The 49,531-nt window shown below is 62.4% G+C and carries 42 protein-coding genes; 30 read left to right on the top strand and 12 right to left on the bottom strand.

The window, feature by feature from the left end; translation table 11 throughout:
- The 20 genes from rsmH to recN all read left to right on the top strand — a co-directional run.
- Positions 1–716, top strand: a 716-nt coding sequence (gene rsmH, locus ACM62R_RS14660; protein ID WP_415184784.1) for a 16S rRNA (cytosine(1402)-N(4))-methyltransferase RsmH, incomplete at its 5' end; no start/stop codon positions are given.
- Positions 716–1,066 (top strand): cell division protein FtsL, encoded by a 351-nt coding sequence (locus ACM62R_RS14655; RefSeq protein ID WP_415184783.1) that lies wholly within the window; start codon positions 716–718, stop codon positions 1,064–1,066. The genes rsmH and ACM62R_RS14655, both read left to right, overlap by 1 nt.
- Positions 1,063–2,844: a peptidoglycan D,D-transpeptidase FtsI family protein gene (locus ACM62R_RS14650; RefSeq protein WP_415184782.1), complete on the top strand. Its 1,782-nt coding sequence runs from the start codon at positions 1,063–1,065 to the stop codon at positions 2,842–2,844. Before ACM62R_RS14655 ends, ACM62R_RS14650 begins: the two co-directional genes overlap by 4 nt.
- Positions 2,845–2,897: 53 nt before the next feature.
- Entirely contained in the window at positions 2,898–4,394 is a 1,497-nt protein-coding gene (locus tag ACM62R_RS14645) for a UDP-N-acetylmuramoyl-L-alanyl-D-glutamate--2,6-diaminopimelate ligase (protein WP_415184781.1), read from the top strand.
- Positions 4,394–5,854 carry a UDP-N-acetylmuramoyl-tripeptide--D-alanyl-D-alanine ligase gene (locus tag ACM62R_RS14640; protein ID WP_415184780.1) on the top strand — a complete coding sequence of 487 codons (1,461 nt, stop codon included), beginning with the start codon at positions 4,394–4,396 and terminating at the stop codon, positions 5,852–5,854. The genes ACM62R_RS14645 and ACM62R_RS14640 overlap by 1 nt, the downstream gene beginning before the upstream one ends.
- Positions 5,854–6,936, top strand: coding sequence for a phospho-N-acetylmuramoyl-pentapeptide-transferase (mraY, locus tag ACM62R_RS14635; RefSeq protein ID WP_415184779.1), 1,083 nt, complete (start codon positions 5,854–5,856; stop codon positions 6,934–6,936). Before ACM62R_RS14640 ends, mraY begins: the two co-directional genes overlap by 1 nt.
- Positions 6,936–7,625 carry a DUF2161 domain-containing phosphodiesterase gene (locus ACM62R_RS14630; RefSeq protein WP_415184778.1) on the top strand — a complete coding sequence of 230 codons (690 nt, stop codon included), beginning with the start codon at positions 6,936–6,938 and terminating at the stop codon, positions 7,623–7,625. The genes mraY and ACM62R_RS14630 overlap by 1 nt, the downstream gene beginning before the upstream one ends.
- Before the next feature lie 186 nt (positions 7,626–7,811).
- A complete protein-coding gene (gene murD / locus ACM62R_RS14625) occupies positions 7,812–9,212 on the top strand; it encodes a UDP-N-acetylmuramoyl-L-alanine--D-glutamate ligase (protein WP_415184777.1) in 1,401 nt (466 codons plus the stop codon).
- A gap of 165 nt (positions 9,213–9,377) precedes the next feature.
- Positions 9,378–10,544: a peptidoglycan glycosyltransferase FtsW gene (locus tag ACM62R_RS14620; RefSeq protein WP_415184776.1), complete on the top strand. Its 1,167-nt coding sequence runs from the start codon at positions 9,378–9,380 to the stop codon at positions 10,542–10,544.
- On the top strand, positions 10,544–11,647 hold the full coding sequence (locus ACM62R_RS14615) for a UDP-N-acetylglucosamine--N-acetylmuramyl-(pentapeptide) pyrophosphoryl-undecaprenol N-acetylglucosamine transferase (protein ID WP_415184775.1): 1,104 nt from the start codon (positions 10,544–10,546) through the stop codon (positions 11,645–11,647). Before ACM62R_RS14620 ends, ACM62R_RS14615 begins: the two co-directional genes overlap by 1 nt.
- Complete coding sequence (murC, locus tag ACM62R_RS14610) at positions 11,644–13,092, top strand: UDP-N-acetylmuramate--L-alanine ligase (protein ID WP_415184774.1); 1,449 nt, start codon at positions 11,644–11,646, stop codon at positions 13,090–13,092. The genes ACM62R_RS14615 and murC overlap by 4 nt, the downstream gene beginning before the upstream one ends.
- Positions 13,089–13,343: a DUF2484 family protein gene (locus ACM62R_RS14605; RefSeq protein ID WP_415184773.1), complete on the top strand. Its 255-nt coding sequence runs from the start codon at positions 13,089–13,091 to the stop codon at positions 13,341–13,343. Before murC ends, ACM62R_RS14605 begins: the two co-directional genes overlap by 4 nt.
- Before the next feature lie 124 nt (positions 13,344–13,467).
- The gene (gene murB, locus ACM62R_RS14600; protein ID WP_415184772.1) at positions 13,468–14,415 is read left to right on the top strand and encodes a UDP-N-acetylmuramate dehydrogenase; all 948 of its coding nucleotides are present in this window, start codon (positions 13,468–13,470) and stop codon (positions 14,413–14,415) included.
- Positions 14,416–14,451: 36 nt separating this feature from the next.
- Positions 14,452–15,375 (top strand): D-alanine--D-alanine ligase, encoded by a 924-nt coding sequence (locus tag ACM62R_RS14595; RefSeq protein ID WP_415184788.1) that lies wholly within the window; start codon positions 14,452–14,454, stop codon positions 15,373–15,375.
- Entirely contained in the window at positions 15,363–16,286 is a 924-nt protein-coding gene (locus tag ACM62R_RS14590) for a cell division protein FtsQ/DivIB (protein WP_415184771.1), read from the top strand. Before ACM62R_RS14595 ends, ACM62R_RS14590 begins: the two co-directional genes overlap by 13 nt.
- 10 nt (positions 16,287–16,296) lie before the next feature.
- On the top strand, positions 16,297–17,631 hold the full coding sequence (gene ftsA, locus ACM62R_RS14585; RefSeq protein WP_415184770.1) for a cell division protein FtsA: 1,335 nt from the start codon (positions 16,297–16,299) through the stop codon (positions 17,629–17,631).
- A gap of 204 nt (positions 17,632–17,835) precedes the next feature.
- Positions 17,836–19,455, top strand: coding sequence for a cell division protein FtsZ (gene ftsZ, locus ACM62R_RS14580; RefSeq protein ID WP_415184769.1), 1,620 nt, complete (start codon positions 17,836–17,838; stop codon positions 19,453–19,455).
- 214 nt (positions 19,456–19,669) lie between these two features.
- Positions 19,670–20,602 carry a UDP-3-O-acyl-N-acetylglucosamine deacetylase gene (gene lpxC / locus ACM62R_RS14575; protein WP_415184787.1) on the top strand — a complete coding sequence of 311 codons (933 nt, stop codon included), beginning with the start codon at positions 19,670–19,672 and terminating at the stop codon, positions 20,600–20,602.
- Between the two features lie 141 nt (positions 20,603–20,743).
- Positions 20,744–21,589 carry an outer membrane protein assembly factor BamD gene (locus ACM62R_RS14570; RefSeq protein ID WP_415184768.1) on the top strand — a complete coding sequence of 282 codons (846 nt, stop codon included), beginning with the start codon at positions 20,744–20,746 and terminating at the stop codon, positions 21,587–21,589.
- A gap of 18 nt (positions 21,590–21,607) precedes the next feature.
- Positions 21,608–23,257 (top strand): DNA repair protein RecN, encoded by a 1,650-nt coding sequence (gene recN / locus ACM62R_RS14565; RefSeq protein ID WP_415184767.1) that lies wholly within the window; start codon positions 21,608–21,610, stop codon positions 23,255–23,257.
- A 39-nt stretch (positions 23,258–23,296) separates the two neighbouring features.
- On the opposite strand, the gene ACM62R_RS14560 is transcribed toward recN, so the two are convergent.
- From ACM62R_RS14560 to cobS, 6 genes are all read right to left on the bottom strand, one after another.
- Positions 23,297–23,509 (bottom strand): hypothetical protein, encoded by a 213-nt coding sequence (locus ACM62R_RS14560; RefSeq protein ID WP_415184766.1) that lies wholly within the window; start codon positions 23,507–23,509, stop codon positions 23,297–23,299.
- A 150-nt stretch (positions 23,510–23,659) separates the two neighbouring features.
- Positions 23,660–24,682 (bottom strand): AraC family transcriptional regulator, encoded by a 1,023-nt coding sequence (locus tag ACM62R_RS14555; protein ID WP_415184786.1) that lies wholly within the window; start codon positions 24,680–24,682, stop codon positions 23,660–23,662.
- A 114-nt stretch (positions 24,683–24,796) separates the two neighbouring features.
- Positions 24,797–25,186 carry an SgcJ/EcaC family oxidoreductase gene (locus ACM62R_RS14550; protein WP_415184765.1) on the bottom strand — a complete coding sequence of 130 codons (390 nt, stop codon included), beginning with the start codon at positions 25,184–25,186 and terminating at the stop codon, positions 24,797–24,799.
- A gap of 131 nt (positions 25,187–25,317) precedes the next feature.
- Positions 25,318–27,141, bottom strand: coding sequence for an aminopeptidase P family protein (locus ACM62R_RS14545; RefSeq protein WP_415184764.1), 1,824 nt, complete (start codon positions 27,139–27,141; stop codon positions 25,318–25,320).
- Positions 27,141–29,012 carry a cobaltochelatase subunit CobT gene (gene cobT / locus ACM62R_RS14540; RefSeq protein WP_415184763.1) on the bottom strand — a complete coding sequence of 624 codons (1,872 nt, stop codon included), beginning with the start codon at positions 29,010–29,012 and terminating at the stop codon, positions 27,141–27,143. The genes ACM62R_RS14545 and cobT overlap by 1 nt, the downstream gene beginning before the upstream one ends.
- Positions 29,013–29,072: 60 nt before the next feature.
- Positions 29,073–30,047 (bottom strand): cobaltochelatase subunit CobS, encoded by a 975-nt coding sequence (gene cobS / locus ACM62R_RS14535; protein ID WP_415184762.1) that lies wholly within the window; start codon positions 30,045–30,047, stop codon positions 29,073–29,075.
- 156 nt (positions 30,048–30,203) lie between these two features.
- Here cobS and ACM62R_RS14530 point away from each other — a divergent pair, with 156 nt between their 5' ends.
- The gene (locus ACM62R_RS14530) at positions 30,204–31,175 is read left to right on the top strand and encodes a DUF808 domain-containing protein (RefSeq protein WP_415184761.1); all 972 of its coding nucleotides are present in this window, start codon (positions 30,204–30,206) and stop codon (positions 31,173–31,175) included.
- Between the two features lie 89 nt (positions 31,176–31,264).
- Here the strand turns inward: ACM62R_RS14530 and ACM62R_RS14525 are convergent, their stop codons facing one another.
- The gene (locus tag ACM62R_RS14525; RefSeq protein WP_415184760.1) at positions 31,265–31,894 is read right to left on the bottom strand and encodes a J domain-containing protein; all 630 of its coding nucleotides are present in this window, start codon (positions 31,892–31,894) and stop codon (positions 31,265–31,267) included.
- 87 nt (positions 31,895–31,981) lie between these two features.
- Here ACM62R_RS14525 and ACM62R_RS14520 point away from each other — a divergent pair, with 87 nt between their 5' ends.
- Positions 31,982–32,242: a BolA family protein gene (locus ACM62R_RS14520; RefSeq protein ID WP_415184759.1), complete on the top strand. Its 261-nt coding sequence runs from the start codon at positions 31,982–31,984 to the stop codon at positions 32,240–32,242.
- A 72-nt stretch (positions 32,243–32,314) separates the two neighbouring features.
- Here the strand turns inward: ACM62R_RS14520 and ACM62R_RS14515 are convergent, their stop codons facing one another.
- The 4 genes from ACM62R_RS14515 to pepN all read right to left on the bottom strand — a co-directional run bounded on the left by ACM62R_RS14515 (position 32,315) and on the right by pepN (position 37,654).
- A complete protein-coding gene (locus tag ACM62R_RS14515) occupies positions 32,315–32,701 on the bottom strand; it encodes a DUF4177 domain-containing protein (RefSeq protein ID WP_415184758.1) in 387 nt (128 codons plus the stop codon).
- Between the two features lie 105 nt (positions 32,702–32,806).
- A complete protein-coding gene (gene gatB / locus ACM62R_RS14510) occupies positions 32,807–34,321 on the bottom strand; it encodes an Asp-tRNA(Asn)/Glu-tRNA(Gln) amidotransferase subunit GatB (RefSeq protein WP_415184757.1) in 1,515 nt (504 codons plus the stop codon).
- A 68-nt stretch (positions 34,322–34,389) separates the two neighbouring features.
- On the bottom strand, positions 34,390–34,800 hold the full coding sequence (locus ACM62R_RS14505) for a hypothetical protein (RefSeq protein WP_415184756.1): 411 nt from the start codon (positions 34,798–34,800) through the stop codon (positions 34,390–34,392).
- Positions 34,801–34,933: 133 nt separating this feature from the next.
- The gene (gene pepN, locus ACM62R_RS14500; protein WP_415184755.1) at positions 34,934–37,654 is read right to left on the bottom strand and encodes an aminopeptidase N; all 2,721 of its coding nucleotides are present in this window, start codon (positions 37,652–37,654) and stop codon (positions 34,934–34,936) included.
- 39 nt (positions 37,655–37,693) lie between these two features.
- Here pepN and ACM62R_RS14495 point away from each other — a divergent pair, with 39 nt between their 5' ends.
- The 4 genes from ACM62R_RS14495 (at position 37,694) to ACM62R_RS14480 (ending at position 41,994) form a co-directional block, all read left to right on the top strand.
- The gene (locus ACM62R_RS14495; protein WP_415184754.1) at positions 37,694–39,856 is read left to right on the top strand and encodes a malate synthase G; all 2,163 of its coding nucleotides are present in this window, start codon (positions 37,694–37,696) and stop codon (positions 39,854–39,856) included.
- Entirely contained in the window at positions 39,856–40,281 is a 426-nt protein-coding gene (locus ACM62R_RS14490; protein ID WP_415184753.1) for a GlcG/HbpS family heme-binding protein, read from the top strand. Before ACM62R_RS14495 ends, ACM62R_RS14490 begins: the two co-directional genes overlap by 1 nt.
- A gap of 158 nt (positions 40,282–40,439) precedes the next feature.
- Positions 40,440–41,228: a gamma-glutamyl-gamma-aminobutyrate hydrolase family protein gene (locus ACM62R_RS14485; RefSeq protein WP_415184752.1), complete on the top strand. Its 789-nt coding sequence runs from the start codon at positions 40,440–40,442 to the stop codon at positions 41,226–41,228.
- Positions 41,229–41,307: 79 nt separating this feature from the next.
- Positions 41,308–41,994 carry a D-lyxose/D-mannose family sugar isomerase gene (locus ACM62R_RS14480; RefSeq protein WP_415184751.1) on the top strand — a complete coding sequence of 229 codons (687 nt, stop codon included), beginning with the start codon at positions 41,308–41,310 and terminating at the stop codon, positions 41,992–41,994.
- A gap of 47 nt (positions 41,995–42,041) precedes the next feature.
- On the opposite strand, the gene kynU is transcribed toward ACM62R_RS14480, so the two are convergent.
- Complete coding sequence (kynU, locus tag ACM62R_RS14475; RefSeq protein WP_415184750.1) at positions 42,042–43,238, bottom strand: kynureninase; 1,197 nt, start codon at positions 43,236–43,238, stop codon at positions 42,042–42,044.
- Between the two features lie 178 nt (positions 43,239–43,416).
- Between kynU and ACM62R_RS14470 the strand changes: the two genes are divergently transcribed.
- The 4 genes from ACM62R_RS14470 to ACM62R_RS14455 all read left to right on the top strand — a co-directional run bounded on the left by ACM62R_RS14470 (position 43,417) and on the right by ACM62R_RS14455 (position 48,662).
- Positions 43,417–43,857, top strand: coding sequence for a methyltransferase family protein (locus ACM62R_RS14470; RefSeq protein WP_415184749.1), 441 nt, complete (start codon positions 43,417–43,419; stop codon positions 43,855–43,857).
- A gap of 201 nt (positions 43,858–44,058) precedes the next feature.
- A complete protein-coding gene (locus tag ACM62R_RS14465) occupies positions 44,059–45,630 on the top strand; it encodes a Re/Si-specific NAD(P)(+) transhydrogenase subunit alpha (RefSeq protein WP_415184785.1) in 1,572 nt (523 codons plus the stop codon).
- 15 nt (positions 45,631–45,645) lie between these two features.
- Positions 45,646–47,100 (top strand): NAD(P)(+) transhydrogenase (Re/Si-specific) subunit beta, encoded by a 1,455-nt coding sequence (locus ACM62R_RS14460; protein WP_415184748.1) that lies wholly within the window; start codon positions 45,646–45,648, stop codon positions 47,098–47,100.
- Between the two features lie 278 nt (positions 47,101–47,378).
- Positions 47,379–48,662, top strand: a complete 1,284-nt coding sequence (locus ACM62R_RS14455; protein WP_415184747.1) for a DUF3422 family protein — start codon at positions 47,379–47,381, stop codon at positions 48,660–48,662.
- Positions 48,663–49,531: the final 869 nt, after the last annotated feature.

Below are 49,531 nucleotides of genomic sequence, written 5' to 3'. Positions count from 1 at the left end.
CCTTGGATGGTGTGGTGCTGGACCTTGGGGTCAGCTCGATGCAGCTTGATCAGGCTGAACGCGGCTTTTCGTTTTTGCGCGATGGGCCTTTGGATATGCGGATGGGGGGCAGTGGCCCCACCGCCGCTGATCTGCTGAACACTGCCGATGAAACCACCATTGCCGACATCCTCTATCACTATGGCGAGGAACGCGCCTCGCGCCGTATTGCCCGCACGATTGTCGCAGCGCGCGGCGTGGCCCCGTTTGAAACCACGCTGCAACTGGTGCGTGTGGTTGAACGCTGCCTGCCGCGCCCCAAACCGGGCCAAAGCCATCCCGCCACGCGCAGCTTTCAGGCCGTCCGGATCTGGGTCAATGATGAATTCGGCCAGCTTATCGCCGGGCTTGAGGCGGCCGAACGCGCGCTTGCCCCCGGTGGGCGGCTGGCTGTCGTGACCTTTCATTCGTTGGAAGACCGTGTTGTGAAACGGTTTTTTCAGGCCCGTTCGGGGACCGAGGCGCAAGGCAGCCGCTATGCGCCCGCCCGCGCCACCGTGACCCCCGCCTTTACGCTGCTGACCAAGGCCATTGCGCCGGATGCGGATGAGCTGGCCGAAAACCCCCGCGCCCGTTCGGCCAAGTTGCGCGTGGGGCAACGCACCGATGCCCCCGCAGCCCGCGCTGACCGCGCCACCCTGGGCCTGCCCGCCCCCGTGCTGAAAGGAGACCGCTGATGCGCAGCCTGATCTATCTTGCGACCGCGCTCGCCGTCATGGGGCTGGCGTTCTGGGCCTACCGCGAAAACTACCGCACGCAATCGGCCCTGGGCGAAATGAAGACGCTGCAACGTGACATCGCCTCGTTGCGCGAAGGGCTGAGCGTGCTCAAGGCCGAATGGGCCTACCTGAACCGCCCCGACCGTCTGCGTGAACTGGCCAACCTCAATTTTGAACGCCTGGCGCTATTGCCGCTGCAACCATCGCAGTTCGGCGCGGTGGCGCAGGTGGCCTACCCGCCCGCGCCGATGCCGCTTTTGCTGGAGCCGGTCGATACAATTGGCGCCATCCCGGAGACGCAGCCATGACCCGCACCCCGCTTCGCCCGCTTGCCCGTATCCTGTCGGCCCGCGAAAAGGGCGAAAACCCCGACGCGATCGAACGGGAAAATATCCGCCTGCGCGGCGAGGCCACGCGTGACCGCACCCGCCTGCGCGCCGAAGGGCGGCTGTTGATGCTGGGGGTAATCTTCCTGGCCTGTTTCGCCACCGTCGGCGTGCGGATGGGCGTTCTGGCCGCAGCCGAGCCGCAAGAGCCGCAGCTGGCGGGCGTTGGCCCCGCAATCCTGGCGCAGCGCGCCGATATTCTGGACCGCGAAGGCCGGGTGCTGGCTACCAACCTTGTTACCCATTCGCTTTACGCGCAGCCGCAGATGATGGTCGACCCCGTCCGCGTCGCGGATGAACTGCAAGAGATTTTTCCTGATCTTGACGGCAAACGCCTGCGGGCAGATCTGATCGGCAGCCGCAAATTCCTGTGGATCAAAAAGAAAATCAGCCCCGAACAGATGCAGCTTGTGCATGATATCGGGGACCCCGGGCTTTTGTTCGGGCCACGCGAAATGCGGCTTTACCCCAACGGCCATCTGGCGGCACATATCCTTGGCGGCGCGCGGTTTGACAATGAGGGTGTGTCCTCGGCGGAACTGGTCGGGGTGGCGGGCGTGGAAAAGGCGTTTGACACATGGCTGCGCGACCCTGCCAATGGCGGCGTGCCGCTGACGTTGTCGCTGGATCTGACCGTGCAGGCCGCCGTCGAAGAGGTGCTTGCGGGCGGCATGAGGCTGATGAACGCCAAAGGCGCCACCGCGATTTTGATGGAGGTTGGCACCGGCGAAATTGTCGCTATGGCCAGCCTGCCGGATTTTGACCCCAACGACCGGCCCGCCCCCCTGACAAAAGGCGACGCCTCTGACAGCCCGCTGTTCAACCGCGCGGTGCAGGGCGTTTATGAACTGGGCTCCACCTTCAAGATTTTTGCCGTTGCGCAGGCGTTGGAGCTGGGGCTGGTCAGCCCCTCCACGATGATCGCCACCAAAAGCCCGATGACCTATGGCCGCTTTCGCATCCGCGATTTTCACAACTACGGCGACCAACTTTCCGTTACCGATATCATCGCGAAATCGTCGAACATCGGCACCGCCCGGATCGCGCAGCAGATCGGCGCGGACCGTCAGCGTGCCTTTTTGAAAACCCTGGGGCTTTTGGAACCGACCCCGGTTGAACTGGTCGAGGCCCCCACCGCACGCCCGCTTTTGCCCGCAAAATGGAGCGAAATTTCGACCATGACTATCGGCTATGGGCACGGGCTGTCGGTCAGCCCGCTGCATCTGGCCTCGGCCTATGCCACAATTGCAAATGGGGGGCGCAAGGTGTCACCGACGCTGGTGCACGGGCAGGTGCACGAACCGGGGCCGCAGGTGATTGACCCCGCTGCTGCTGCCGAGGTGATGAAGATGATGCGCCTTGTGGTGACAAAGGGCACGGCCTCTTTTGGGGAGGTGCCGGGGTATCGTGTGGCCGGCAAGACCGGCACCGCAGACAAGTCCAAACCCACCGGCGGCTATTACAAAGACAAGGTCATCGCCACTTTCGCCGCCGTGTTTCCCGTTGATGCGCCAAAATATGTGATGGTGCTGACGCTTGATGAGCCGGTCGAAACCTCGGGCGCCATTCCGCGCCGCACTGCGGGCTGGACCGCTGTGCCCGTCGGTGCCGAGGTGATCCGCCGCACCGCGCCCCTGCTGGGTCTGCGCCCCGAGATGGAACCCGCCGAGGTCAGCAATCTGACGCTCGTGCGCAATTGACGCCCGACACCGCTGCGCGATAAACGGCGGGGGAAATCGAAAAGGGCCAAGATATGGGCGATATGGTAAAATCCCTGTCCGAATTGGGCCTGACGGCGCAAGCAGGGCGCGATGCGCGGATAACCGGCCTGTCGGTTGACAGCCGCACCGTCAAACCGGGTCACCTTTTTGCGGCACTGCCCGGCGTCAAGATGCACGGGGCCGAGTTTGTCGGCTACGCGCTGCGCATGGGGGCCACCGCCGTGCTGACCGACCGCGCCGGTGCCGAGATCGCCCGCGATGCCCTTTCCAGCACCGATACCGCCCTTGTGCTGGCCGAAGATCCGCGTCAGGCGCTGGCCTTTGCCGCCGCCCTCTGGTTTGGCCGCCAGCCCGCGGTTGTCGTGGCGGTGACCGGCACCAACGGCAAAACCTCTGTCGCGACCTTCGCCCGGCAGATCTGGGCGCTTTTGGGGCTTGAGGCCGCCAATATCGGCACCACCGGCGTCGAGGGGGCCTTTGCCGCGCCATCCGCCCATACCACGCCCGAACCGATCACCCTGCACCGGCTTTTGGCCGATATGGCCCTGGCCGGCGTGACCCATGCCGCGATGGAGGCGTCTTCGCACGGGCTGGCGCAGCGGCGGCTTGACGGGGTGCATCTTGGCGCCGCTGCTTTCACCAATTTCACTCAGGACCATCTGGATTACCACGCCACATTCGATGAGTATTTCGCCGCCAAGGCCGGGCTTTTCGCCCGCGTGCTGCCCGAAGACGGGGTAGCGGTGATCAACCTTGACGATCCGCGCGGCCCCGAGGTGGCCACCATCGCCCGCGCCCGTGGTCAGCGCGTCATTGGCGTGGGCCAGACCCCGAATGCCGAAATGCGGATTCTGGGCCAGCGCTTTGATGCCACCGGGCAAGACCTTCGGTTTTCGTGGCAGGGGCAGGCGCATATGGCGCGGCTGCATCTGATCGGCGGGTTTCAGGCCGCCAATGTGCTGACCGCCGCAGCCCTTGCCATCGCCACCGGCGCTGACCCGGCGGCGGTGTTTGCCACGCTGCCGAAACTGACCACCGTGCGCGGCCGGATGCAGCTTGCCGCCACCCGCGACAATGGGGCCGCCGTCTTCGTTGACTACGCCCATACCCCCGATGCGGTGATCACCGCGCTGACCGCGCTGCGCCCGCATGTGATGGGACGGCTGGTTGTGGTGCTGGGCGCGGGCGGCGACCGCGACACTACCAAGCGCCCGCTGATGGGCCGCGCCGCCGCCACCCATGCCGATATCGTCTTTGTCACCGACGACAACCCCCGCACCGAAGACCCAGCCGCCATTCGCGCCGCCGTCATGGCCGGCGCGATTGCCGCAGGCGGGGTAGAGATCACAGAGGTAGGGGACCGCGCCGAGGCAATCTTGCGCGGTGTCGATGCGCTAGGGCCGGGCGATGCGCTGCTGGTCGCGGGCAAGGGCCACGAATCCGGGCAGATCATCGGCACCGATGTCTACCCCTTTGACGATGTTGAACAGGCCTCGGTCGCTGTTGCCGCGCTGGACGGGAAAATTTGATGACTATCCTTTGGACCGCCTCTGATGCCGCCGCCGCCACCCATGGCCGCGCCACCCGTGATTTCGGTGTCACCGGCATCAGCATCGACACCCGCGCACTGCGCCCCGGCGATCTGTTCGTGGCCCTGAAAGACGTGCGCGATGGCCATGATTTTGTGGCCGAGGCGCTGGCGAAAGGGGCCGGGGCCGCCCTTGTCAGCCGCATCCCCGACGGTTGCTCTGAGGCCGATCCGCTGCTGATCGTCCCCGATGTTCTGGCCGCCCTCGAAGATCTGGGCCGTGCCGGGCGCGCACGCGCGCGTGCAAAAGTGATTGCCGTGACCGGCTCTGTCGGCAAAACCTCGACCAAGGAAATGCTGCGCGCGGTGCTGGCCGCCCAAGGCACCGTCCACGCTGCCGAGGCCAGCTTCAACAACCACTGGGGCGTGCCCATCACCCTTGCCCGCCTGCCACGCGACGCTGATTTTGCGGTGGTTGAAATCGGCATGAACCACCCCGGCGAAATCGCCCCGTTGGCGCGGATGACCCGCCCCCACGCCGCCCTGATCACCACCGTCGCCGCCGCCCATCTGGAGGCATTTCCCAGCGTTGATGCCATCGCCGATGAAAAAGCCGCGATCTTTGTGGGGCTGGAACCGGGCGGCGTGGCGGTCATCCCGACGGGCCTGCCGACCACCGCAATACTGGAACGCGCGGCCCGGGCCCGCGCCGCCCGCGTGCTGCGCTTTGGCCCCACCCCGGATGCAGATTACCGTCTGATCTCGGTTCAGATCGCTGAAGATACCACCATCGTGCAGGCCAGTCGTGCCGGAAACCCGTTGCTTTTCAAGGTGCTGACACCGGGGCGCCACTTTGCTGCCAACGCCCTTGGCGTGCTGGCCCTGGCCGAGGCGGTGGGCGCCGACCCCGCCATTGCCGCCTGTGACATGGGCCAATGGCACCCCCCCGCAGGCCGCGGCGCGCGCGAGCGGATCTTCATGGATATCGTCGACGAGGCGCAAAGCTTTGATCTTTACGACGACGCGTTCAACGCCAACCCCGCCTCAATGGCTGCGGCACTGGATGTGCTGGCCTCTGCCCACCCCCGCGACGGTATCGGCCGGGTCAAACGCGGCCGCCGCATCGCAATCTTGGGTGACATGCTGGAGCTTGGCCCGGACGAGACCGCCCTTCACCGCGCCCTTGCCGATCACCCGGCGATAGCCAGCATCGACCTTGTGCATTGCGCCGGCCCACGGATACGCGCGCTATGGGACAGCCTGCCCCCGCGCCAACGCGGCGAATGGGTCGAAACCGCGCCCGAACTTGCCGCGCGGGTCCATCATCTGGCCGATGCGGGTGATGTGCTGCTGGTGAAAGGCTCGAAAAGCTCGAAAGTCAGTCTTGTGGTTGACGCGCTGAAAAAACTCGGCCAATCCGGCGCCGCCGAGGCCCACGCCGCCCCCAAGGGAAAAGAGTAATGCTGTATTGGTTGACCGAACTGACGGACGCAAGCGGGCTGTTCAACCTGTTTCGCTACATTACCTTCCGCGCAGGGGCCGCGTTTTTTACGGCGCTGATCTTTGGCTTTGTCTTTGGCCGCCCGTTGATCAACATGCTGCGCCGCCGTCAGGGCAAGGGTCAACCGATCCGCGATGATGGCCCGGCCACCCATTTCGCGAAGGCCGGCACCCCCACCATGGGCGGGCTGCTGATCCTGTCTGCGCTGCTGACCTCGACGCTGCTATGGGCGCGGCTTGACAATGCCTATGTCTGGATCGTGCTGTTCGTGACTTTTGGTTTTGGCCTGATCGGTTTTGCCGATGACTACGCCAAGGTTGCCAAACAAAATACCAAGGGCGTCTCCTCGCGGGTGCGCTTTGGTCTTGGCTTGGTAATCGCCGCGCTGGCCGCAGCGGCGGCCGCCTGGGTTCACCCGGCGGCGCTGACCAATCAACTGGCATTGCCGGTGTTCAAGGATGTGCTGATCAACCTGGGTGTCTTGTTCGTGCCCTTCGCGATGATCGTGATCGTCGGCGCGGCAAACGCGGTCAACCTGACTGATGGGCTGGATGGGCTTGCAGTCATGCCGGTGATGATCGCCGCCGCCACGCTGGGCGCGATCGCCTACATCGTTGGCCGCGTCGACTATACCGAATATCTGGGCGTTCATTTCGTGCCGGGCACTGGCGAGATATTCGTGTTCACCGCCGCGCTGATCGGCGGTGGGCTTGGGTTTTTGTGGTATAACGCGCCACCGGCGGCCGTATTCATGGGCGATACCGGCAGCCTTGCCCTTGGCGGCGCCTTGGGCGCGATTGCGGTCTGCACCAAACACGAGATCGTACTGGCCATCGTCGGCGGGCTGTTCGTGGTCGAGGCGCTGTCGGTCATCATTCAGGTGCTTTACTTCAAACGCACCGGGAAACGGGTGTTCCTGATGGCCCCGATTCATCATCATTTTGAGAAAAAGGGCTGGTCCGAGCCGCAGATCGTGATCCGCTTCTGGATCATCTCGCTGATCCTCGCGCTGATCGGTCTGGCGACACTGAAGCTGCGCTGATGCGCGAAACCGACCTTTACCCACCCGTCAAAGCCTATCTTGAAGGCCAGGGCTATACGGTCAAGGCCGAAATCGGCGATTGCGACGTGCTGGCCCGGCGCGGCGATGAACCCCCAGTGGTGGTCGAGCTGAAACTCTCGTTCTCGCTGGCGCTGGTGATGCAGGGGGTGGCCCGCCAGACGCTGTTCGATACGGTCTATCTGGCGGTTCCGGTGTCCTCTGCGAAGGGCTGGAAACTGCGCTACGCCGATATCATCCGCCTGTGTCGCAGGCTTGGGCTGGGGCTTTTGGCGGTGCGCACCGGCGCTGAACCACACGTTGAGGCGCATCTTGACCCCGCCCCCTATGCGCCGCGCCAAAACACAAAACGGGCGGGCCGACTCTTGCGCGAATTCGACCGCCGAGTCGGTGACCCCAATCAGGGCGGCATGACGCGCCAGTTCAGAATGACCGCCTACCGCCAGGATGCACTGCGCTGCGCCCACCACCTTTGCGTGCACGGCCCGACCCAGGCCGCAATCCTTGCCCGCGCAACAGGCGTTGCGCGCGCGGCCCCCTTGATGCGCGCCGATCATTATGGCTGGTTCGACCGCCCGGCCCGCGGGATCTATGCGCTGACCCCGAAGGGTCACGCGGCCCTGACCGAGGCGGCGGCGATGCTGGCGGAACTGCGCGGCGACGGGGCCTAGGATCAACCGGGCAGGGGGCGCTGCCCCCTCGGGGCGTCGCCCCTCACCCCCGGAGTATTTTTGCCAAACAAAAGTTGCGATCACGGCAGATGCGTCTGGTATTGCCTCTTTCGCTTTTTCGTTGGGTCAAATACTCCACGGGGGTGCGGGGGTGTGAAACCCCCGCCTGCAACGTGGGGGCATGTGATGATCGCAGTGCAGGGCTATGACGGGCAGAAGGTCGCGGTTCTGGGCCTTGGCCGTTCTGGTCTGGCCACGGCGGCGGCGCTGGCGGCGGGCGGGGCCAAACCGCTTTGCTGGGATGACAGTCCCGAGGCCCGCGCCCATGCTGAAACCGCCGGGCTGGTGCTGTACGACCTGACCCGTGCTGGTGCTTTTGAGGGGGTGGCCGCGCTGATCGTCAGCCCCGGCATCCCGCATCTTTACCCCGCCCCGAACCGGATCATCGCCCGCGCGATGGCCGAGGGGATTTCGGTCGACAATGATATCGGCCTGTTCTTTCGCAGTTGGGCCACCCCAGACTGGGACCATTTCGATCTGATCCCGAAGGTTGTGGCGGTCACCGGCTCGAACGGCAAATCCACCACCACGGCGCTGATCCATCACATCCTTCAGGCCGTGGGCCGTCCGGTTCAGATGGCTGGCAATATCGGACGCGGCGTGTTGGACCTGCCTCCGGCTGAGGCAGGTGAGGTTGTCGTGCTGGAACTGTCGTCTTACCAGACCGACCTTGCCCGCGCGCTAACCCCGGATGTCGCGGTTTTCACCAATCTTTCGCCTGACCATCTGGATCGGCACGGCGGCATCGGCGGGTATTTCGCCGCCAAGCGCCGCTTGTTTGCCGAGGGTGGGCCGGACCGCGCGGTGATTGGCGTGGACGAGCCCGAGGGCGTTTATCTGGCCAACCAGCTTTCCACCGGGCGCGAGGATGACCGCGTGATCCGCATATCCTCGGGTCAGAAGCTGGGCGATTACGGCTGGTCGGTGTTTGCGCGCAAGGGGTTCTTGGCGGAATGGCGGCGGGGCCGTCAGGTGGCGTCGATTGATCTGCGCGCAGTGCCGGGCCTGCCGGGGGCGCATAATCACCAGAACGCCTGCGCCGCCTATGCCGCCTGCCGCACCTTGGGCCTTTCGCCGCGCGACATCGAGGCGGCGTTTCACAGCTTTGGTGGTTTGCCGCACCGCAGCCAGACCGTCGCCGAAGCGGGTGGCGTGCGCTATGTCAACGACAGCAAGGCCACCAATGTCGACAGTGCCGCCAAGGCTTTGCAAGCCTTCCCCAAAATCCGCTGGATTGCAGGGGGATTGGGCAAGGACGGCGGAATCGCGGGGTTGAAACCGTTTCTTGGGTCGGTGGTCAAGGCCTATCTGATCGGCCATTCCGCTCGCGATTTCGCGTTGGAACTGGGCGACACCCCGCATGAGATCTGCGAAACCATGGAGGTTGCCGTCGCCCGCGCCGCTGATGAGGCCAAAGCGGGCGACACCGTTCTACTGGCCCCCGCCGCCGCCTCGTTCGACCAATATCCCAATTTCGAAAAACGCGGCGACGATTTCACCCGGTTGGTTCAGGCCCGGCTGGGCTGAACGGGCGGCGCGCGGCCTGCGGCGCTGCCCCCTGCAAAGCGCCGCTAACCCCCCGCCAAAGCGGGTGAATGCGTTATCTTCTGCTGGCGTGATGCGATTAATTTCGCTACACTTCCCCTCAGACCCGGCAAACGGGCGTGATTGAGGCAGCGACGGCGGTATCCAATGACTGAAATGGTGTTTGGCACCGTGCCCATCAGGGCGGGTGAACCTGTGCTTCCCCGCTGGTGGCGGACGATCGACAAATGGGCGCTATCCAGCGTTCTGATGCTGTTTGGCATCGGCATATTGCTGGGGCTGGCGGCTTCGGTTCCCTTGGCAGAAAAGAACGGCTTGCCGCCGTTTTACTATGTGCAGCGGCAGTTGTTTTTTGGCGGCGTTGCACTGACGGTAATGGTGCTGGTGTCGATGATGACCCCGGTGCAGGTGCGCCGCCTAGGCGTGTTGGGGTTTGCGGGTGCCTTCATCGCGCTGGGTTTGCTGCCGGTTTTCGGCACAGACTTTGGCAAGGGTGCGATTCGCTGGTTCAGTTTCGGGTTTGCCTCGGTGCAACCGTCCGAGTTTCTCAAACCTGGTTTCGTGGTGTTGGTCGCATGGTTCATGGCAGCCAGCCAAGAGGTGGCGGGGCCTCCGGGGCGGCTTTATTCCTTTGTAGTGGCGCTGATCGTGGTGCTGTTGCTGGCGCTGCAACCCGATTTCGGGCAGGCCAGTCTGGTGCTGTTTTCCTGGGCGGTGATCTATTTCGTGGCCGGGGCGCCGATTGTCTTGTTGACGGTTCTGGCCGGGCTGACGGCGGCGGGCGGTTTTCTGGCCTACGGTGCGTCTGAACATTTCGCCCGCCGGATCGACGGGTTTCTTAGCGCCGACATCGACCCGCGCACCCAGATCGGCTATGCCACCAACGCCATTCAAGAGGGCGGCTTCTTTGGCGTCGGCGTGGGCGAAGGCACGGTGAAATGGTCGCTGCCGGACGCGCATACCGACTTCATCATCGCCGTCGCCGCCGAAGAATACGGCCTCATTCTGGTACTGGCGATCATCGCGCTTTACGCCGTGGTGGTGGTCCGTTCGCTGGTGCGGCTGATGCGCGAACGCGATCCGTTCACCCGGTTGGCGGGCACCGGGCTTGCCTGTGCCTTTGGCGTTCAGGCGCTGATCAACATGGGGGTTGCGGTGCGTTTGCTGCCCGCCAAGGGCATGACGCTGCCCTTCGTCAGCTATGGCGGCTCGTCGGTGATTGCGTCAGGGGTTGCGCTGGGGATGCTGTTGGCGCTGACCCGGACCCGGCCCCAGGGGCAAATATCTGACATTCTGGCGCGACGGGGGCGGTGATGGCGACGCGCGCACCCCTTTTGCTGATCGCGGCGGGTGGCACCGGGGGGCATATGTTCCCCGCGCAGGCCCTGGCCGAGGCGATGGTGCGCCGCGGCTGGCGGGTGAAACTGTCAACTGACGCGCGCGGCGCACGTTATGCGGGCGGCTTTCCGCATGTGGTGCAGGTGGTGCAGGTGGCCTCGGCCACCTTTGCGCGCGGCGGGGTGCTGGCCCGGCTGGCAGTGCCGTTCAAGATTGCGGGCGGGGTGATGGGGGCGGTCTGGTCCGGGCTGAGGGACCGGCCTGCGGTTGTTGTCGGCTTTGGCGGTTATCCGACGATCCCGGCGCTGGCCTCGGCGCTGGTGCTGCGCGTGCCGCGGATGATCCACGAACAAAACGGCGTGATGGGCAAGGTCAACCGCGCCTTTGCCCGCCGCGTCACCACCTTTGCCTGCGGCACCTGGCCCACGGATCTGCCTCAGGACGTGGTGGGCCAGCATACCGGCAACCCGGTGCGCGCCGCTGTGCGCGACCGCGCCGCCGCCCCCTATATTCCCCCCGGTGACTACCCGATGAGCCTGCTGGTCATCGGCGGCAGTCAGGGCGCGCGCGTCCTGTCGGACATCGTTCCCGCGGCTATCGCCAACCTGCCCGCCCCCCTGCGCGCCAGCCTGCGCATCGCCCATCAGGCCCGTGACGAAGACGCCGCCCGCGTTACCGCCGCCTATGCCGAGGCCGGGATTGACGCCGAAGTGATGCCCTTTTTCAACGATGTGCCGCGCCGCCTTTCAGAGGCGCAACTGGTCATTTCCCGCGCCGGCGCCAGTTCGGTCGCTGACATTTCCGTGATTGGTCGCCCCTCGGTGCTGATCCCCTACGCCGCCGCCACCGGCGATCATCAAACCGCCAACGCGCGCGGGCTGGTCGATGCCGGGGGGGCGATCATGATCCCCGAAAAGCTGCTTACGGTTGAAACCTTGCGTGATCAGGTCGCGCTGGTTCTGGACAATCCGGCCGCCGCAAGGCAGATGGCGACCTCGGCGCTGGGGTACGGGATCCCGGATGCGACGGAACGGCTGGTCGGGCTGGTCGAAAATCTGCTGAAGGACAAAACGCAATGAGCGCTGCTGCCGCCACGAAACTTCCGGGCGAACTGGGCCCGATCCACTTTGTCGGCATCGGCGGTATTGGCATGTCTGGCATTGCCGAAGTGCTGATGACCCAGGGCTTCACCGTGCAGGGGTCTGACGCGAAAGCCTCTAAAATCACCGACCGGCTGGTGGATCTGGGCGCCACCGTGTTTGAGGGCCAGCGCGCCGAAAACCTGGGCGATGCGGCCGTGGTCGTGGTCTCAACCGCGATCCGCAAGGGCAACCCCGAGCTGGAAGAGGCCCGCCGGCGCGGCCTTCCGGTCGTGCGCCGCGCTGAGATGCTGGCCGAACTGATGCGCCTGCGCTCGAACATCGCGATCGGCGGAACGCATGGCAAAACCACCACCACCACCATGGTCGCCACGCTGCTGGACAGGGGCGGGCTGGACCCGACCGTCATCAACGGCGGCGTGATCCATGCCTACGGCTCGAACGCGCGCGCGGGCGCTGGCGAATGGATGGTGGTCGAGGCTGACGAATCCGACGGATCGTTCAACCGTCTGCCCGCCACCATTGCCATTGTCACCAACATTGACCCCGAACATATGGAACATTGGGGCAGCTTTGACGCCCTGCGCAAAGGCTTTTACGACTTTGTATCGAACATTCCGTTCTACGGTCTGGCCGTCTGCTGCACCGACCATGCCGAGGTGCAGGCGCTGGTCGGCCGCCTGACCGACCGCCGGGTTGTCACCTTTGGCTTTAACGCCCAGGCCGATGTGCGGGCAATGAACCTGACCTATGACGCCGGGTCCGCGCATTTCGACATCGCCCTGCAAGGCGAAGGCCCGGATGAAAACGGCAACCCCTCAATGATCGAGGGCTGCACCTTGCCGATGCCCGGCGATCACAACGTCTCGAACGCGTTGGCCGCCGTGGCCGTTGCCCGCCACCTGGGTATGAAGAAAGACGAAATTCGCGCCGCCCTTGCCAGCTTTGCGGGCGTCAACCGCCGCTTTACCAAGGTGGGCGAGGTGAACGGCGTCACCCTCATTGACGATTACGGCCACCACCCGGTTGAGATTGCCGCCGTGCTGCGCGCTGCCCGTCAGGCTATCGCCGGCAGCCCGCAGGGTCGCGTGATTGCCGTGCATCAACCGCACCGTTACAGCCGCCTTCATTCCCTGTTCGATGATTTCTGCACCTGTTTCAATGAGGCCGACGTCGTCGCCATTGCCGAGGTTTATGCCGCTGGCGAAGACCCGATCAAGGGCGCCTCGCGCGATGATCTGGTCGCCGGGCTTATCGCCCACGGCCACCGCCACGCCCGCGCCATTCTGGATGAGGGCGACCTCGCGCGCCTTGTGCGCGAACAGGCGCGCCCCGGTGATATCGTGGTCTGCCTTGGGGCGGGCACCATTTCAACCTGGGCCAACGGCCTGCCAGCGGCGCTGCAAGATTGGGGGCGCGCATGAGCCTGTCGCTAACCCTTGCCTGTATCTGGGCGGTGGTTGCCACGGGCATTGCGGTGGCGCCCGGCCGGTTCCATTGGCCGGGGGCTTGGGTGCTGATTGGCTGCGGGGTGCCGCTGCTGGGTTGGGTCACGCTGGAAAACGGCCCATGGGTCGGGTTGATCGTGCTGCTGGCAGGGGTAAGCGTGCTGCGCTGGCCGGTATTTTTTCTGGTCCGCAAACTGCGCAGCGGCCGGGGTGAACCCGCCGAATAAGCGTCTGTAGCCGGGGCCTGCCCGAAGCCTTGCCAAAGTCAGACGACGCAAAAGTGACCTTGCCTTCCCATATCCCGTCGGTGCTGCCCCTTGCCGAAAACTTCCGCCGGGGCTAGGAAACGGCATGGAAACCGCCTCTCCCTCTGAGTATCGCCCGCGCGGCACGCTGACCCAAAACCGGCCGCTGGCGGACCTGACCTGGTTGCGCGTCGGCGGTCCGGCGGATTGGCTGTTTCAACCTGCGGATGCTGAGGATCTGTCGTTGTTCCTTAGTAGTTTGCCGTCGGGTGTGCCGGTCTTTCCGATGGGGGTCGGTTCCAACCTGATCGTGCGCGATGGCGGTATCCGGGCGGTGGTTATCCGGCTGGGGCGTGGATTTAATTCCATTGATGTTCAAGGGGATAGCGTGGTCGTTGGCGCTGCGGCCCTGGACGCGCATGTCGCCCGCCGCGCCGCCGAGGCGGGGTTGGACCTGACCTTCCTGCGCACCATCCCCGGCGCCATCGGCGGCGCCGTGCGCATGAACGCAGGCTGCTACGGCACCTATGTCGCGGATCACCTGATCGAGGCCTATGCCCTGACCCGTACCGGGAAGCCCGTGACACTGACCCCGGATGATCTGAAATTCGCCTATCGTTCCAGTGCGTTGGCGGATGGCTGGGTGCTGACCGGCGCCCGCCTGCGCGCCGCGTCCGGCGACCCTTTGGCCCTTGCCGCGAAGATGGACGACCAGCTTGCCCGCCGCGATGCCAGCCAACCCACCAAGGCCCGCAGCGCTGGCTCTACCTTTCGCAACCCGGCGGGATATTCCTCGACCGGGCGCGATGATGATACGCATGATCTGAAGGCCTGGGCGGTGATCGACCGCGCCGGATTGCGCGGCGCAAAGCACGGCGGTGCGCAAATGTCTGAAATGCATCCGAATTTTCTGATCAATGCCGATGGTGCAACCGCCGCCGATCTGGAAGGTCTGGGCGAGGAGGTGCGCAAAAAGGTTTTGCAGAGTCAGGGAATTACGTTAGAGTGGGAAATCATGCGCATCGGTGAATTTGGCCCGGTGACGCAAGAATAAAAATAATCCATGGGGATAACCCCAGGAGAGGCAAAAGTGGCGGGTGTGTCGAGCAGGACAACCCACCTTGTGGCGGTATTGATGGGCGGCCCCTCGGCAGAGCGCGAGGTGTCTTTGTCATCGGGGCGCGAATGCGCCGCGGCGCTCAGGGTGGCAGGATTTGAGGTGGTCGAGGTCGATGCGGGCCCCGACCTTTCCGAACGTCTGCGCGATCTTGAACCCGACTGCGTTTTCAATGCATTACATGGTCGCTTTGGCGAAGATGGCTGCGTGCAGGGTCTGCTGGAATGGCTGCGCATCCCCTATACCCATTCGGGCGTTCTGGCCTCGGCGCTTGCGATGGACAAGGCGCGGGCGAAAGCGGCCTACACGGCCGCCGATCTGCCGGTTGTGACCAGTATCCTTGCCCCGAAATCCGAGGTGATGGCGCGCCATGTTTTGCCCGCGCCCTATGTCGTCAAACCCAATAACGAAGGCTCGTCGGTCGGGGTTTACATCGTCCAGGACGGCGCAATGGCGCCGCCGCAACTGTCGGCGGATATGCCCGATGTGGTTATGGTCGAAACCTATGCGCCGGGCCGCGAGCTGACCGTGACGGTCATGCACGACCGCGCCCTTTGCGTGACCGAGATACTCACCGAAGGCTGGTATGATTATGCGGCCAAATACACGGTTGGCGGGTCGCGCCATGTGCTGCCTGCGGTTATTCCGGACGACATTACAGCGGCTTGCCTTGATTATGCCCGCCGCGCGCATGACGCCTTGGGGTGTCAGGGCCTGTCGCGCACGGATTTTCGCTGGGACGAAAGCCGCGGCCTTGCCGGGCTGATCCTGCTGGAGACGAACACCCAGCCGGGGATGACGCCCACCTCGTTGTCGCCCGAACAGGCGGCACATGTGGGGATCACTTTTCCGGAACTTTGCCGCTGGATCGTGGAGGATGCGTCATGCGCCCGCTAGGCCCGACCCCCCGCCCCGGCCCGCGCGCCATGCCGCGCCCCGCCGCCCCGCGGCGCGACCCGGCGCCATCGCGTATGGCCTACCGGATGCAGCGGTTGTGGTTGACGCCGCTGTTTCGCGCGTTGACCCGGATCGGGGTGCCGGTGTTCATTGTGGTTCTGGCCGTCGGTCTTTGGCTTGGGGATGAGGGGCGGCGTGCCGATATCATCGCCAAATACGATGACGTCAAACGCCAGATTCAGGAACGCCCTGAATTCATGGTCAACTTGCTCAAGATCGAGGGCGCCTCGCCCGAGGTGGACAGTGCTATCCGCACGATGATGCCTGTTCGGCTGCCCGCGTCATCCTTTGCGCTGGATCTGGAAGAACTGAGGGACATGATTGCGCGGCTGGATGCTGTTGCAGATGTTGCGCTGGTTATCCGCCCGGGCGGCGTGCTGGAAGCGAAGGTCACCGAACGCGAGCCGGTCATTTTGTGGCGCCGCGCCGCAGCCGTTGAGATGCTGGATGCCGACGGCCACCGCGTCGCGACGCTGATCAACCGGGAAACCCGGCCTGACCTGCCGTTGATCGCAGGCAAGGGGGCGCAGTTGCAGGTGCCCGAGGCGCTGGATCTGCTGGCCGCCGCCGGCCCGATCCTGACCCGCGCGCGCGGCCTTGTCCGCGTGGGCGAACGGCGCTGGGATCTGGTGCTGGACCGCGACCAGCGGATCATGTTGCCCGAGAAAAATCCGGTGCGGGCGTTAGAGCGGGTGATCGCCATTGATCAGGCCGAAGATATCCTGTCGCGCGATTTCACCCATCTGGACATGCGCAACGAACACCGCCCGACGATCCGGCTCAGCGCGCCCGCGCTAGAGGAGTTTCGTCGGATGACCGGGCACGAAACAAAAGTGAGGGCGATTCAATGAGGGTAGACCGATGACCGATTTCCATCAGTCCCAACGCGCCATGCGCGCGATGCGCCAGGCCGCAATGCAGCGCGGTGTGATTGCCATTCTGGATGTGGGCAGCAGCAAGATTGCATGCCTCGTGCTGCGATTTGACGGCCCCGAGAGTTTTCGTGACAGCGACGGGATTGGCCCCTTGGCCGGACAGTCGGCCTTTCGGGTGATCGGGGCGGCCACCACCCGGTCGCGCGGCGTGCGCTTTGGCGAAATTGATACGATGGCCGAAACCGAGCGGGCCATTCGTACCGCCGTTCAGGCGGCACAAAAGATGGCAAATCAGCGGGTTGACCATGTGATAGCCTGCTTTGCGGGGGCGACCCCGCGCAGCTATGGGCTGGCCGGTGAAATTGCCCTGACCGGCGAAAAGGTAACCGAACAGGACGTGGCCCGTGTGCTGGCCGCCTGTGATGTGCCGAACTATGGGCCGGGCCGCGAGGTGATACATGCCCAGCCGGTCAATTTCGCGCTGGATCATCGCTCTGGTCTGGGGGATCCGCGCGGCCATGTCGGCAACCGGCTGGCGGTTGACATGCATCTTTTGACGGTGGACGCGGCGGCGATCCAGAACCTTGTCTACTGTATCCGGCGCTGCGATCTGGAACTGGCGGGGGTCGCGTCCTCGGCCTATGTTTCGGGGATCGCCTCTTTGGTCGAGGATGAACAGGAACTGGGCGCGGCCTGCATTGATATGGGCGGCGGCGCGACGGGGGTTTCGGTTTTCATCAAAAAGCACATGATCTTTGCCGATGCGGTGCGGATTGGTGGCGACCACGTCACCTCGGACATTGCGACCGGGTTGCGGGTTCCGCTGGCCACCGCCGAGCGGATCAAGACCTTTTATGGCGGTATCCACGCCACCGGCATGGACGACCGCGAGATGATCGAGCTTGCCGGAAATTCGGGCGATTGGGAAAAGGACCGGCGACAGGTCAGCCGCACCGAACTGATCGGCATCATGCGCCCCCGCGTCGAGGAAATCCTGGAAGAGGTGCGCGCGCTGTTGGATGCGGCGGGGTTTGAACATCTGCCCAGCCAGCAAATCGTGTTGACCGGCGGCGCAAGCCAGATCCCGGGGCTTGACGGGTTGGCTGCGCGGATACTGGGGCAGAATGTGCGCCTTGGGCGACCGCTCCGGGTGCAGGGGCTGCCACAGGCGGCAACGGGCGCGGGCTTTGCCTCGGCGGTGGGGCTGTCACTGTTTGCGGCCCATCCACAAGATGAATGGTGGGATTTTGAGGTCCCTGCGGAACGCACACCGGCCCGGTCGTTGAAGCGGGCGGTGCGCTGGTTCAAGGACAATTGGTGATTCCCACGCGCTGCGGTGCAAGGGGTTTGATCCACCAGATGATGATGCATGCGCGAAATACCGCCTGTTAAGGCATTTCTATGCCCATATTTTGTAGAATCGCTGTGTTTTTTAGGTGACGTTTCGCTGATTCACGCGTAAAATCGTCCTAATTTCGGGGAATTTCGACCGGGACAGGTCGTCACAAAATACAGGCGGAAACCAATGACCTTGAATCTGATGATGTCGGAACACGAAGAGCTAAAACCACGGATCACCGTGTTCGGTGTCGGCGGGGCCGGGGGCAACGCCGTCAACAACATGATTGAAAAGGCGTTGGAAGGGGTCGAGTTCGTCGTGGCGAACACTGACGCGCAAGCCTTGCAGCAATCCAAATCGGAAGCCCGCATCCAGATGGGTGTGCGTGTCACCGAAGGGCTTGGGGCTGGCGCGCGTCCCAGCGTGGGCGCCGCCGCGGCGGAAGAGACGATCGAAGAAATCGTCGACCACCTGGCCGGGGCCCATATGTGCTTTATCACCGCTGGTATGGGCGGCGGCACCGGCACCGGTGCGGCGCCGATCATCGCACAGGCCGCGCGCGAACTGGGCGTGTTGACCGTTGGTGTCGTGACCAAGCCTTTCCAGTTTGAGGGCAACAAGCGGATGAAGCAGGCCGAAGACGGCATCGAGGCGCTTCAGAAGGTTGTCGACACCCTGATCATCATTCCGAACCAGAACCTGTTCCGTCTGGCCAATGAAAAAACCACCTTCACCGAAGCCTTCGCGCTGGCCGATGACGTGCTTTACCAGGGCGTCAAGGGTGTGACTGATCTGATGGTCCGCCCCGGCCTGATCAACCTCGACTTTGCCGACGTGCGCGCCGTGATGGACGAAATGGGCAAGGCGATGATGGGCACCGGCGAGGCTGCGGGCGATGACCGCGCCGTACAGGCCGCTGAAAAGGCCATTGCCAACCCGCTGCTGGATGAAATCAGCCTGCGCGGTGCCAAGGGCGTGCTGATCAACATCACCGGCGGCTATGATCTGACCCTGTTCGAGTTGGACGAAGCCGCCAACCGGATCCGCGAAGAGGTCGACCCCGAAGCCAATATCATCGTCGGTTCGACGCTGGATCCCAACATGGAAGGCATGATGCGCGTATCCGTCGTGGCCACCGGCATCGACGCGGCCCCCGCTACCGCCGAAGTTCCGGTCCCGCGCCGCCGTCTGGCCGAGCCGTTGCAGCCAACGCATCAGCCCTCGGCTGAAATGCCGATGGCTGCCGTGGCTGCACCCGCCGCCGCCATGCAACCCGCGCCCGCCGCGCAGCCCGCCGCGCCTGAACCGGTGGCGCATACCGATGGCCGTACGCTGTTTGACGCGCCCGCTGCCGTGGATGAGGCCGAAGGCGATCTGCCGCCGCCCGCGTATCGCCCGCAGCCCGCCGCACAACATAACCCCCGCGATCTGCATGTCGAAGACGACGCCGGCGCGTTCACGGCGCCGCGCCCGCGCGCGCCCGGCACACCCTCGCCCGAGGCGCTGGCCCGGTTGCAAGCCGCCGTCAACAAGGCCCCGGCCGCTGGTCAGCGCCCGATGGCGCAACCGATGAGCGCCAGCCGCCCGACACATCCGCAGGCCGCCGCGCCCGCCGATAAACCGCGCTTCGGGATCAATTCGTTGATCAACCGCATGACGGGCCACGGCACGGAAGCAGGTGAACGGATGACATCCGCAGCGCGCCCCGCCGTGCAGCCACGCGCCGTTTATGAGGAAGAGCCAGAGACCGATCCGGAACAGGACCGTATCGAAATCCCGGCATTTCTGCGCCGCCAAGCGAACTAAAGAGTTCACATTGCCTTGGAAGGGGTCGGGATTATCCCGACCCTTTTTGGTTGGAAAACAATGGTTTACAGAGTCTTAGGCAGGCTTTTGCCAAACCCGCCCCCGAATGTTTCAGCCCGTTACAAAGAGTGAATTGTTAACCGTGCCAGGGTTGCTTAGCTGATGCTGCAGGAGATTGACCCGATGGTCAGAACCGGTTCTGAAAGGCTACCCCGTGCAGACGACGATCAGATCAGCAGCTACATTCGACGGCATCGGCCTGCATTCCGGCCGCGCTGTGCGTATGGTTGTAAAGCCTGCTCCGGCAGATCACGGCATCATCTTTCGCCGCACTGACGTGCGGGGGGCCGATCCGCTGGTCCCGGCAATCTGGCATGCGGTGACGCCGTCCCGTCTATGCACGCTGATCGAAAACGCCGACGGGGTCAGCATCTCGACGATCGAACATGTGATGGCAGCGTTGATCGGGTCGGGCGTTCACAACGCCCTGATCGAGATTGATGGCCCCGAAGTGCCGATCCTTGATGGCTCGTCGGCGCCCTTTGTCGATGGAATCCGCGCGCGGGGCCTGACCGCGCTGGAAGAACCCCTGCGTGCGATCCGGGTGCTGAAAACCGTTGAGGTGCGCGAAGGGGCGGCGGTGGCGCGGTTGGAACCGGCGACCGCGCTGGAGATCGACTTTTCCATCGACTTTGACGATGCCGCGATTGGCCAGCAGGCCAAACGGCTGAACATGGCCAACGGTGCTTTTGTGCGCGAATTGATGGATAGCCGGACCTTTTGTCGTCAGGCCGATGTCGATGCCATGCGCGCCAATGGACTGGCCCTGGGCGGCACCTATGAAAACGCCGTCGTGATCGAAGGCGACCGGGTTCTGTCGCCAGGCGGTCTGCGCCATGCCGATGAGGCTGTGCGCCACAAGATGTTGGACGCGATGGGCGATCTGGCGCTGGCGGGCGCGCCGATTCTGGGCCGTTATACCGGCAGCCGCGCGGGCCATGCGATGACGAACCGTTTGCTGCGCGCGCTTTTTGCTGACGACTCGCTATGGGAATGGGCTGATTGTTCGCCCGCGCAGGCCCATAACCTGCCCGGCGCCGGGGTTTGTAACACCCAAAGCCGCCCCCGGATCGCCGCTTTTGCCTGAAATATCGCGCGCCCCCGCTCAAAGCCTTTGATCTGGGGTGCGAAAGGCATTTTGCGCCCCGGATTTTTCTGTGATAGGACGTTCGGAACAGCCGCTTTGGACGGCACTTTGGTTATGGTAGACAACGGGATAGGGCAGCATATGGCGCGCGGCAGATCGGCGGCACAACTGGTCGGAAGTCTCGTTCTGGTTTCCGTTTTGGCGGCGTGTGGTGGCGGCGACAAAGAGCCGTCGTTAGAGAATTTCACCGCGCAGGAAATCTATAAGCGTGGCGAATATGAGCTGGAAACCGGCAACCCACGCAGGCCGCAAACCGCGATCCGCTACTTTTCCGAGGTGGAGCGCCTTTACCCCTATTCCGAATGGGCCAAGCGCGCGCTGATCATGGAGGCCTTTGCACAGCACAAGGCCAAGGACTACGAGGCGGCCCGCTCTAGTGCGCAGCGTTTCATTGATACCTATCCGGGGGACGAAGACGCAGCCTACGCCAAATATCTGTTGGCGCTTTCCTATTACGACCAGATTGATGAGGTTGGCCGCGATCAGGGGCTGACCTTCCAGGCGCTTCAGGCGTTGCGGGCCGTGATCGAGGAATATCCTGACAGCGAATACGCGCGTTCTGGCATTCTCAAATTCGACCTCGCCTTCGATCATCTGGCGGCGAAAGAAATGGAGATTGGCCGCTATTACCTGAAGAAGGGTCATTATACAGCCGCGATCAACCGTTTCCGCGTGGTGGTCGAGCAGTTCCAGACCACCACCCACACACCCGAAGCGCTGCACCGTCTGGTCGAGGCGTATCTGGCGCTGGGTCTGACGGACGAGGCGCAGACCGCCGGCGCGATCCTGGGGCACAACTTCCAATCGTCGCCGTTCTATCAAGACAGCTACAAGTTGTTAACGGGCAAGGGGCTGACACCGGAAGCCAAGGGCGACAACTGGCTGAGCAAGGTTTACCGTCAGGTCATTCGCGGCGAATGGCTATAAGTCGGGGGGCCGGGGCTTATGCTTCGTTCGCTTGAAATTCGTGACATGCTGCTGATTGATCGGCTGGAACTGGGGTTTCAGCCGGGCTTGAACGTGCTGACCGGCGAAACCGGGGCGGGTAAATCCATTCTTCTGGATTGTCTTGGGTTTGTGCTGGGCTGGCGCGGGCGCGCTGAATTGGTCCGTGCCGGCGCCGATCAGGGTGAGGTGACGGCAGTCTTTGACCTGCCCCAAGGGCATGCGGCGCATATGATTTTGGCTGATGCGGGTTTGCCCGATGGGCCAGAGCTGATCTTGCGCAGGGTAAACGCCGTTGACGGCCGCAAGACCGCTTTTATCAACGACCGCCGTGCCTCTGGCGAGGTGCTGCGCAACCTTGCGGCAACGCTGGTGGAACTGCATGGCCAGCAAGATGACGGCGGTTTACTGAACCCGCGCGGGCATCGGATGCTCTTGGATGCGTTCGCGGGCCACGAGGCGCAATTGGCGAACCTACGCGAGGCGTGGTCTGCGCGCGCCAAGGCCCGCCGCCGCCTGGCCGAGGCCGAATCAGCCCTTGCCGCCATCAAACAAGAAGAAGATTTCTTGCGCCATGCGGTCAAAGAGTTGGACCAACTGAACCCTGAACCGGGGGAAGAGGCCAGCCTTGATACGCGCCGCCGCCTGATGCAGGGCGCAGAAAAAATTCGTAGCGATGTGGCCAGTGCGCTGGCGGCCCTTAGCCCAGACGGGGCAGAAGGGTTGATGCGGGATGCGACGCGCTGGCTGGATGGCGCGGCGGAAAAGGCCGAGGGCCGGCTGGAGGCCCCTTTGGCGGCGCTTGACCGGGCCCTGATCGAGTTGGGCGAGGCGCATCAAGGGGTTGAGCAGGCATTGGAGGCGCTGTCATTTGACCCACGCGACCTTGAGGCGGCCGAAGAACGGCTGTTTGCCATTCGGGCGCTGGCGCGCAAGCACGATGTTCTGGCCGATGACCTGGGCAGTTTTGCCGCCGCGCTACGCGCCCGTCTGGCCGCGCTGGATGGTGGCGCCGATCAGATTGGCGTGCTTTCCGCCGAACTGGCCGCGGCCGAGACCACCTACGACACCCGCGCAGCGGCGCTAGGGGCGCTGCGTCGGAAGGCCGCCACGCGCCTGGACGCCGCAATGGCCGAAGAACTGGCGCCGTTAAAGATGGAGCGCGCGGTTTTTGCCACCCATGTCACGGCCGCCGAGCCCGGCCCCGAAGGCCGCGATGCCGTGGCCTTTACCGTGGCCACCAACCCCGGTGCCCCGGCCGGCCCGTTGAACAAGATTGCCTCAGGCGGCGAGTTGTCGCGCTTTTTATTGGCGCTGAAAGTGTGCCTGTCGCATGGCGCTGACGCGTTGGTGATGATCTTTGACGAAATTGACCGGGGCGTTGGCGGTGCCACAGCCGATGCCGTGGGCCGGCGGCTTGCGCGGCTTGCCAGCGATGCGCAGGTGCTGGTCGTGACCCACAGCCCGCAGGTGGCGGCACGCGGCGGCCATCATTGGCGCGTGCAAAAACAGGTGACAAAAGGGATTACAACTTCAAGCGTGGTGCCTCTGGGGCCAGCCGAAAGGGTGGATGAGATCGCGCGAATGATTTCAGGCGACCGCGTGACCGAGGCTGCCCGCGCCGCTGCGACCGAACTTCTGGCCCCTTGAGGCCACCGAAGGCATATCGCCAAACGGCTTGACGGATCGCTATTCGCCGCGGTCGGCTATGATCCGTTCGGCCTCATTTGCGGTGATGGACAGTAAAAATGAAAGGTGAGGCTGGTCCAGCGTCGCGGCCATGATGCATAATTCCCGCGTCAGCTGAGCAATGTATTCAGCCGTCTGAAGCCGCCTGGCATTGCGCCCCGCAAGCTGGTTGCTGCGCGGAAAAAAGGTCAATGGTGGCGACTGGTCGTTCATTGTTTCTCCTCATTGGGTGTTTGGGGCCGTGGTGTTGTCAGCCGGAAACGGATCAGGATCATTCCAACTGCATTGGCAACTTTAGCGGTAGCCCTAACATTGAACAATTCTCTCAGCGCGACAAAATAGGCCGGCATTTGTCGTGAATTATCAATTAACGGTGGTCTCCGCCATAATCTTGCGGCGCACGGCCCCCGGAGGCATGCCGAACCATTGTGTGACGGCGCGCGAATAGGCCGCAGAAGATTTATAACCGCAACGCCGTGCAATCTTATCCAAGGCCATGGTGTCGCGCATCAAAAGTATTACGGACAGGTTTTGACGCGCCTCGCGGATCAGCGTGTCAAAACCGGTGTTTCGTTCGGCCAGACGCCGCTGAAGACTGCGCGCGCCAATTCCCATATCTTCTGCGATGCGGGCAAGGTCGACGTTTCCGGTTGGCAGCCGTGCGATGATCAGTTGTTGGGCTTGCAGGACAATGTCGGTACGGCGTTGCCGTTGCGCCAACGCCTCGGTGCAGGCGGCGCGCATGAGTTGATAGATGCGTGGGTCCGCATCTTTGGCGGTTTTATCCAGATCACTTGGCGCGAACACGCACCGATTGAAGGGCTGATCAAAGGTTACGGTTTCCCCAAAGACTGCCTTGTAGGGTGCCGGATCGTCGGGGTTGGGGCGCTGTAATGCCATTTCAATCGGGAACCAATCCGCCCCGGTATAGTTCCGAAAATGACGGATAACCAAGGTGACCATCAGATCCGCGAACGGCCCCAAGTGGGCAACCAGCGGTGAATAGCTCCATTCGGCCTTGGCCATGGTTGCTGTTTCTTGCAGGCGCAGGTGGCTGTGATCGGCTGCCAGACTTACAACGCTGCAGGAAAATTTCCACATATCCCGTAAGGTGGGGGCGTTCAGCATGGCAAAGCCCAAGGGGCCGGTATCACCCATGCGAAACGCTGCGCCAAAGCTTAGCCCAAACGCCCGATCCCCGCAGGCGTCGCCCAGATCCTGCAAGAGCCGCCCGAATCTGTCGATGCTGATACGGGCAGTGGGCTGATCGAATACGCCCTCGGGTAGACCTGCCGCGGCCATGAAGGGCGCAATCCGAAGCCCCCGCGCGGCGCAAAATTCCGCCAGTCCCTTGCCTAGAGATGCCGCGCATTGCGCGTGATCCATAAGGGGCAGCACCAAAGCCACGCTTAATTCCGCCTCGTAATCCCAAAGCCATCCTCAATATAACATGAAAGATGACGACTCACTGATCCGTATTGTCGCGGGTATGCGCCGCACCTAACTTTCGGCGACGAATTGCGCTGAGACAATCACCCAACCTTGCGTATCTTGCACCAGCGTTGCCGCCAGAATGGCGCCGACCCGGCCCGCATCGGTGCCATCGACATGCACGATGCCCGATAGCACAAAACGCTGTATCAGCACGGCCGCATGTGGCCCCAGGGGGCGCATCTTGCTACGCCCCGTGACCAGGCGGGCGCGGGAAAAAGCCCCGGCCAGTTCGCTGGCCAGAAGTTCGGCAATTTCGCCACGCCCCTCGGCGGCCCCTCCGGTAAGGCTTAGAAAATCGGCGTCTTCGGCAAACAGGTCCGCCAGCGCAACCGCATCGCGCGCGCCCCATGCCAGTGCAAAACAGCGGGGAAGGTCACTAGGATTTTGCAGGCTCATGTCCGGGCTTTCATTTTCGGGGTTGGGCGGGGCATCGGGGTCTTTGGCAGTTGTGCCCGCGACCCTAAGCCAAGGCGTTGTCGGGCAAAAGCCCCTGTAGCGGGCATACGCCAAACCCCGCCGGTGGTGGCCTAAGCGGCCGACTGGCTATGGATGGCAGCGCAGGCGCGGGTCAACCAGGCAAGGGCAGGGGGCGAGACGCGCGGCCCAATCAGGCGCAACACCTGTGCGTGATAGGCATTCAACCAGCGCACCTCGCCGGGTGATAGCATCTCAGGCAGGATCAGGCGGGTGTCGATCGGCACAAACGTCAGCGTGCGAAATGCCAGCATCGGGCGCGGGTCGGCATCGGGCAGGGGGCGGCCCGCCTCAACCAATATGAGGTTTTCGATGCGGATGCCAAAGGCGCCCTCACGGTAATAGCCCGGCTCATTCGACAGGATCATGCCGGGCTGCAACGGCACCTCGGATGTGCGTGAAATCCGCGCCGGCCCTTCGTGAACGCTAAGATAGGCGCCAACCCCATGGCCAGTGCCATGGTCGTAATCCTGGCCGGCAAGCCACAGGTGCTGGCGCGCAATCGGGTCCAGATCGCGGCCTGTCAGCCCCTTTGGCCAGCGCGCGCGTGACAGGGCGATCATGCCTTGCAGGGCGCGGGTATAGGGCGCCCGCGCGGATTGAAGCACGGGGCCAATTGGCACGGTTCGCGTGATATCGGTGGTGCCGTCAGCATATTGGCCACCACTGTCGATCAACAAAATGTCGCCGGGGGTGATCGGGCGATTGCTGGCCTCGGTCACGCGGTAATGAACGATCGCGCCATTAGGCCCCGCGCCGCAGATGGTTTCAAAGCTGATATCGCGTAGCTGATTACTGGCCTCGCGAAAGGTTTCCAGCGCGCGCACCACATCCACCTCGGTCAAGTGACCCTTGGGGGCGGTTTCATCCAGCCAGGAAAGAAACTCGACCATGGCCGCGCCATCGCGCAGATGGGCGGCTTGCATCCCGGTAATTTCGGCGGGGTTTTTCAGTGCCTTTGGCAGGATGCAGGGATCTTCGGCCCAAGCAATTTCGGTGCCGCGCTGCGCCAGTTCCAGCCCCAGTTGATGGGGGGCGGTGGCCGGATCCAGTTGAACGGGGCCGGAAAGATCGCGCAGGGCCACGATAAGGTCCGCGTCGGGACGCAAGGTGACATCCGGGCCAAGATGGGCGCGTAAATCCGCGTCAAACTTGGCGGGGTTGGCGAATAGCGTCAGCCGCCCGGTATCATGCAGCAGCGCAAAGCCCTGCACCACCGGATTGCGGGCGATATCGGAGCCGCGGATGTTAAGCAGCCAGCACAGGCTATCGGGCAGGGTCAGCACCGCCGATCTGACCCCGCTATTGCGCAACGCCTGCGCCAGCCGACCGCGTTTGGAGGCGCTGTCTTCGCCGGCAAATTCCAACGGCTGGATGCGCGCGGGGTTGGCAGGGGGGGCAGGCTGCTCACACCAGATCGCGTCAATCAAATTCGCAACCGGACAAAGGGTTATGCCGCTGCCCGCAAGCGCTGATGTCAGATCGGTAATTTCCTTATGGGTGTGTAGCCACGGGTCAAACCCGACCCGGCCACCGCCCGATTGCGCCGCGCGCAGCCATGGGCCCAGTCTGGTTTCGGGCCAGTGAACCGGGGTAAAAACCTCAAGGTTCACTTGTGCCCGGACCTGCAGGCGGTAGCGCCCGTCGATGAATACCCCGGCCTGATCTGCCAGAACCACGGCAAAGCCCGCTGATCCGGTGAAGCCTGTCAGCCACGCCAAACGGTCATCATGCGGTGCGACGTATTCGCCCTGATGGGCGTCCGCCCGCGGCACCAGATAACCGCAAAGCCCGTCTGCCTGCAGCAATTTGCGCAATTGCGCCAACCGCGGTGGCCCATCTTGCGGGCGGGTGCGGTTGGCAAAATCCTGATGCATCACATCGCCTTTTTGATACCTAAAAACCGGGCGCGGGCGCGCGGGTTGGTATCAAACAGGCTGGCCAGCTGTTCTGTCATCGCGCCAGCAAGCTGTTCGACATCGGTGATGGTCACGGCGCGCTGATAGTAGCGGGTCACGTCATGGCCGATACCAATAGCGATCAGTTCGACCTGACGGCGATTTTCAACCATCGCAATCACATCGCGCAAATGCTTTTCCAGATAGTTCGCGGGGTTGACCGACAGGGTGGAATCGTCCACCGGCGCGCCATCGGAAATAACCATCAAGATCTTGCGCGCCTCGACCCGACCGACCATGCGGCGGTGCGCCCATTCCAGCGCCTCGCCGTCGATGTTTTCCTTAAGCAGCCCCTCTTTCATCATCAGGCCAAGGTTCGCACGGGTGCGCCGCATCGGCGCATCGGCGGATTTGTAGATAATGTGGCGCAGATCATTCAGCCGCCCGGGTTGCTGTGTGCGCCCCTCGTTCAGCCATCTTTCACGCGATTGGCCACCCTTCCAGGCGCGGGTGGTAAAGCCCAAAATCTCGACCTTGACGGAACAGCGTTCCAATGTGCGGGCCAACACGTCGGCGCAGATCGCCGCAATGGAAATGGGGCGCCCCCGCATCGAGCCGGAATTGTCGATCAAAAGCGTTACCACCGTGTCTCGAAACTCGGTGTCCTTTTCAACCTTGAACGATAGCGGCGTAGTTGGGTTGGCAACCACACGCGCAAGACGCCCGGCATCAAGCGTGCCCTCTTCGCGGTCAAATTCCCAGCTACGGCTTTGCTGTGCCTGAAGGCGGCGTTGCAGTTTGTTGGCCAGCCGCGAAACTGCACCTTTCAGCGGCTCCAACTGCTGGTCCAGATAGGCGCGCAGGCGTTCCAGCTCGGCCGGTTCGGCAAGGTCTTCTGCGCGGATTTCTTCGTCAAATTCGGTCAGATAGACGGTATAATTGGGGTCTGCGTCCGAATGGGGCGCAGGTGGAGGGGGCTCTAGCGGGGCATCGGCATCGGGCATTTCAGCCGCGTCTGACAGTTCCTGATCGGCCAGATCGTCCATGCTGACCGTGGTCTGTGACTGGTCTTGCTGATCATCCTGAGATCGCTCGGGTGAGGCTTCGCCGTCATCCTCTTGCGAGTCGTCGCTTGATTTGTTGTCGAGCGTGTCGTCGTCGGATTCCGTGTCGTCATCGTCGCCGTCGTCCTGATCCTGTGTGTCAGGATCATCGCCTAGTTCATCGGCATAGCCCAGATCCGCAATCACCTGACGCGCCAGACGGGCAAAAGCGGCCTGATTGGCAAGGGTCTGATCGATCCGGGAAAAATCCTCGGCGGCCTGTTCCTCAAGGAAGGGGCGCCAAAGATCGAGGACATTCGCCGCCGCCCCCGGCAGCTTGCGGCCCGTGGCCATTTCGCGCACCAGATAGCCCGCAGCTACCGCCAGGGGCGCGTCTGATTGGCTACGGATCTGGCCATAGCCTTTGCGATCGGCCTCATGTGCGATCTTGGCGTCGATATTGGTCAGCGTGCCCGGCATGTGGCGTGCGCCCAGTGCCTCACAGCGGGCGGTTTCCATTGCCTCATAAAGATCTTTGGCCATCTGCCCGGTCGGATTGTAGCGCGCAAATGTTTCCGCGTCGTGGTGGCGGTGGCGCAGCGCCAGCGCATCGCCCGTGCCGCGTGCCAGCAAGACCTCATCGCGGGTCATCCGGCGGCTGACCTGTGGCAAGCGCAGGGTGTCACCGGCGATACCGGACGGATCCACACTGAAGGTTACCGTCAGATCAGTATCATTGGCCATCGTCTTGGTGGCCTCGGCCAGGGCCTTTTTGAACGGATCGGCGGGGTTGTCGGACGGTTTCATTTCAGCCCCCGGAACGGACGTGGATTAAGCCAGGCACCTATGCGTGCCCGGCCCATGAGGTTACCGAACGCTTTGAGCCACCGCGCTTTCGGGCAGTTCCTCATCAAACAGGCGTTGGTAGAATTCGGCTACGGTCTGACGCTCCATCTCATCGCATTTGTTCAGGAAGGTCAGCCGGAAGGCATAGCCCACGTTGCGGAAGATCTGCGCGTTTTGGGCCCATGTGATCACGGTACGCGGGCTCATCACGGTGGACAGATCACCGTTCATGAAGGCGGTGCGGGTCAGATCGGCAACGGCCACCATCTGCGCAATGGTCTTGCGGCCCTTTTCGGTGTTGTACTGCGGGTTTTTCGACAACACGATTGCGCTTTCGGCGTCATGGCTGAGGTAATTCAAGGTCGCGACCAGTGACCAGCGGTCCATCTGGCCCTGGTTGATTTGCTGCGTGCCGTGGTAAAGCCCGGTCGTGTCGCCCAAGCCCACGGTATTTGATGTGGCAAACAGCCGGAAATAAGGATTGGGGGTGATAACTTCGTTCTGGTCCAGCAAGGTCAGTTTACCGTCCGCCTCAAGCACACGCTGAATGACGAACATCACATCGGCGCGGCCGGCATCATATTCATCAAACACGATGGCCGTCGGGTTGCGTAGCGCCCAAGGCAGAATACCTTCGTGAAACACGGTGACCTGTTTGCCATCGACCAGCTTGATCGCATCCTTGCCGATCAGGTCGATCCGGCTGACGTGGCTATCAAGGTTGACGCGCACGCAAGGCCAGTTCAGCCGGGCCGCAACCTGTTCGATATGGGTGGATTTACCGGTGCCGTGATAGCCCTGGATCATCACCCGGCGGTTATAGGCAAAGCCCGCCAGAATCGCCAAAGTGGTATCAGGATCGAATTTATAGGTCGTATCAATGTCGGGGACACGTTCTGTCCGTTCGGCAAAACCCTTTAGTTTCATGTCGCTGTCAACGCCAAATACATTGCGGACATCAATTTCTTCAGTCGGTTTTGCGTTCATTTCCAGCATTTGATCCGCCATAGTTTCCGCGCAGCACCCATGCCACACCCCACATCGGATATGTGGAACATTCCTCGGCGGGGTGCAAGGGCAAGGGGGCGGATTGTGCCGCAGGGGCGGTGTGGATAAACTGACATGGTCAATATTTACAGGCGGAGTTTTTGAATGAGCGGTCTTTTGGCGTTGCTGGATGATGTAGCCGGAATCGCCAAGGTTGCCGCGGCCTCGGTAGATGATATCGCGGGGCAGGCCACACGGGCGGGGGTCAAGGCGGCAGGCGCGGTCATAGACGATGCGGCGGTGGCGCCAAAATATGTGCAAGGATTTGATGCCAAACGCGAATTGCCGATTGTCGGGCGAATCGCACTGGGCTCGATCCGCAACAAGCTTTTGGTGTTGTTGCCAGCGGCGTTGATCCTGTCGGCGTTTGCACCCTGGGCAATCATACCCCTGCTGATGTTGGGGGGCTGTTATCTGTGCTTTGAAGGGGCGGAAAAGGTCTGGCATCTTTTTCGACCGCATGCCCCCTATGCCGATGGCAAGGCCGCCCCCGCCGATGATTTAACCCCGGTGCGGCTTGAGGCTGAAAAGGTGGCGGGCGCGGTCAAGACCGATTTCATACTGTCCGCCGAAATAATGACCATCGCGCTGGCCACACTGCCCGCACAAGGCGTGTTAATGCAGGCCGCCGCGCTGGCGTTGGTCGGGATCGGAATTACCGCGCTGGTCTATGGCGGGGTCGCGCTGATCGTAAAGGCGGATGATGCGGGGCTGTGGCTGGCACGCCGGGCGCAATCGCGGATGATGCGCGCCCTGGGGCGCAGGTTGGTACAGGTGATGCCCGGGTTTCTTTTGGGGCTGACCATTGTCGGGACGGCGGCGATGATATGGGTTGGCGGCTCGATCGTGGTGCATGGGCTTGAAACCTTTGGGCTTTCAACCATTGGTCACTGGATAGAATGGCAGGCCAACACTGCGGCGGAATATTTGCAAAAGATGCCGGGCGTGGTTCACTGGACCGTCACCGCATTTTTCGATGGGGTGTTCGGGTTGCTGTTGGGGCTTTTGCTGATTCCCGTTGTTACCTGGGTGATTGACCCGATGATCGCGGCGGTCAGCGGTGGCAAAGCGCATTGATCGGGGTGCCAGACGGGTGGGGCATCGCACCGTGCAGAACCTGCCTGAAATCCGGCTGGCCTGAACAGATTACCTTGCCCTGCCCGCAATCAGTCGCGGAAGTTTCGGCTGTCCTTGATCTGATCCCAAGCCCAGACGACCTCTTGCAGGCGCTCTTCGTCCGAGCGGTCGCCGCCGTTCATATCGGGGTGCAGGATCTTGATCAGGGCTTTGTATTGCTTGCGCAATTGGGTCTTGGTCATGGTGTCCTTGGCTTCAAGGATGTCCACGGCCTTGCGTTCAGTAGGGGGCAGTTTGCGGCCCACAACCTGGCGGCCGGGGTTCTGGGTGGCGTTGGCGCCCAGAATCTCCATCGGGTCGGCCACGCCGTGGCGCGCCCAGGCGCGGCTTTCATCATTGGCGCGGTTGAACGGTTTGGTAGGCCGTTCCCAGACGGTGGCGTTGTCCAGAAAAGCCTGGAATTCCTCTTCCGACTGGCCCTGAAAGTAGTTCCAGTTCAGGTTGTATTCGCGCGCGTGGTCCTTGCAGAACCAATAGTATTCATCCAGCACCTTGGGGCTTTTGGGCGCCCGGTAAAGCCCGGCCTCGGTGCAACCGGGCTTGTCACAGCTGCGGGTTGATGTTTCAAAAGCACCGGACATGCCGCGCTTGCCTTTGGCCCGGCGCTTCTTGTCCGAAGCGGCTGATATATCAAAACCGAAAGGGTCGTTTCTGGTCATGGCGTTCTCCGGACGCATTCTGGCCGGCCTGTTCGGCTCGGGCCACAGAGTTTAGGTTATTTGGCGGACGAAGTAAGGGGGTTGACGATGAAAATACGTGTTGTGGATGAAATCAGGCAAAAGCTGGCGGTGTTTTGCCCCGCGCAGTTGCAGGTTGAGGATGAAAGCGCGCTTCATGAGGGGCACGCAGGGGCGCGACCCGAAGGTGAAACCCATTTTCGGGTGATGATCCGGGCGGCAGAGTTTGCACCCCTGTCGCGGCTAGAGCGGCAGCGGCGCGTTCACGCAGCGCTGGGGGCGCCTTTGCTGGGCCGGATACATGCGCTGGCGCTGGATGTGGACGGGTAGGGCTGCTTTCCCGAAATACGCCCCCCGGCCTTCCCTCGAAAAGATTGGGGTGACGGCCGGGGTGTTTCAAGGTCAGGCGGATTCTGCCTTTGATTTCGGTTCGGCAGGGCCAAGGCGCGGGGCGATGCCTTCGTCGGACCGCGCGCTAAGGCGGCGCGGTGCGGCAGGCGATTGGGGCGCGTTGGCGGCCTCTTCGTCTGCCTCGGCAAGGGCTGCGGCCTCGGGCGAGAGCGGGCGCCGAAATACCAGAAGGTTGTGATAGACCGTGTTCTTTGATGTCAGCCCCGAGCGTTCCTCGGTGGGCAGCGTGTCGGCGCGCAGATATTCCCAGCCGTCGCGGGCCTGCTGGTTCATCAACTGGGTGAGTGTGTGGGCAAAGCGGTCGGCCCCGGTTTTCAGCCCGCGTTCCTTTTCGCCGCGATTGGGGGCGGGGATGACGCGGTATTCGTAGGTTTGCATGATCGGGTCCCTGGTCGTTCTGCCTGCGGATCGGCGCGGATCATAGCCGCAACCGGGGGCGATGTCATCGGCCCCCTGATGACTTCGGCGTGACGACAGGGCGCGCTACAGCCCCAGTTTCCTTGTGACCAGTTCCGTGACCGCCGCCGGATTGGCCTTGCCCCCCGAGGCTTTCAACACCTGTCCGGTGAACCAGCCTGCAAGTTTCGGATTGGCTTTGGCCTTTTCGACCTGCGCGGGGTTCTGGGCGATGATGTCATCGACCATCGCCTCGATTGCGCCGGTGTCGGTGACCTGTTTCATGCCGCGCGCCTCGACGATCTGCGCGGGGTCGCCGCCCTCGGTATAGACGATCTCAAACAGATCCTTGGCGATCTTGCCAGAGATGTCACCGGCCTTGATCAGCCCGACGATCGCCGCCAGTTGTTCAGGCGAAACCGGGCTTTCACCGATCTCATGCCCCTCTTTTTTCAGACGGCCAAAAAGTTCGTTGATCACCCAGTTGGCGGCCAGCTTGCCGTCATTGCCGTCGGCCACCTTTTCAAAATAGGCGGCGTTTTCGGCTTCGGCGGTCAATACGCTGGCGTCATAGTCCGACAGGCCGAAATCCTTGACAAAGCGTGCTTTTTTCGCGTCTGGAAGTTCGGGCATCGTGGCCTTGATATCGTCAACCCAGGCCTGCTCAATCTCCAGCGGCAAAAGATCGGGGCAGGGGAAGTAGCGGTAATCATGCGCCTCTTCCTTGGATCGCATGCTGCGTGTTTCGCCCTTGTCCGCATCGTAAAGGCGGGTTTCCTGCACGATGCTGCCGCCGTCTTCGATGATGGCGATCTGGCGGCGGGCCTCATACTCAATTGCCTGCTGGATAAAGCGCATCGAGTTCATGTTCTTGATTTCGCAGCGGGTGCCAAGGTGCGAAAAATCCTGCGTTTCCTGATACCGCTCATAAGCGCCGGGTTTGCAGACCGAGACGTTGACATCGCAGCGCAGGTTGCCGTTTTGCATGTTGCCGTCGCAGGTGCCCAGATAGCGCAGGATCTGACGCAGCTTGCCAACATAGGCGGCGGCCTCTTCGGGGCCGCGTATATCAGGGCGGCTGACAATCTCCATCAGGGCGACACCGGTGCGGTTGAGGTCCACAAAGCTCATGTTCGGGTCCATGTCGTGGATGGATTTGCCGGCGTCCTGTTCAAGGTGGATGCGTTCCACCCGCACAAGGCGCGCAATGCCCGGGCCCATATCGACGATGATTTCCCCCTCACCGACGATCGGATGGTATAGCTGGCTGATCTGGTAGCCTTGCGGCAGGTCGGGGTAAAAATAGTTCTTGCGGTCAAACGCCGATATCAGGTTGATCTGCGCGTTCAGCCCCAGCCCGGTGCGCACGGCCTGCGCTACGCAAAATTCGTTGATTACCGGCAACATGCCCGGCATCGCCGCATCAACAAAGGCCACGTTCGCGTTGGGTTCAGACCCGAACAGCGTTGAGGCGCCCGAAAACAGTTTGGCGTTCGAGGCGACCTGTGCGTGCACCTCAAGCCCGATGACAAGTTCCCAATCGGATTTGGCACCGGCGATAACTTTGGGTTCGGGGGCGCGGAAGCTTAGATGATCCAGCATGGTTTGGTCCTGTCTTGGGGTTATCGCCTTCTAAGACAGGGGCGGGCGCGGGGCAAGACCGCACAGGTTCAGCGCAACACCGGAATATCGCGCTGGCTGAGTTCGTGTTCAAGACGGCGGGCCGACGGCAGCGCCGCCGGGGGAAGCGTATCGCGCATCCCGTCCGACAGTTCCAGCACGCAATCATAAGGGCTTAAAAGATGGCGTGTAATCTTTGCGCTTTTGATCTTTGCAAGCGGCAGGATTTTGGACTGGCGCCCATTATATATTTCCAGCCGGGTCGGCCCAAGGCGCATTCCGGCACTGTGGTTCATCAGTAACCGGTAAATCACGATGATCATGAACGCCCCCACCGGGACCACTGCCAACACTGCCCCAGTCAGATAGACGGCATAGGCGGTGACTATTCCCACCCCCAGCGCGAGGTAGGTAAGAGGCCGACGGGCCTGAAGGTGATAATGATAAACCTGCTGTGTCATGCCGGATTTTAGCCGCTGAATTAAGGCAAGATCACGGCGGATATAAAGGTTTGTTTGTGAATTGTTGTGTGATTTGAAACGGTTGTCTGTTGGGGTGCGGATCAGTGTCGATCCGCACCCCAAACGGATGGGGTCAGGCTTTCGCGGTGGCCAGCCGGGTGACCATTTCTGTCAGATCGCGGCTGAGACCGGGTTGTGCGGCCATCCGGCCCAGCTCTGCCCGGATCAGCGTTTGGCGGGCGGCATCATAGCGGGGCCAGGTTTCAAACGCGGTTGAAAGCCGCGCGGCGATTTGTGGGTTCAATGGGTCCACGCGCAAAAGCCAATCAGCATAAAAGCGGTAACCTGCCCCGGATGCCTGGTGAAAGCCCGCATGGTTGGCCGATAGCCCGCCCATCAACGCGCGGTAGCGGTTGGGGTTTTTCCATTCAAACTCGGGCAGCGCGGCAAGGGTCTTGGCCAAGGCGGGGGTCTGGTCGGGGGTGGCGTGGGCCAGTTGCACCGTGAACCATTTGTCCATCACCAGCCGGTCGGCCTGCCAGCGGGTCTTGAAGGTGGCGGTGGCGTCGTCCGCCTGACCCTCCTCGATCAGGCAGGCAAGCGCTGCGAGGGATTCGGTCATGTTGTCGGCCTGTGCAAACAGCGCCTTGGCGTGGGCGCCGCCATCCAGCCGGTTCAGCAGGCCAAGGCAGGCCAGTCGTAGCGCACGCTGCCCTGCGGGGCCCGCGTCGGGCGTGTAGGGGCCGGGCACGCGCATGGCGGTATAGGTGCCGGCAAGGTCTGTCTCATGGGTGCGGGCAAGGGCTGTGGCAAGGCGGCCGCGCGCATCGTGAATAGCGTCCGGGTCGGGCGTTTGACCGGCATCATACAGGGTTTGGGCGATCTCTTCCTCGCCCGGAAGACGCAGGCACAGCGCGCGAAAGGCCGGGTCAAGGCTGTTATCGCGTAAAATCCGCCCCAGCGCGTCGATATGATCAGGTGCCGCGTCAGCGCCGTTGACCATGGCGCAAAGCCCGTTTCGGGCCAGGGTGCGCCCCGCCTCCCACCGGGTGAACGGGTCGGTGTCATGCGCCATCACAAAGGCCTGTTCGGCGGGGCTGGCGGAATGGGTGAGCACCACCGGGGCGGAAAACCCGCGGTTGAGCGACAGGATCGGCCGCGCCGCAAGGCCGGGGAAGGTGAAAGTCTGGTGTGCCTCGGTCAGTTCCAGCAGGGTGGTCGGTAGCACCTCATCGCCATTGGGCGACAGCAGGCCCAGGGCCAGCGGAATCACCCTTGGCGCCTTTTCCGGCTGGCCGGGGGTGGGGGGGGTCGATTGGCTGACATTCAGCGTCAAGGTGCCGTTTTCGTAGCTATCTTTCACGGTGACGCGCGGGGTGCCCGCATCGGTATACCAGCGTTTGAACTGGGTCAGGTCGCGGCCGGTGGCGTCTTCAAACACCTTCAGCCAATCTTCGATCGTGGCGGCCTCGCCGTCATGGCGGCTGAAGTATAGATCAAGCGCGGCCCGGTAGCCCCCCTCACCGACCAGTGATTTCAGCATACCGATAACCTCGGCGCCTTTTTCATAGACTGTGGCGGTGTAGAAATTGTTGATCTCGACGTAGTGATCGGGGCGGACGGGGTGCGCCAGCGGGCCCTGATCTTCGCGAAACTGACGCGCACGCAGGGTCAGCACATCGTCGATGCGCTTGACCGGGGCGGAACGCATGTCTGCGGTGAACTGCTGATCGCGATAGACCGTCAGCCCTTCTTTCAGGCAAAGCTGGAACCAGTCGCGGCAGGTGATGCGGTTACCGGTCCAGTTGTGGAAATATTCATGCGCGATGATGCCTTCGATACGCTCAAAATCGTTGTCGGTCGCGGTTTCGGGGCTGGCCAACACCCATTTGGAGTTGAAAATGTTCAAGCCCTTGTTCTCCATCGCGCCCATATTGAAGTCGTCAACGGCAACGATGTTGAAAATGTCCAAGTCGTATTCGCGGCCATAGGTGCGTTCATCCCATGCCATGGCGCGTTTCAGCGCGCCCATCGCAAAGGCGCAGCGCCCCTCGTCACCCGGGCGCACATAGATGTTCAGCGCGACATTGCGCCCTGACATCGTGGTAAAACTACCGGGGTAGGCGGTCAGATCGCCCGCCACCAGCGCGAACAGATAAGCCGGTTTTGGCCAGGGATCATCCCACTCGGCCCAACCGGGGCCTTGGCCCAGCGGGTTGCCGTTGGATAGCAGCACCGGTAGCGGGTTTGCCGCATCGGGCGTTTCGACGCGCACCCGAAACGGTGCCATCACATCGGGACGGTCAGGGTAAAACGTGATGTGGCGAAAGCCCTCGGCCTCGCATTGGGTGCAATACATCCCGTTCGAGATGTAAAGCCCCTGCATCGTGGTATTGGCGGCGGGGTTGATCTCAACCTCGGTCGTCAGGGTAAATGGCCCCTCGGGCAGGGCGGCGGCGTGGATGGTCAGCCCCGTCTCGGTCAGCAGATAATCTGCACCGGTCAGTGCGTCGCCGTTAATTGCTGCGACAATCAGGCGCAGGCCCACGCCATCAAGCACCAAGGATGCGCCGGGAACGCGCGCCACAAGGTCTAGGCGGGCCAACACTCTTGTGGCCCCGGCGGCAAGGCGGAACGTCAGGTCAACCGCTTTCAGCGTGAAGGGATACGGGCTATAATCGACCAGACGGATCGGGCGTTGGGCTTGCACGGGGGGCTCTCCGAAGATTGAGGTTGCGGCAGGGTAGCCAGCAGCGGCGCGGGGTTCAACTGCGGATCGGCTGGCAACCCCCGATGGAATTGCGCCTTTGGCCGTAGCAATAACGCGCTGGATTTCTGCCGCGCAGTGTTGCATCTTCGCGCCGATTTGAAAATGAGGCGTAAGGAGAGCCAGATGACGGATCGCATTATGCGTAAAGGCCTGCGGGTCGACGGGCGTCTGGTCGCCTTTTTGGAGCAGCGTGTCTTGCCGGGGACCGGCGTTTCGGCCGACACACTGTGGAATGGGCTTTCATCGTTGATCCATGATCTGGGCCCCAAAAACCGTGCCCTTCTGGCCCGGCGCGAGGAACTTCAATCCCGGATTGATGCATGGCACCTTGCGCAGCGCGGCAAGCCGCATGACGCCACCGCCTATATCGCGTTCTTGCGTGACATCGGCTATCTGCTGCCCGAGGGGCCGGATTTTGCCATTGAGACCGGGCCGACCGACCCCGAGTTTTCGCGCGTCAGCGGCCCGCAGCTGGTGGTGCCGATCATGAACGCGCGGTTTGCACTGAATGCGGCGAATGCGCGCTGGGGCAGCCTTTATGACGCGTTTTATGGCACGGACGCACTGGGGGATCTGCCGCAGGGCAAAGGGTTCGATCCGGTGCGCGGTGCGCGGGTTGTGGCAGCGGCCAAGGCGCATCTGGATCAGGTGGTGCCGCTGGCGGGCGCCGCATGGGGCGATGTGACCGGCGTTTCGCAAAACGAAGACAGTCTTGAACTGCGCACCGCATCGGGCACGTTCGCGCTGGCCGATCCGGCGCAATTCGCCGGCACCCGGCGCGATGAGTCGGGCGCTTTGACCGAGGTTTTGCTGCTTTGCAACGGTTTGCATCTGCGTTTGGTGTTTGATGCGACCACGCCTGTCGGGGCTAGCGATCCTGCCGGTATTTCCGATGTCATCATTGAATCGGCCATGTCCAGCATCATGGACTGCGAAGACTCGGTGGCGGCCGTGGATGGCGAGGACAAGGTTCTGGCCTACGGCAACTGGCTGGGGCTGATGCGAGGTGATCTGACCGAGGAGGTATCAAAGGGCGGCAAGACCTTTACCCGCCGTTTGGCCTCTGACGTGGAATTCACCACGCCCGAGGGTGCGCCCTTGGTGCTGAAGGGGCGCGCGCTGATGATGGTGCGCAACGTGGGCCATCTGATGACCACACCCGCCGTGCTGGACCGTGACGGGCAAGAGGCGGCCGAAGGGCTGCTTGACGCCATGGTCACAACGCTTTGCGCGATGCATGACCTGCAAAAGACCGACGGTCCGCGCAACAGCGTTGCCGGGTCGGTCTATGTGGTCAAGCCAAAGATGCACGGCCCCGAGGAAGTGGCCTTTGCCGATGAGGTCTTTGGTCATGTCGAAGCCAGCCTTGGCCTGCCGCGCCACACCGTCAAGCTGGGGATCATGGACGAAGAGCGCCGCACCAGCGCCAACCTGAAGGAGTGCATCCGCGCCGCCAAGCACCGCGTCTGCTTTATCAACACCGGGTTCCTTGATCGCACCGGCGACGAGATTCACACCTCGATGGAGGCGGGGCCGATGCTGCGCAAGGGCGAGATGAAATCTCAGCCCTGGATTTCGGCCTATGAGGACCGCAACGTTGATATCGGGCTGGCCTGCGGGCTGGCAGGCAAGGCGCAGATCGGCAAGGGGATGTGGGCCAAGCCCGACCTGATGGCCGAAATGCTGGAAACAAAGATCGCGCATCCGATGGCGGGCGCCAATTGCGCCTGGGTGCCCAGCCCCACGGCGGCCACGCTGCATGCAACGCATTACCACCTTGTCGATGTGCAGGCGCGTCAACACGAGATTGCAGCGATGAACCGCCCCGCGCGGCTGGAGGATCTATTGACGATTCCGCTGGCGACCGGGCGCAATTATTCCGAAGCGGAAATCACCGCCGATGTGGAAAATAATGCGCAGGGTATCTTGGGCTATGTGGTACGCTGGGTCGATCAGGGGGTGGGCTGCTCAAAAGTGCCCGATATCCACGATGTCGGCCTGATGGAAGACCGCGCAACCTGTCGGATTTCGTCGCAGGCACTGGCGAACTGGCTGCATCACGGCGTCGTCAGCGAGGGCAGCGTGATGGAGGCGATGCGCAAGATGGCGCTGGTGGTCGACCGGCAAAACGCCGACGATCCATTCTACGACCCGATGGCGCCGGGATATGAGGGCTTGGCATTTCAGGCCGCCTGCGATCTGGTGTTTTTGGGGCGCGTGCAACCGTCGGGTTATACCGAACCGGTCCTGCATATGCGCCGGGCACAGGTAAAGGGAGAGGCGTGATGGGATTGGATTTGGCTGCTGCACGGCAGATCATATCAGAGGCGATGACGGCAGGCACCAAAGACGGGATGAAATCGCTTTCCGTAGTGGTGCTTGACGCGGGCGGCCACCCGATCGCCTTTGAGCGTGGCGATGGGGCAAGCCCCGGCCGGTTTGAGATCGCACGCGCCAAGGCGTATGGGGCGGTGATGCTGGGCATGGGCGGGCAAGCGCAGATGGCCCGCGCCGAGACGCAGGCCTTTTTCATGGCGGCGGTGAACGGTGTTTTTGGGGGTCGCACGCTGCCGGTTCCGGGGGGGGTTCTGGTCAAGGATGCCAGCGGGCGCGTGATCGGCGCGGTTGGCGTGACCGGCGACAGCTCAGACAATGATGCAATAGCTGCGCTGGCCGGCATCAAGGCCGCAGGTCTGACCGGCGAGGCGTAAGTGCGGCGCAGACAGCTGGGCGGGGCCAAGTCTGCCGGGGCTTATACGGGCATATCCCGTCTGGATCGACTTTTGCGATGCAACCGTTGCCGGGTCTCGACCTGACAGCGGGCTGGCGCTAGATTGTCGGCACCAAGGCTTAGGAAAGGTGTCTCAATATGGCCCATACGCGCCCCGTAGTGGGAATTATCGGCAACCCCCACGAACTGGACGACCGCTATCCGGTGCATGCGGGCGGCACGATGAACACCGAAGCGGTGGCCGAAGTGGCGGGCTGCCTGCCACTGCTGATTCCGGCAGATCCGCGCTTTGTGTCAGTGGCCGAGCTGATGGACGTATGCGACGGGTTTTTGCTGACCGGCGGCCAGCCCAATATCCACCCCGAGGAATATGGCCAGCCCGAAACCCCCGCGCATGGCCTTTTTGACCGTGCGCGCGACGCCATAACGCTGACGTTGGTTCGGGCTTGTGTTGTGGTGGGGCAGCCTTTTTTTGGCATCTGCCGTGGCTTTCAAGAGGTCAATGTGGCCATGGGTGGTACGCTCTATCCCGAAATCCGTGATTTGCCGGGGCGGATGAACCACCGGATGCCAGCCAATGGCGATCTGGCGGAAAAATTTGCGCTGCGTCATACCGTGCGTCTGACCGAAGGCGGGATTTTCCATCAGATCCTGGGCACGACCGAGGTGCTGACCAACAGTTTGCACGGGCAGGGAATATGCCAGCCCGGCGCGCGGATTGCCATCGAAGGGCAGGCAGAGGATGGCACCCCCGAGGCGATCGTTGTAAAAGGCACCCCCGGCTTTGCCCTTGCCGTGCAATGGCATCCGGAATGGAATGCGGCTGCCGACCGGGTTTCGCGGCCGCTGTTTGAGGCGTTCGGTGATGCCGCCCGCGACTGGGCCGCACGCAAAACAGGCGCCCATTTTATGGGCCGGGCGGGTTAGGCCTGATGGTGTTGGGTGGCAATTTTTGCGCCCCTAAGATAGGCACAGATACCCTACAAGATAGCTGGAAAGAGGCGTCGTGAAACGATCCCGCATCAATGAAATAATGGCTAAGGCCAAGGCGATGATCGCTGAATTCGGCTTTGTTCTGCCGCCCTTTGCCCACTGGTCGCCTACGGATTTTCGCGCCCACCTACCGCAGGCGGGCCGCATCGTCAGCGCAAGGATGGGGTGGGACATAACAGATTACGGCGAGGGCGATTTTGACCGGATGGGCCTTTTTCTGTTCACGCTGCGCAACGGTGATCTGGCCGATCTGCAACGCGGTGGCGGCATGGCCTATGCGGAAAAGCTGCTGATTTCGCGCCGTGACCAGCTTAGCCCGATGCATACCCATGTGATCAAGGCCGAAGATATCATCAACCGGGGCGGTGCGACGCTGGCCGTGCAGCTATATGGGTCTGACAAGAATGGCGCCTTTGACGAAGGCGCGGGCGGAATGGTGGCCTGCGACGGTATCCCGCGCGCCTTTACCCCCGGCGAAGTGCTGCGCCTTGCCCCCGGCGAAAGCGTCACCCTGCGCCCCGGCGATTGGCATGCGTTCTGGGGCGAGGGGGGCGATGTGCTGATCGGTGAGGTTTCAACCGTCAACGATGATCTGACCGACAATATCTTTCGCGCCCCTATCGGCCGTTTTGCCCGGATCGAAGAGGACGCGGCGCCGTTGCACCTTTTGGTCAGCGATTATGACAGCCATCTGACCTGAGGGGGGGGGTGGCCTTGACGGCAAGCCCCGCGCGGTGCGCGACCGGATCAGGTAACGCGGGCCTTTACCTTGTAGTCGGGACGGTCCCAAAGGGCCTCGGCCATCACTTTCGCCAGAATTTCAATGGCGCGGGTCACATCGTCGGCGCCGATATAAAGCGGGGTAAAACCAAAGCGCAAAATGTCAGGGGCGCGAAAATCGCCAATGACGCCATGCGCAATCAGTGCCTGCATGATCGCATAGCCCTCGGGGTGGCGAAAGCTGACCTGACTGCCGCGTGCGTCGTGGTCGCGCGGGGTGGCAAGTTCCAGCGTAGGGCAGGCGGCCTCGATGCCGGCGATGAACTGATCGGTCAGGGCCAGGCTGGCGGTGCGAATATCGGCCATGTTGGTCATGTCCCAGATATCAAGCGCGGCCTCCAGCGCGGCCAGTTGCAACACCGGGGGGGTGCCAACGCGCATCCGCTCAATGCCGCGACCGGGGCGGTAATCGGGGTCAAAGGCAAAGGGCGCCTCATGGCCCAACCACCCCGAAAGCGCGGGGCGGGCCGCCTCGGCGTGGCGGGGGGCTACATAGATGAAGGCCGGACCGCCGGGGCCAGAGTTGAGGTATTTATAGGTGCAGCCCACCGCAAAATCAGCGCGGCACCCTGCCAGATCGACCGGCACCGCGCCGGCAGAATGGGCCAGATCCCAGACCGCGATCGCGCCTTTCTGATGCGCCCGCGCGGTGATTGCCTTCATGTCATGTTTGCGCCCGGTGCGGTAATCAACTTCGGTGATCATCGTCACGGCGACGGTTTCATCAATGGCGTCCAGCACCTCTTCGGGGGCGACGACGCGCAGGGTGTAACCCTGTCCCAGCGTGCGGCAAAGCCCGTCGGCCATGTAAAGATCTGACGGAAAGTTGCCGCTGTCTGACAAAATGACCCGGCGCGTGGGGTTCATCTCCAATGCCGAGGCAATGGCCTGATAGACCTTGATCGACAGCGTATCACCCATGACCACATGGCCCGGCTCGGCGCCGATCAACCGCGCGATGCGGTCGCCCACACGGGTGGGTTGGGCCATCCAGCCGGCACGGTTCCAGCCGGTGATCAGCATATCGCCCCACTCATCGGTGACGGTGCGGGCAACGCGCGCGGCCGCGGCCCGGGGCATCGGACCCAGCGAGTTGCCGTCCAGATAGATCATCCCTTCGGGAATATGAAACAGTGCGCGGGTGGCGGTGAAATCGGTGGTCATGCTATTCTCCGGTTATGCGCGATAGTGGGCAGGATAGGGGCGGTTTTGCAATGGTCTGGCCCAACCCGCGCCGAAAAACAACTGCTCTGGTGATTGGTGCGGGTTGCGGCGCATAGTCCCACACGGGCCGGGCGACGGTTATCGCGGGCAGGGCCGCAAAGGGGGCAGGATGCGACGGATGCTTGAAGGATTGGATTTGCCGCCGGTGTGGATGGTGGGGTTTGCACTGTTGGGCTGGGGCCTTGCGCAGTTTTGGCCCATCGCGTTACCGGGGGGGCCGCTGATCGGGGGCGGGCTGGTTGTGGCGGGGGGGGTGTTGATGGTGTTGGCGGCGGGGCAGATGGTGTTGGCACGCACCACGTTCATTCCGCGCCGCGACCCGACGGCGCTGGTAACCGGCGGGGTTTTCAGCCTATCGCGCAACCCGATCTATCTGGCGGATGCGATTATTCTGGCGGGGGTGCTGCTTTATGCTCAGGGGCTGTGGGTCTTGTGGCTGGTGCCGGTTTACGGCGCGCTGATCACCCGGCGCTTCATCCTGGGCGAGGAGGCGCGCATAGCGGCGCATTTCGGAGCCGAGTGGCGGGCCTATGCGGCGCGCACCCGGCGCTGGATTTAAGCGTGCCTTGGCGGCGTCAATTTCGGCCTCGCAGCTTTGCAGCTCCATAGGGCGACGTCTTTCGCTGTCTGTCGTGTTCGCTCATGGCAAAAATTCTGCGGTGCCGCGTGGGGCTTGTGAAACTTTATCGCACAATGTTATGAATTTTCGGCCATATTCGGTCCACCCGGGCAAATGGCCCGTGACGAGGGGGAAATACAGTTGAAGATCGGGGCTCCGAAAGAGATTTTTGAAGGCGAGGCACGCGTTGCCATGACGCCCGATAGCGCGGTGCAGCTGCAAAAGCTGGGCCATCAGTGTTTCATTGAAACCGGGGCCGGGGCGGCCGCCGGGTTTGCGGATGCGGCCTATGTGGCGGCAGGGGTGTCGGTGGTGAAAACCGGCCCGGCGCTGTTCAAAGAGGTCGACGTGGTGGCCAAGGTGCGCCCCCCCGTCGAGGCCGAGATGAAGCGCTTGGGCAAGGGCCAGACCCTGGTTTCTTTCTTCTACCCCGCGCAAAACAAAGAGCTTCTTGAGGGGGCCCAAAAGACCGGCGCGACTGTGGTTGCAATGGATATGGTGCCGCGGATCAGCCGCGCGCAAAAAATGGACGCCCTGTCGTCCATGGCCAATATCGCCGGTTACCGCGCGGTGATCGAGGCCGCCAACAACTTTGGCCGGTTCTTCACCGGGCAGATCACTGCGGCGGGCAAGGTGCCCCCGGCGAAGGTTCTGGTGGTGGGCGCGGGTGTGGCGGGTCTGGCTGCAACCGGCACCGCCGTCAGCCTGGGCGCGATTGTTCATGCCTTCGATGTGCGCCCCGAAGTGGCCGAACAGATCGAATCGATGGGGGCGAATTTCGTCTATCTCGACTTTGCCGAGGCACAGGACGGTGCCGCGACAGGCGGCTATGCAGCCCCCTCCAGCCCCGAGTTCCGCGAGGCGCAACTGGCCAAGTTCCGCGAATTGGCGCCCGAGATGGACATTGTCATCACCACCGCGCTGATCCCGGGCCGCGATGCGCCAAAGTTGTGGCTGGCCGATATGGTGGCGGCGATGAAGCCCGGCTCGGTCGTGGTGGATCTTGCCGCGGAACGGGGCGGCAACTGCGATCTGACCGTGGCAGATCAAAAAGTGGTCAGCGACAATGGCGTGACGATTGTCGGTTATACTGATTTTCCCAGCCGCATGGCTGCACAGTCAAGCACGCTTTACGCGACAAACATCCGCCACATGATGGCAGACCTGACGCCGGGCAAGGATGGGGTCATCGTCCACAACATGGAAGATGACGTGATCCGCGGCGCGACCGTGACGCATGACGGGGCGATTACCTTCCCGCCGCCGCCGCCAAAAATCGCCGCCATCGCCGCCGCAAAGCCACGGGAAAAGGCGCGCGAATTGACCGCAGATGAAAAGCGCGCGGCCGAAGTTACGCTGTTCAGGAAACAGACCACATCGCAAGTCACACTGTTGGCGGTCGCGACCCTGCTGCTACTGGTGGTTGGCGGTTTTGCCCCCGAAAGCTTCATGAGCCATTTCATCGTCTTTGTGCTGGCGTGTTTCGTGGGCTTCCAGGTAATCTGGAATGTCAGCCACAGCCTGCACACGCCGCTGATGGCCGTGACAAACGCCATTTCCGGGATCGTGATCCTTGGGGCGCTGTTGCAAGTGGGGTCGGGATCGTGGCTGGTGGTGTTTCTGGCGGCGATCTCTGTTTTGATATCGTCGATCAACATCGTCGGCGGTTTTCTTGTCACCCGGCGGATGCTCGCCATGTTCCAGAAATCGTAAGGGGAGGGTGACGCAATGGCGATTGGTATCGTAGCAGCGGCCTATATTGCGGCGGCAGTTCTGTTCATCCTCAGCCTTGGCGGTCTGTCAGGGCAGGAAAAGGCGAAACGCGCGGTTTGGTATGGCATCGTCGGTATGGCGATAGCGGTGGTGGCCACGGTCTTTGGGCCGGGGATTGGCAACTGGTTCATCATCCTGGTGATGGTTGTCATCGGTGCGGTGCTGGGCTGGATCGTGGCCAAGCGCGTGCAGATGACAGAGATGCCCCAGCTTGTGGCGGCGCTGCACAGCTTCGTTGGCCTTGCGGCCGTTTTCATCGGCTTCAACGCCGAGCTGGAACTGTCGCGGATTCTGGCGCTGCGCGAGGCGGCCACCCCCGAGGCCATCAATGCGCTGAATGCGCTGGCGGGCTTTGCGGCCAAGCTGGCGTCAAAGACGCCGGTGGAAGTCTCGATCCTCAAGGTCGAGGTGTTTTTGGGTATCTTTATCGGTGCGGTGACCTTTACCGGGTCGGTCGTGGCCTTTGGCAAGCTGGCGGGCAAAATTGACGGCAAGGCGAAAAAGCTGCCCGGCGGTCATATGCTGAACGCTGGTTCGGCCATCCTTTCGGTGATTTTGCTGGTGATGTTCGTGCAGGGTGCCGGCATGTGGACGCTGGCGCTGATGACGCTACTGGCGCTATTTATCGGCTATCACCTGATCATGGGTATTGGCGGTGCGGATATGCCGGTGGTGGTGTCGATGCTCAACTCCTACTCGGGGTGGGCGGCGGCGGCGATCGGCTTTACGCTGGGCAATGATCTGCTGATCGTGACCGGGGCGCTGGTCGGTTCTTCGGGTGCGATCCTTAGCTATATCATGTGCAAGGCGATGAACCGCAGCTTCATCTCGGTGATCCTTGGCGGCTTTGGGGGCACCGCTGGCCCCGCGATGGCGATTGACGGCGAACAGATCGCGATTGACGCCGATGGTGTGGCCGCGGCGCTGAATGATGCGGATTCGGTGATCATCATTCCAGGTTACGGCATGGCCGTGGCGCAAGCACAGAACGCGGTCAGCGAACTGACCCGCAAGCTGCGCGCCAAAGGCAAGGTGGTGCGTTTCGCCATCCATCCGGTTGCAGGGCGCCTGCCGGGGCATATGAACGTTCTTTTGGCAGAGGCCAAGGTGCCCTATGACATCGTGATGGAGATGGACGAGATCAACGAGGATTTTCCCACGACGGATGTGGCAATCGTCATTGGCTCGAACGACATCGTGAACCCGGCCGCGCAGGAAGATCCGGGCAGCCCCATCGCCGGCATGCCGGTGCTGGAATGCTGGAAGGCGAAACAGGTGTTTGTCAGCAAACGCGGGCAGGGCACTGGCTATTCCGGAATTGAAAATCCGCTGTTTTACAAGGAAAACACCCGGATGTTCTATGGTGACGCGAAAGAATCGCTGAACGCGTTGCTGCCGATGATCGACTGATCCAAGGATCACGGCAAACCCGGGGAAATGACTCTGGCCCCGCCCTTATCGGCGGGGCCATTTCGTTTGGCTGATCAGGCGGGCCAGGCTGCGGGTTTTGGGTGAAGATGTTGCATTTTGGCCCGGTATACCGATGTATTCCCACAAGTTATTGGTTTTGTGGCGATTTGTCGGTCATGTGTGGTGGTGGCATTTGCCGCCGATTTCGGTTTGGTTATTCTGTCTGAACGCTTCTGCCATCGTCACCGTCACGAACCCTTCACTGCAGGACCACCCTCATGTGCCCAACCGCCGATCATCCGCTGCGTTATGAGTTAGTGAATGAACTGCATGCCCGACCCTTTCCACAGCTTCCGGTGCCAAGCCATGCCGTTTATCTGGCGATCAAGGAACCGCACGATGCCGCCAACCGTGACCGCACAAAGGATGTGGATCACCTGTTTGCGTTACTGACGCGCCACGGCGCGGCGCTTCCACTGCGGGGCGTCAGTCACTATGCCGGACCAATCGGCAAACATACGCTGAAATGGGAAAGCCATACCGAGTTTACGACCTATCTGGCCATCGCACCTGTAGCGTCAAAGCGGCCCTTCGATCCGGCCGAGGGTGAGATATTTCCCGCCAACTGGGTCGAGACGGCCCCCGGCAAGCGGTTGACGGCCGTCAGTATCCGCGTTGAGGCTCTGCCAGAAAACCCCGAGGATATCGCCCCCCGCCTTGCAGAGTGGTTCGTGCCCGAAAGCCTGGTGTGTGCCGGGGTTTTGGAAGGGGCGGCGATCATTGCGGGGGATTTTCGCATAGATCAGGCCGGGCAGATGCGTTTTGCCGTTTTTGTGCGGCCGGGAACGGGGCCCGGCCGTGTCGGGCGGATCGTGCAGCGGATCTGCGAAATTGAGACCTACCGGGCGATGTCGATGCTGGGTCTGGGCCGCGCGCGTAGTCTGACTGCGCGCCTGAACGCGCTCGACCCGCAGCTTTCAGCCCTGGTCGAAGCGATGACCGATGACGCACGCCCCGCCGAGCGCACCTTGCAAGAGCTACTAAGCGTTTCTTCCGAACTGGAAACGCTGGCGGTGCAGCACTCATTCCGGTTTGGGGCTACATGGGCGTATGAGGCGATTGTGAATCAACGCGTTGAGGTGCTGCGCGAAAGCCGTTTCAATGGGCGCCAGAAGTTTTCAGAATTCATGATGCGGCGCTATGATCCGGCGATGCGAACGGTCAAATCCGCCGAAGCACGTCTGAAGGCCCTGTTGGAACGCGCCGCACGCGCGGGCGAGCTGCTGCGCACCCGGGTCGATGTGGAACGCTCGGCGCAAAACCAGCGGGTATTGGAAAGCATGGACCGTCGCGCGGATCAGCAACTGCGTCTGCAAAACACGGTTGAGGGATTATCGGTCGTGGCTATCAGCTATTACGCCGTCAGCCTGGCGGGTTATCTGGCCTATCCGGCGGCCAAAGCGCTAAGCCTGAGTAAAGAGACAATGACCGCCGGCCTGACGCCCGTGGTGATTTTCGCGGTCTGGATGATGGTGCGCCGCATCCGTCGCAAGCTGCACTAAGGCTGCGCCCCACGCCGTCAGGTCCAAAATTGCCACCCAACGCGGCGATACCCCGATTTTCGCAACAAAAACAAGGCGCGATTGCCTTGTCAGCGACCGTCAGAGCCCCTGTATTGCAAAATCCATATTCCTTCTGCTGGAATACGTTTTCGCCGCATACGCAGCCCTTGCGTGCGTGTACGCGAGCCGGGACCCCCGGCCCGCTGCCAGCTTCGCACCGCGTTTTATACCCACTGACGGGGCCATGCCGGCTATCACGATGATCGGAGGCTTTGGGCAAAAATGTTCCTTGAACCGGCCGATCTTGTTGGTTGTTCCATCGCTTTAAGGCAATTCATGGGTCGGGACGCCGTCCTTGATCTTTTGGGTGACCCGGTCGGTATAAGCTGCCAGAGCACCAAGGTTCGAGTCCTGAGGTTTGGCGGCGTCATTTTTTTGATTGTTTGCATCATGCTACCGAACCGAGTGATTTACCGGGTCGATGCGCTGGGTCTGCAAGTGGACTTGCGCGCGTCTTGCGGGCTATTGTGGCTGAGGCGCACCCTGGCTGACATTTTTCATTTCAGATTTGGTCTAAAAAGAGCCAGAGATTGCTGAACGGAATACCAAGTATCTCAACACCTTCCTTACGCGGGGCAGCCCTTTGCACCTCGTGGCGCAGTTTCGCGCTCAAGAGGCTCGACGTGAAATTTCCACTCCGTGCCCCCCCAACCAGATCGTCGATCGCAGCGAAGGGCTGCACCTGCCATAAACGGGCTCATGCCAAGTTCGGGTCAATAGCTGTCTGCCCCTGTCGCGGTTTTGTTTCGGTCTTTTAAGAGCAATACTTGCCATCGAGGAAACCGGATATGGCAGCGATACCGAGCGAC

Origin of the sequence: Phaeovulum sp., assembly GCF_047638075.1 — a bacterium.
Taxonomy (GTDB): domain Bacteria; phylum Pseudomonadota; class Alphaproteobacteria; order Rhodobacterales; family Rhodobacteraceae; genus UBA6197.
The sequence above is the reverse complement of the archived record's forward strand: the minus strand, read 5'-3'. Positions and strand labels throughout refer to the sequence as shown.

Excerpts from the sequence above, each read along its gene's own strand:
- ACM62R_RS14525 (WP_415184760.1), bottom strand. The coding sequence starts at position 31,894 with ATGACCAGAAACGACCCTTTCGGTTTTGATATATCAGCCGCTTCGGAC.
- ACM62R_RS14555 (WP_415184786.1), bottom strand. The coding sequence starts at position 24,682 with ATGGATCACGCGCAATGCGCGGCATCTCTAGGCAAGGGACTGGCGGAA.
- ACM62R_RS14460 (WP_415184748.1), top strand. The coding sequence starts at position 45,646 with ATGGCGATTGGTATCGTAGCAGCGGCCTATATTGCGGCGGCAGTTCTG.
- ACM62R_RS14650 (WP_415184782.1), top strand. The coding sequence starts at position 1,063 with ATGACCCGCACCCCGCTTCGCCCGCTTGCCCGTATCCTGTCGGCCCGC.
- ACM62R_RS14615 (WP_415184775.1), top strand. The coding sequence starts at position 10,544 with ATGGCGACGCGCGCACCCCTTTTGCTGATCGCGGCGGGTGGCACCGGG.
- ACM62R_RS14485 (WP_415184752.1), top strand. The coding sequence starts at position 40,440 with ATGGCCCATACGCGCCCCGTAGTGGGAATTATCGGCAACCCCCACGAA.
- ACM62R_RS14605 (WP_415184773.1), top strand. The coding sequence starts at position 13,089 with ATGAGCCTGTCGCTAACCCTTGCCTGTATCTGGGCGGTGGTTGCCACG.
- ACM62R_RS14560 (WP_415184766.1), bottom strand. The coding sequence starts at position 23,509 with ATGAACGACCAGTCGCCACCATTGACCTTTTTTCCGCGCAGCAACCAG.
- cobS (WP_415184762.1), bottom strand. The coding sequence starts at position 30,047 with ATGCTGGAAATGAACGCAAAACCGACTGAAGAAATTGATGTCCGCAAT.
- ACM62R_RS14455 (WP_415184747.1), top strand. The coding sequence starts at position 47,379 with ATGTGCCCAACCGCCGATCATCCGCTGCGTTATGAGTTAGTGAATGAA.
- murD (WP_415184777.1), top strand. The coding sequence starts at position 7,812 with ATGATCGCAGTGCAGGGCTATGACGGGCAGAAGGTCGCGGTTCTGGGC.
- murC (WP_415184774.1), top strand. The coding sequence starts at position 11,644 with ATGAGCGCTGCTGCCGCCACGAAACTTCCGGGCGAACTGGGCCCGATC.
- ACM62R_RS14470 (WP_415184749.1), top strand. The coding sequence starts at position 43,417 with ATGCTTGAAGGATTGGATTTGCCGCCGGTGTGGATGGTGGGGTTTGCA.
- ACM62R_RS14640 (WP_415184780.1), top strand. The coding sequence starts at position 4,394 with ATGACTATCCTTTGGACCGCCTCTGATGCCGCCGCCGCCACCCATGGC.
- murB (WP_415184772.1), top strand. The coding sequence starts at position 13,468 with ATGGAAACCGCCTCTCCCTCTGAGTATCGCCCGCGCGGCACGCTGACC.
- ACM62R_RS14590 (WP_415184771.1), top strand. The coding sequence starts at position 15,363 with ATGCGCCCGCTAGGCCCGACCCCCCGCCCCGGCCCGCGCGCCATGCCG.
- ACM62R_RS14530 (WP_415184761.1), top strand. The coding sequence starts at position 30,204 with ATGAGCGGTCTTTTGGCGTTGCTGGATGATGTAGCCGGAATCGCCAAG.
- ACM62R_RS14545 (WP_415184764.1), bottom strand. The coding sequence starts at position 27,141 with ATGCATCAGGATTTTGCCAACCGCACCCGCCCGCAAGATGGGCCACCG.
- mraY (WP_415184779.1), top strand. The coding sequence starts at position 5,854 with ATGCTGTATTGGTTGACCGAACTGACGGACGCAAGCGGGCTGTTCAAC.
- cobT (WP_415184763.1), bottom strand. The coding sequence starts at position 29,012 with ATGAAACCGTCCGACAACCCCGCCGATCCGTTCAAAAAGGCCCTGGCC.
- kynU (WP_415184750.1), bottom strand. The coding sequence starts at position 43,238 with ATGACCACCGATTTCACCGCCACCCGCGCACTGTTTCATATTCCCGAA.
- ACM62R_RS14570 (WP_415184768.1), top strand. The coding sequence starts at position 20,744 with ATGGCGCGCGGCAGATCGGCGGCACAACTGGTCGGAAGTCTCGTTCTG.
- ACM62R_RS14505 (WP_415184756.1), bottom strand. The coding sequence starts at position 34,800 with ATGACACAGCAGGTTTATCATTATCACCTTCAGGCCCGTCGGCCTCTT.
- ACM62R_RS14515 (WP_415184758.1), bottom strand. The coding sequence starts at position 32,701 with ATGCAAACCTACGAATACCGCGTCATCCCCGCCCCCAATCGCGGCGAA.
- ACM62R_RS14495 (WP_415184754.1), top strand. The coding sequence starts at position 37,694 with ATGACGGATCGCATTATGCGTAAAGGCCTGCGGGTCGACGGGCGTCTG.
- ftsA (WP_415184770.1), top strand. The coding sequence starts at position 16,297 with ATGACCGATTTCCATCAGTCCCAACGCGCCATGCGCGCGATGCGCCAG.
- ACM62R_RS14655 (WP_415184783.1), top strand. The coding sequence starts at position 716 with ATGCGCAGCCTGATCTATCTTGCGACCGCGCTCGCCGTCATGGGGCTG.
- ACM62R_RS14630 (WP_415184778.1), top strand. The coding sequence starts at position 6,936 with ATGCGCGAAACCGACCTTTACCCACCCGTCAAAGCCTATCTTGAAGGC.
- ACM62R_RS14550 (WP_415184765.1), bottom strand. The coding sequence starts at position 25,186 with ATGAGCCTGCAAAATCCTAGTGACCTTCCCCGCTGTTTTGCACTGGCA.
- ACM62R_RS14490 (WP_415184753.1), top strand. The coding sequence starts at position 39,856 with ATGGGATTGGATTTGGCTGCTGCACGGCAGATCATATCAGAGGCGATG.
- gatB (WP_415184757.1), bottom strand. The coding sequence starts at position 34,321 with ATGCTGGATCATCTAAGCTTCCGCGCCCCCGAACCCAAAGTTATCGCC.
- recN (WP_415184767.1), top strand. The coding sequence starts at position 21,608 with ATGCTTCGTTCGCTTGAAATTCGTGACATGCTGCTGATTGATCGGCTG.
- ftsZ (WP_415184769.1), top strand. The coding sequence starts at position 17,836 with ATGACCTTGAATCTGATGATGTCGGAACACGAAGAGCTAAAACCACGG.
- ACM62R_RS14645 (WP_415184781.1), top strand. The coding sequence starts at position 2,898 with ATGGGCGATATGGTAAAATCCCTGTCCGAATTGGGCCTGACGGCGCAA.
- ACM62R_RS14520 (WP_415184759.1), top strand. The coding sequence starts at position 31,982 with ATGAAAATACGTGTTGTGGATGAAATCAGGCAAAAGCTGGCGGTGTTT.
- ACM62R_RS14620 (WP_415184776.1), top strand. The coding sequence starts at position 9,378 with ATGACTGAAATGGTGTTTGGCACCGTGCCCATCAGGGCGGGTGAACCT.
- pepN (WP_415184755.1), bottom strand. The coding sequence starts at position 37,654 with ATGCAACACTGCGCGGCAGAAATCCAGCGCGTTATTGCTACGGCCAAA.